Annotated in this window: 48 protein-coding genes (2 of these 48 running past the window's edge); 24 read left to right on the forward strand and 24 right to left on the reverse strand. The window is 63.4% G+C overall.

Annotation, left to right across the window (positions count from 1 at the left end; translation table 11 throughout):
* From JQ573_RS21760 to JQ573_RS21780, 5 genes are all read right to left on the reverse strand, one after another.
* Positions 1-1,020, reverse strand: the 5' portion of a protein-coding gene (locus JQ573_RS21760; protein ID WP_137901430.1) for an IS110 family transposase. 21 nt of this gene lie to the left of the window's left edge; the window shows 1,020 of its 1,041 coding nt (coding positions 1-1,020); it begins with the start codon at positions 1,018-1,020; the stop codon falls past the left edge of the window.
* A gap of 114 nt (positions 1,021-1,134) precedes the next feature.
* Positions 1,135-3,399 carry a bifunctional organomercurial lyase/mercury(II) reductase MerBA gene (gene merBA / locus JQ573_RS21765; protein ID WP_137901429.1) on the reverse strand — a complete coding sequence of 755 codons (2,265 nt, stop codon included), beginning with the start codon at positions 3,397-3,399 and terminating at the stop codon, positions 1,135-1,137.
* Positions 3,396-3,644 carry a mercury transport protein gene (locus JQ573_RS21770; protein WP_137901428.1) on the reverse strand — a complete coding sequence of 83 codons (249 nt, stop codon included), beginning with the start codon at positions 3,642-3,644 and terminating at the stop codon, positions 3,396-3,398. Before JQ573_RS21770 ends, merBA begins: the two co-directional genes overlap by 4 nt.
* 1 nt (position 3,645) lies before the next feature.
* Positions 3,646-3,939 (reverse strand): mercury resistance system periplasmic binding protein MerP, encoded by a 294-nt coding sequence (gene merP / locus JQ573_RS21775; protein ID WP_137901427.1) that lies wholly within the window; start codon positions 3,937-3,939, stop codon positions 3,646-3,648.
* A 20-nt stretch (positions 3,940-3,959) separates the two neighbouring features.
* On the reverse strand, positions 3,960-4,385 hold the full coding sequence (locus JQ573_RS21780; protein ID WP_137901426.1) for a mercuric transporter MerT family protein: 426 nt from the start codon (positions 4,383-4,385) through the stop codon (positions 3,960-3,962).
* An 84-nt stretch (positions 4,386-4,469) separates the two neighbouring features.
* Here JQ573_RS21780 and JQ573_RS21785 point away from each other — a divergent pair, with 84 nt between their 5' ends.
* Entirely contained in the window at positions 4,470-4,892 is a 423-nt protein-coding gene (locus JQ573_RS21785) for a helix-turn-helix domain-containing protein (RefSeq protein WP_137901425.1), read from the forward strand.
* A gap of 209 nt (positions 4,893-5,101) precedes the next feature.
* Here the strand turns inward: JQ573_RS21785 and JQ573_RS21790 are convergent, their stop codons facing one another.
* The 11 genes from JQ573_RS21790 to JQ573_RS21840 form a co-directional block, all read right to left on the reverse strand.
* Positions 5,102-5,425, reverse strand: coding sequence for a DUF736 domain-containing protein (locus JQ573_RS21790; RefSeq protein ID WP_006022612.1), 324 nt, complete (start codon positions 5,423-5,425; stop codon positions 5,102-5,104).
* A 581-nt stretch (positions 5,426-6,006) separates the two neighbouring features.
* Complete coding sequence (locus JQ573_RS21795) at positions 6,007-6,447, reverse strand: hypothetical protein (RefSeq protein WP_006022613.1); 441 nt, start codon at positions 6,445-6,447, stop codon at positions 6,007-6,009.
* A gap of 142 nt (positions 6,448-6,589) precedes the next feature.
* Positions 6,590-6,757, reverse strand: a complete 168-nt coding sequence (locus JQ573_RS21800; RefSeq protein ID WP_006022614.1) for a hypothetical protein — start codon at positions 6,755-6,757, stop codon at positions 6,590-6,592.
* Between the two features lie 178 nt (positions 6,758-6,935).
* Positions 6,936-7,340, reverse strand: coding sequence for a hypothetical protein (locus JQ573_RS21805; protein ID WP_137903083.1), 405 nt, complete (start codon positions 7,338-7,340; stop codon positions 6,936-6,938).
* A gap of 133 nt (positions 7,341-7,473) precedes the next feature.
* The gene (locus JQ573_RS21810; protein ID WP_006022616.1) at positions 7,474-8,397 is read right to left on the reverse strand and encodes a DUF2493 domain-containing protein; all 924 of its coding nucleotides are present in this window, start codon (positions 8,395-8,397) and stop codon (positions 7,474-7,476) included.
* 308 nt (positions 8,398-8,705) lie between these two features.
* The gene (locus tag JQ573_RS21815) at positions 8,706-9,743 is read right to left on the reverse strand and encodes a toprim domain-containing protein (RefSeq protein ID WP_006022617.1); all 1,038 of its coding nucleotides are present in this window, start codon (positions 9,741-9,743) and stop codon (positions 8,706-8,708) included.
* Positions 9,743-14,056: a strawberry notch family protein gene (locus JQ573_RS21820; protein WP_006022618.1), complete on the reverse strand. Its 4,314-nt coding sequence runs from the start codon at positions 14,054-14,056 to the stop codon at positions 9,743-9,745. The genes JQ573_RS21815 and JQ573_RS21820 overlap by 1 nt, the downstream gene beginning before the upstream one ends.
* Positions 14,057-14,205: 149 nt before the next feature.
* A complete protein-coding gene (locus tag JQ573_RS21825) occupies positions 14,206-14,619 on the reverse strand; it encodes a hypothetical protein (RefSeq protein WP_006022619.1) in 414 nt (137 codons plus the stop codon).
* 166 nt (positions 14,620-14,785) lie between these two features.
* Positions 14,786-16,924, reverse strand: coding sequence for a ParB/RepB/Spo0J family partition protein (locus JQ573_RS21830; protein ID WP_006022620.1), 2,139 nt, complete (start codon positions 16,922-16,924; stop codon positions 14,786-14,788).
* A gap of 187 nt (positions 16,925-17,111) precedes the next feature.
* Complete coding sequence (locus tag JQ573_RS21835) at positions 17,112-18,230, reverse strand: DUF3800 domain-containing protein (RefSeq protein WP_212312149.1); 1,119 nt, start codon at positions 18,228-18,230, stop codon at positions 17,112-17,114.
* A 151-nt stretch (positions 18,231-18,381) separates the two neighbouring features.
* Positions 18,382-19,575: a hypothetical protein gene (locus JQ573_RS21840; protein WP_024338475.1), complete on the reverse strand. Its 1,194-nt coding sequence runs from the start codon at positions 19,573-19,575 to the stop codon at positions 18,382-18,384.
* A 256-nt stretch (positions 19,576-19,831) separates the two neighbouring features.
* Between JQ573_RS21840 and JQ573_RS21845 the strand changes: the two genes are divergently transcribed.
* The 11 genes from JQ573_RS21845 to JQ573_RS21895 all read left to right on the forward strand — a co-directional run bounded on the left by JQ573_RS21845 (position 19,832) and on the right by JQ573_RS21895 (position 33,317).
* Positions 19,832-20,461: a DUF6088 family protein gene (locus tag JQ573_RS21845; RefSeq protein WP_006023614.1), complete on the forward strand. Its 630-nt coding sequence runs from the start codon at positions 19,832-19,834 to the stop codon at positions 20,459-20,461.
* Between the two features lie 75 nt (positions 20,462-20,536).
* Positions 20,537-21,367 (forward strand): DUF6088 family protein, encoded by an 831-nt coding sequence (locus JQ573_RS21850; RefSeq protein ID WP_006023613.1) that lies wholly within the window; start codon positions 20,537-20,539, stop codon positions 21,365-21,367.
* Positions 21,364-22,443 carry a nucleotidyl transferase AbiEii/AbiGii toxin family protein gene (locus JQ573_RS21855; RefSeq protein ID WP_006023612.1) on the forward strand — a complete coding sequence of 360 codons (1,080 nt, stop codon included), beginning with the start codon at positions 21,364-21,366 and terminating at the stop codon, positions 22,441-22,443. Before JQ573_RS21850 ends, JQ573_RS21855 begins: the two co-directional genes overlap by 4 nt.
* Positions 22,440-23,297 (forward strand): response regulator transcription factor, encoded by an 858-nt coding sequence (locus tag JQ573_RS21860; protein WP_006023611.1) that lies wholly within the window; start codon positions 22,440-22,442, stop codon positions 23,295-23,297. Before JQ573_RS21855 ends, JQ573_RS21860 begins: the two co-directional genes overlap by 4 nt.
* On the forward strand, positions 23,294-23,872 hold the full coding sequence (locus JQ573_RS21865) for a hypothetical protein (RefSeq protein WP_006023610.1): 579 nt from the start codon (positions 23,294-23,296) through the stop codon (positions 23,870-23,872). Before JQ573_RS21860 ends, JQ573_RS21865 begins: the two co-directional genes overlap by 4 nt.
* Position 23,873: 1 nt before the next feature.
* Positions 23,874-27,275 carry a UvrD-helicase domain-containing protein gene (locus JQ573_RS21870; RefSeq protein WP_191125842.1) on the forward strand — a complete coding sequence of 1,134 codons (3,402 nt, stop codon included), beginning with the start codon at positions 23,874-23,876 and terminating at the stop codon, positions 27,273-27,275.
* Between the two features lie 81 nt (positions 27,276-27,356).
* On the forward strand, positions 27,357-28,103 hold the full coding sequence (locus JQ573_RS21875) for a multiubiquitin domain-containing protein (protein ID WP_006023608.1): 747 nt from the start codon (positions 27,357-27,359) through the stop codon (positions 28,101-28,103).
* The gene (locus JQ573_RS21880) at positions 28,078-29,250 is read left to right on the forward strand and encodes a ThiF family adenylyltransferase (RefSeq protein ID WP_006023607.1); all 1,173 of its coding nucleotides are present in this window, start codon (positions 28,078-28,080) and stop codon (positions 29,248-29,250) included. Before JQ573_RS21875 ends, JQ573_RS21880 begins: the two co-directional genes overlap by 26 nt.
* A complete protein-coding gene (locus JQ573_RS21885) occupies positions 29,247-29,687 on the forward strand; it encodes a DUF6527 family protein (protein ID WP_006023606.1) in 441 nt (146 codons plus the stop codon). Before JQ573_RS21880 ends, JQ573_RS21885 begins: the two co-directional genes overlap by 4 nt.
* Before the next feature lie 277 nt (positions 29,688-29,964).
* Positions 29,965-30,201: a DUF2158 domain-containing protein gene (locus JQ573_RS21890; protein ID WP_006023605.1), complete on the forward strand. Its 237-nt coding sequence runs from the start codon at positions 29,965-29,967 to the stop codon at positions 30,199-30,201.
* A gap of 11 nt (positions 30,202-30,212) precedes the next feature.
* Positions 30,213-33,317, forward strand: coding sequence for a DEAD/DEAH box helicase (locus JQ573_RS21895; protein WP_006023604.1), 3,105 nt, complete (start codon positions 30,213-30,215; stop codon positions 33,315-33,317).
* A 306-nt stretch (positions 33,318-33,623) separates the two neighbouring features.
* Here JQ573_RS21895 and JQ573_RS21900 read toward each other — a convergent pair whose 3' ends face one another.
* Positions 33,624-34,985, reverse strand: a complete 1,362-nt coding sequence (locus tag JQ573_RS21900; RefSeq protein WP_006023603.1) for a site-specific integrase — start codon at positions 34,983-34,985, stop codon at positions 33,624-33,626.
* Between the two features lie 409 nt (positions 34,986-35,394).
* On the opposite strand from JQ573_RS21900, the gene JQ573_RS21905 reads away from it, so the two are divergent.
* The 12 genes from JQ573_RS21905 (at position 35,395) to JQ573_RS21960 (ending at position 52,750) form a co-directional block, all read left to right on the forward strand.
* Entirely contained in the window at positions 35,395-36,030 is a 636-nt protein-coding gene (locus tag JQ573_RS21905; RefSeq protein ID WP_212312158.1) for a PAS domain-containing protein, read from the forward strand.
* 393 nt (positions 36,031-36,423) lie between these two features.
* A complete protein-coding gene (locus tag JQ573_RS21910) occupies positions 36,424-37,965 on the forward strand; it encodes an NAD(P)/FAD-dependent oxidoreductase (RefSeq protein ID WP_212312160.1) in 1,542 nt (513 codons plus the stop codon).
* A gap of 450 nt (positions 37,966-38,415) precedes the next feature.
* Positions 38,416-40,344 carry a hypothetical protein gene (locus JQ573_RS21915; protein ID WP_212312162.1) on the forward strand — a complete coding sequence of 643 codons (1,929 nt, stop codon included), beginning with the start codon at positions 38,416-38,418 and terminating at the stop codon, positions 40,342-40,344.
* Between the two features lie 13 nt (positions 40,345-40,357).
* Complete coding sequence (locus tag JQ573_RS21920; RefSeq protein WP_212312164.1) at positions 40,358-41,998, forward strand: PEP/pyruvate-binding domain-containing protein; 1,641 nt, start codon at positions 40,358-40,360, stop codon at positions 41,996-41,998.
* Positions 41,995-43,809, forward strand: a complete 1,815-nt coding sequence (locus JQ573_RS21925) for an alpha/beta hydrolase (protein ID WP_212312172.1) — start codon at positions 41,995-41,997, stop codon at positions 43,807-43,809. The genes JQ573_RS21920 and JQ573_RS21925 overlap by 4 nt, the downstream gene beginning before the upstream one ends.
* On the forward strand, positions 43,806-45,224 hold the full coding sequence (locus JQ573_RS21930) for a bifunctional enoyl-CoA hydratase/phosphate acetyltransferase (protein WP_212312180.1): 1,419 nt from the start codon (positions 43,806-43,808) through the stop codon (positions 45,222-45,224). Before JQ573_RS21925 ends, JQ573_RS21930 begins: the two co-directional genes overlap by 4 nt.
* The gene (locus JQ573_RS21935; protein ID WP_212312182.1) at positions 45,221-46,414 is read left to right on the forward strand and encodes an acetate/propionate family kinase; all 1,194 of its coding nucleotides are present in this window, start codon (positions 45,221-45,223) and stop codon (positions 46,412-46,414) included. The genes JQ573_RS21930 and JQ573_RS21935 overlap by 4 nt, the downstream gene beginning before the upstream one ends.
* Positions 46,411-47,184 carry an enoyl-ACP reductase FabI gene (fabI, locus tag JQ573_RS21940; RefSeq protein WP_212312184.1) on the forward strand — a complete coding sequence of 258 codons (774 nt, stop codon included), beginning with the start codon at positions 46,411-46,413 and terminating at the stop codon, positions 47,182-47,184. The genes JQ573_RS21935 and fabI overlap by 4 nt, the downstream gene beginning before the upstream one ends.
* A gap of 332 nt (positions 47,185-47,516) precedes the next feature.
* A complete protein-coding gene (gene pstB, locus JQ573_RS21945; protein ID WP_212312950.1) occupies positions 47,517-48,290 on the forward strand; it encodes a phosphate ABC transporter ATP-binding protein PstB in 774 nt (257 codons plus the stop codon).
* 106 nt (positions 48,291-48,396) lie between these two features.
* Positions 48,397-49,440 (forward strand): alcohol dehydrogenase AdhP, encoded by a 1,044-nt coding sequence (gene adhP, locus JQ573_RS21950; protein ID WP_212312191.1) that lies wholly within the window; start codon positions 48,397-48,399, stop codon positions 49,438-49,440.
* 133 nt (positions 49,441-49,573) lie between these two features.
* A complete protein-coding gene (gene mgtA, locus JQ573_RS21955) occupies positions 49,574-52,198 on the forward strand; it encodes a magnesium-translocating P-type ATPase (RefSeq protein WP_212312952.1) in 2,625 nt (874 codons plus the stop codon).
* A gap of 273 nt (positions 52,199-52,471) precedes the next feature.
* Positions 52,472-52,750, forward strand: a complete 279-nt coding sequence (locus JQ573_RS21960; protein WP_212312193.1) for a cytochrome c — start codon at positions 52,472-52,474, stop codon at positions 52,748-52,750.
* Positions 52,751-53,109: 359 nt separating this feature from the next.
* Here the strand turns inward: JQ573_RS21960 and JQ573_RS40925 are convergent, their stop codons facing one another.
* The 7 genes from JQ573_RS40925 to JQ573_RS21990 all read right to left on the reverse strand — a co-directional run.
* Positions 53,110-53,355 carry a DAK2 domain-containing protein gene (locus tag JQ573_RS40925; protein ID WP_409334676.1) on the reverse strand — a complete coding sequence of 82 codons (246 nt, stop codon included), beginning with the start codon at positions 53,353-53,355 and terminating at the stop codon, positions 53,110-53,112.
* Positions 53,313-53,801: a DAK2 domain-containing protein gene (locus tag JQ573_RS40930; RefSeq protein WP_409334677.1), complete on the reverse strand. Its 489-nt coding sequence runs from the start codon at positions 53,799-53,801 to the stop codon at positions 53,313-53,315. The genes JQ573_RS40925 and JQ573_RS40930 overlap by 43 nt, the downstream gene beginning before the upstream one ends.
* A 133-nt stretch (positions 53,802-53,934) precedes the next feature.
* A complete protein-coding gene (locus tag JQ573_RS21970) occupies positions 53,935-54,354 on the reverse strand; it encodes a CBS domain-containing protein (RefSeq protein ID WP_212312195.1) in 420 nt (139 codons plus the stop codon).
* A 122-nt stretch (positions 54,355-54,476) separates the two neighbouring features.
* Positions 54,477-54,947: an aminoacyl-tRNA deacylase gene (locus JQ573_RS21975; protein ID WP_212312197.1), complete on the reverse strand. Its 471-nt coding sequence runs from the start codon at positions 54,945-54,947 to the stop codon at positions 54,477-54,479.
* A gap of 199 nt (positions 54,948-55,146) precedes the next feature.
* Positions 55,147-55,959, reverse strand: coding sequence for a pentapeptide repeat-containing protein (locus tag JQ573_RS21980; RefSeq protein ID WP_212312198.1), 813 nt, complete (start codon positions 55,957-55,959; stop codon positions 55,147-55,149).
* A gap of 253 nt (positions 55,960-56,212) precedes the next feature.
* Positions 56,213-56,635, reverse strand: a complete 423-nt coding sequence (locus tag JQ573_RS21985; RefSeq protein WP_212312200.1) for a PaaI family thioesterase — start codon at positions 56,633-56,635, stop codon at positions 56,213-56,215.
* 25 nt (positions 56,636-56,660) lie between these two features.
* Positions 56,661-57,671, reverse strand: the 3' portion of a protein-coding gene (locus tag JQ573_RS21990) for a CaiB/BaiF CoA-transferase family protein (RefSeq protein WP_212312202.1). It continues 228 nt past the right edge of the window; the window shows 1,011 of its 1,239 coding nt (coding positions 229-1,239); its start codon lies off the right edge, out of view — the gene reads right to left on this strand; it ends in the stop codon at positions 56,661-56,663.

Here is a 57,671-nt window from a genome sequence, read left to right on the forward strand (position 1 = left end):
CGGCGTGCCCCAGTCGAACTCCGTACCATCGACCCACATGCGATGTAGGACGACACCAATGCGGCGCGCGAGGGCGACGATTGCTTTCTTGTGCCCGCGGCGCCGCGAGACGTGAGCGGCCCACGCCTTGAGCGCAGACCAGCGTTTGACGCGCGTGAGGAGAACCTGTGCTGCCTCGTAGAGCGCGCTTCGCATCATGGCATCGCCCCACTTGGAGATGCGACCGGTGCGGTCAACTTCACCCGATTGGTACTTTCGTGGCGTTAGGCCGAAATGCGCGCCCACGTCTCGCGATCGAGTGAATCGTGCTGGCACGTCGACAGTGGCGCGGAAGGTCAGTGCGACCACCGGGCCGACGCCGGGAACGGTCATGAGACGGCGCGAGAGTGCATCATCACGTGCAAGCCGGACCAACAGATTATCCAAGCGGCCGAACTCCTCGCGAAGAACCCGACGTGCATTGAGCAACGGATCGGCGATGACATGCAGATCGCTCTCGCTGAGCAATTCGCGGACTCGCGATTCGAACTCGCGTGCTGTGACCTTGCCGAGATGGTAGCCGAAGTTGCGGATGAGACCCCGGATCTCGTTCTCGACATCCTGGAGCTTGTTTCTCAGCAACTGGCGCGCCGTCAGGATTGTGCGTAGCCGCTGGCTGGTCGGCGTCTTGACGTGCACCGGCTTGAATAGACCGACGCGCATCATTTGGGCGATGCCGCGGGCGTCGTGACGATCGGTCTTATTGAGCTGTGCGGAGAGCGCCGCCTTCATATGACGGGTCTCGACGCAAACAACGGGAAGTCCCGCTGCCGCCAATCCCGCAAACAGATGCTGCGAGAGCATTCCGGCCTCGAGGCCGATGCGGGCGAGATGCAGATCGAGACCAAGAAGATGCGCTGAGATGGCGTCAGGGTCGACGTTCAGCTTGCGCTCGTGCGCCACGCGACCCTCGTCGTCGACCACGCACAAGTTCACGGAACGGGCGGATACATCAAGTCCAACGTAGTGCTTTGCTGTCATCACCGGAGTCCTCAGTTGAATGTCCGGTGATTTCTTTAGCGCTTCCGACGCGGCTTTTGGCAACTACGACCTTTCTAGTCGTCCTTCACGACGACAGTCGCAAGCAGGCCGTGCTCAGCCGGCGCAGCACGATAACTTGGCGACATCCTTGCCGAACGACAGCGCCGCGAGCTTCAGACCCTCGACAGTGGTGAGATACGGAAAAATGGTATCCACGAGGTCATCGACCGTGAGGCCCTGTCGGATTGCGATCGCCGCGGTCTGGATGCTGTCGGCGCCTTCCGGCGCAAGGATATGGGCGCCGAGTAGACGGCCGCTGCCGGCGTCGGCCACGAGCTTGATCAGCCCGCGGGTGTCACGAGCGGCAAGCGCGCGTGGCACCTGGTCAAGGCCGATCGTCGAGACACGAACGGTATGACCGGCCGCGCGCGCGGTGGCCTCGGTCAGCCCGACGCTCGCCACCTGGGGATCGGTGAACACGATGGCGGGCATGGCGCTGTTGTCGTAGCGCAGGCTGTCGCCATTGAAGGCGTTCCTGGCGGCGAGCTTGGCGCCGTAGGCAGCCATGTAGACGAACTGGTCGCGGCCGGTGACGTCGCCGGCGGCATAGACGCCAGTCTTGGTCGTGCGCATCCGGTCGTCGACTACGATGCCGCCCTTCGTCGAGACAGTGATCCCGTGCTCGGCCAGCCCAAGGCCTTCGATGTTGGGCGTGCGCCCCGTGGTGATCAGCACCTGATCGGCGTCGATCGCAATATCCTGGCCGTCGCGCGTGACCGTCAGTGACACACCGCCATCAATTTTACGGATCGCGCGGTAAGCGATGCCGGAGACAACGGTGATGCCTTCGTCCTCGAAATACCCCGTGAGCGCCGCGCTGATCTCGGGCTCGGCCTCTGGGAGCAGACGAGACCGGCAGACGAGAGTCACCTTAACGCCTGCACGAGCGAACATCTGCGCGAGCTCCGCGCCGATGTAGCCGCCGCCGATCACGAGAAGCGAGCTCGGCAGCTCCTCGAGCTCGAGCGCCGTTGTGCTGGTGAGATACGGCACGGTCACGAGGCCAGGAATGGCAGGCACTGCCGGCCGCGCGCCGGTCGCGATGATGATCTTGCCAGCGGCAATGCGCGCGCCGTCAACTTCGACACCGCCGTCGAGGAGGCGAGCTGGCCCGTCGCGATAGGCGATGCCGTTATACGCGGGGAGCAGATCGGCGTACTTGGCTTGGCGCAGTTCGGAAACGAGGGCGTCTTTCTGACGAACGGTTCCGCGCCAGTCGATCAGTTCGGCCGCCGCCGTGATGCCGGCAAAACGTGCCGCCACGCGAGCGTTGTGAAGCGTCTCGGCGGCGCGGATCAGGGTCTTTGACGGCACGCAGCCGATATTGACGCAGGTGCCGCCGATGGCGCCGCTGCCGATGAGCGCCACTTGCGCGCCCTGATCGGCGGCCGTGATCGAGGCCGAGAAGCCGGCAGAGCCGGCGCCGATCACGACGAGATCGTAAGCGCCTCCATTGCGACCGTTTGTGCGGAAGGGGCGGTTCGCGACTGATGGGCTGTTCGATTCCGGATCGGCAGGCGGTTGTTGTGTCACACCGAGCCCGGCGAGGCTCGGCCCGAACAGAGCGCGGCCGGCCTCCAGGCCTTCATCGATCGACAGCCGAAAACCTGGCTCGTCGGCGGAACGCTCGCGGCGCCAGGCGGAGAGATGCTCATCCGAGCAGAAAAAGGTGGTCGTCGCGCACAGCGAGTTCGCGGCGCATGCGTCTTCATAGCGAACGCTTTGCCACATGACGGCCGTCTGCGGCTCGACATCGGCCAGCACCCGCCCTCGGTCCCGTGTGGTGATCCGGATTGGCGCGCCGCAATGGCGGCAACTCGAGGCGATCGAGATGTCGCGATCGGTCATGGCGCCGATCCCAAGCGCGTCGACCGCGCACATAGCGTTGAGCGCGCGCCCGTCCAGCGTGACCTCATGGCCCCTGTCTTGGTCGGTGAACGGATAGGCGCCGACGATTCGTTCGCCGTCGAGAACGACCAGGTCGCGCCGGCGGAGCTCGTCGAGCAACGGCGGGACGGCGGCCTCACCGAGACCTGCAAGGTTCGCAATCGCGGCTACGGTCAGCGCTCGCCCGTGTTCGACGTAGAGCTGAAGCAGCGCAACGCGCACGCGATCCGTGGCGGGATCGTAGCCGCTCCAGCGATTGAGCACGTGGCCAGACCCGACCATGGCCAGCAAAGCGTCCCTCACTGCGGGCGACGTGACCGTCGACCAATCCGGGAACGTGACGCCCGGCCGCACCGCATAGCTGGGCAGAGTGTCGGGCGTAGGGATGACAGCTTCGTTTCGGGACGAGGAGGAGGCACAACAATCGTTCACGGCTTCACGCCTTCCTTGTGAATCGTCGTCTCGCAACGGGCGGCCTTTGCGTGGCGACGATGGAATATCCAAGCGATGAGGCCGAAGCTCGCAGCCATCAGCGGAAGCACTACAAGGCCCTTACCGGCTAGCCACGCGCCAAGGCCCGCAAAGGACAGGCCGACGGCAATGAGCGGCGCGGCGCAGCAGATCGCGACCAGGACGGCACCGGCCATGCCTACGCGGATTGCGGTGCGGTCACTCATCTTAGCTGCCCCGCTGCCTCAGATGGGCTGGATAGCCCGCGTTCATGCTGGCGACGGCGATGATGTCGGCGTTCGTCTTTGCGTCGTCGAAGGTCACGGTCGCTGTCTTTGCCTCGAAGGAGACGGTCACATTCGCGACGCCCGGGACTGCCGTCATCGAGGTCTTCACGATGTAAGGGCACGAGGCGCAGGTCATGTTGTCGACGGCAAACGTAACGGTGCGTTCGGCGGCGAACGCGGTCGATGCCGTCATCACCGAGGCGATTAGGGCAAGGACGCTCAAGCTCTTCTTCATGGGATGGTCTCCTCTTGGTGTCAGGCGAGCAGCAGCAGCGGGGCGACATAGTCAAAGGCAAAGGCGGCGATCACGAGCACAGTCGCGATCCAGAGCGCGAGCTGGACGAGACGGCTGGGGATGGGGCGCGCGCACGCGGCGCCAGCGGCGCAGGCGCGCCGCGGCTTCCAGTATACGAGGTAGAAACCGTATCCGAGGAGTCCCGCCGTTCCAGCGACGAAGAGCGGCTTGTACGGCGCGAGCGCCGTAAGGTTGCCGATCCAGGCGCCGCCGATGCCGAGGCTAAACAGGATGAGCGGAATTACGCAGCAGGACGACGCGGCGATCGCGCCGAGAATGCCGCCCAGAGCAACCAGACGCTGCCGTCCAGCCTCGGTCCGCTCCGACGATGCAAGAACTGTCGTGACGGGTGCCATATCTGCCGTTCCGGATCGCGGTGTAACCATGTCCGACCTCTCATTCCTTGCCGAAATCCTCATTGCGGCGTAGGATGCGGTCTGTAGTCACTACAGGGTCAAGGGGTATTTGCGATGCGCGATCACGCTGTAGTGAAGGGCCTGCAGCGAGCCGAACTCGCCCGGCGGACGGGCAGCAATCTGGAGACGGTCCGCTACTACGAGAAGGTCGGGCTGCTGCCTGAGCCGCCGCGCACGACGGCGGGCTACCGCAGCTATGACACGACGCACGAGCGGCGGCTTCGCTTCGTCCTGCGGGCGCGCGAACTCGGCTTCTCGCTGGATGAAATCCGCGAGCTGCTGCGGCTCGTCGATGAACGCGATCAACCTTGCGCGGAGGCGCGCGCCGTCGCTGCTGCCCATCTCGACGACGTGCGAGCGAAGATCGCCGATCTGAAACGGATGGAGCGGGTATTGAAGGACGTGGTCGCACAATGCGCCGACGGCACGCTGCCAGAATGTCCGCTGATAGAGACGTTATTTGGTGAAGCCGCTTGAACGCTTCGCCTATACGCTTTGCGGACTATGGAGCAACTAAAGCCGACCGCTAAACGCTCCGAATACCCCATCTATAATAGTCGTTCTTTGCGCCCATTGCGAGGGTAATCGGCGTCTCAGGGCTGGCGGTGCCCTCGCCGGGCGGCCGAAGTGATTCGCGCTAGCAGTGGAAAGGCCCCGGCCTGTTCGGCCGGGGCCTTGCTCGGGGCTCAGTCGCCGCGGCGGGTCGGGCGGGACCAGATCAGCGAGTGGGTGTCGCCGTCCTCGTCGTCGAAGAGGTTGGCGTAGATGGGGGCGTTGAAGCTCGGATCGTCGAGCTTGAGGCCCAGATAGTCGCGGCCCTCGTTGGAGCGCTTGGACCAGGCGGCGCCGATTTCCGCGCGGCCGACCAGAACCCGGTGGCTGGGGGCGTTCTCGCCGGTGGCGCGGGTGTCGGGGACGATGCGCACGCCCTTGGCTTGGACGCTGAGGGTTACGATTTCGCCGGTGAACTCGTTCGAGCCGGTCTTCTTGAAGGTGCCGATGGTCGCCATTGTAAGTCTCCGTTTCGTTTTCGGGACCGCTCCATTGCGGCCTCGATGGCGATCGACAGGCCGGAGGCGACCGACGCCGCATCGCTTGCGACCGGAGCAACGCGGAGGATGGCAGGAACGACTTTGTTGTTTCGCGAGGAATGACGGCCTTGGCCGGCAGGGGAAGAAAGTCGGGACGCGCCGTTGCGGCATAGGCGGTCGAGGCGCAGCCGTCCTTCGGTCAGATCAGGCCATTGGAGAGGCCGTTCGGAGCGGTCTGGAGACAATCAGGAACGGAAGATCATGGCGACCCGGTCGCAACCAGCAGACGGCGCAAGCTGAAGATCATCTGCGACCCGTCCTCCCCTTGTACAGGCGAGGGTCGAGCTTTCGTTTCGAAGTCGGCCAGTGGAGATGACGCCCTCGACTTCGTGTTGCACCGTTCCCGCGCACAGAGGCGCCGAGCAGAAATCCGGGCGCTGTTGAGGCGGCCGCACGATGGGCTTCAGTCAGGTTCCGGTGACGCGGCTCCCTCTCCAACTGCACAACGCTGAGGGCTGAAACCCCCGACTGGTCGTCCCGGCGACGGTTCCGTCGTGGTGTCAGGCTGGTGCAATGCCCTGGCTGGACGGGCCGGTGCTTGCCATCCCAGCGACGCGCGCGAACGCGGTGACGCCGACCGCGACCGCACCGATGACGGAGAACACGAGCTGCCAGGTCTCCGACGGCATGGTGTGTTTCACGATGCCATGCGTGGCGTGGAAGCCGGCGATCGCCGCGGGTGCGACAAATGCCAGCGCGATCAGCAGGCGTGCCCAGAGCGGGCGGACAATTCCAAGCAAGAGCTGCCCCACGCCCAACGTCAGGCCGGCGCCGAGCATGCCGATAAGGATGGCGCCGAGCCAGCCCGCGCCAGTGTCATAGGCCCAGGTGCCGGCGGTCACGCCCGCGAAGAATGGCAGTGCGAACACCGCGAGCGTGAACAGCAACCAGCACAAGATGCCGATGGCTGCGAAGGATAGGACAATGCCGAGGATAATCATGGTGGTGTCTCCGAAAGAGCAAATTCTGACGGTCGCGCCTTCCACCACCACCACGGCGCATTCGGGAGCATAGCAAAAGCTGTGCTCCGTCGGGAGCGGAAACCGCAGGGGTCTCCGCGTCGCCTGGAAGGGTGGCGCGCCGTCATGGCGCGAAGGGATCGACCTCGTGGACGATCTCCGAGACGTCGCCGTCGTATTCGTTTGCGGGTGTCACCGAGAGAGTGCCGTCGCCCGCGCGGAAGATGACGATGACGGCCATCAGCGTGGTGGCGAGGCTGAAGGCGAAGGCGTGTGCGTCGGGGAAGGACATCGATCCGGCTCCTGTTTCGAGCGGAGGACCATCCCCCCGCTGACAGGCGCCCGATGTGTTCGGCCGATGGCCGCAATCACCGCGCAGGCAACGCCGGCGCGGCGGCACGCTATGCGTAGTCCGACCCTTTACGGGTTGATGGCGTCAGGCCATCGGCTGGACCAAGGACCAGCGCCATTCAGCGGGGAGTGGTCTTCTCCGGGCTGGAAGCCGAGTCGATGTGGCCGTGACGTTGGTGAAGCCGTACTGTCTGCGCGAGCTGCCGTGCGACCTCACCTGCGTCATCCGCAAAGCCTGGTGGCCATTTCCTCGACGGCTCGCGCTGAAACCCGCCACGCTGAAAATGCGGATGGAGGTGGCTGATAATCCACTCGATGCGTGAAGGAGGCACCAAGCCGGCTTGAGCCGAATAATGGAGTGCCTTGGCGAGATCGTGCCCGATGTTCGCGCGGTTCCAAACATCATCGGTCGCGACGTTAAGCAGATAGGATTTGAGGAGGAGTTCGATGGCAATTGCAATCGCATGAAGGGCTTGATTGTCGAATCCTTGATCCGCCGCCCATTCGGCGGCTGCAGCCTTCACGGTGGCATTCTCCAGGAAAACCGCAGCGAGAACGGCGTCCGAACGTGCCGGTTTCGGGAGTGGCTTCAGTCGCTGCATTCGTTGCGTTATGCCATAGGCTTGGCCGTTTAGCAGGTGCCCGATGCGGCGGCGCTTACGCGCCGCCGAATTTCCACACCGGGATGCCGAGCTTCTTGGCTTTGTCGGCGAGGTTGTCATTGATGCCGGTGCCGGGGAAGTGCAGCACGCCCTTCGGCAGGATTTGCAGCATCTCGTCATTGCGTTTGAAGGGTGCTGCCCGGCCGTGCTTCGTCCAGTCGGGTGCAAAGCCGATCTGTGGGACATTGCGATTCCTGGCCCAGAGAGAAGCGATCTTCTCGGCACCCTTCGGCGACTTGCCGTGGATCAGCACCATGTCGGGGTGCTTCTCGTGAACCTGGTCGAGCTTGGCCCAGATGAGGTGATGGTTGTCGAAATCGAGCCCGCCGGTGACGGCGATCTTCGGTCCAGGCGGCAGGAGCACTTCCTGCTCGGCACGCTTCTTCGCCATGATGAAGTCGCGGCTGTCGATCATCGCCGAGGTGAGGTTGCGATGATTGACCTTCGATCCTGACCGCGGGAGCCAGGCTTTGCCGACCTGGCGTTCGTAGTGCTCGGCGGCCTGGTCGCGCATCAGTTCGAAGGCGGTCTGGCGTTCGACCTGTGTCTTGCCCTCGGCGATCAGGCGCTCGAGATCGACCGACTTCACCTCGCTGCCGTCCTGTTCGCGTTGGGAGCGCTTTTGGGCCTGCTCGTTGTCGTCGAGCTCGCGGTTGATCCGTTCGGCGGCGCGATGAAAGACGTTCACGGTCGACCAGAGGAGATCGTCGAGGTCGGGTTCGAGGCGCGTGTCCTCCAGGGTCACGATCAGGGCGTCGAAGATGTCGGCGACCGCGCCCGCGACCGCGTTGCCGTCCGGCAGAAGCCGCTGATCGGGTTCGTCGGCGAAAGGCCGGTAGCCGTGGAGCTGCAATTCGTTGAGGACGTGGTCAGTCGGTGAGGATTCGTGGTGCGGTTCGTAGTCGTCGAGATCGCGCATCGGATGCTCCGTCGGATGGACCGCGACCGTCGCGGCCTTCATGGCGACGAAGCACACCGGCGGGGCGGCCCTGCACCCGGAGCGCGAGCGAGGGCCGGAGCGTCAGCGGAGGATGGCGGAGGCCGGCTATTTTGTTTCGCGATGGAAAGCGGCCCCTTGGGGCCGCGCCGGAAAATAGTCGGCCGCAGCCATTGCCGGGCCGGCCTGCCTGTGGGCCGATCGCCCTCTCGAAGGCCGAGGCGCGGTCCTCTCCGATCCGCTGCGTCTGAGCGAGTACGGCGGCGGGGCCGCTGCCGCTTCCTTACCGGCTATGCCGCCAGCGCCATGAAGCGTGCGACGTCCTGCGGCCCGAGCTGTACCCGAGTCTGACTGCGCAATGTCGCGATGCCGAGGGTGCGGAGATCCTCGTTGAAGTCCCCGAGCTGTGGAGAGATCACGATCGCCTCGATCCCGGCCGCGTTCGCCCGTTCGATCAGGCTGTCACGCGCACCATCGCCTGCCGGATCGTCATCGCGCAGGATGTAGAGCCGCCGCAGCGTGTCCGGGAACAGGATGGCGGCGAGATGTGCCGCGGAGAGCGCCGCCACCATCGGCATGTTGGGCACGACCTGGCGGATTGAAAGGACCGTCTCGATGCCTTCGCCGGCTGCCATCACTTCGCCACCAGCGCCAAAGCGGACCGCGTTGCCGAGGAGATCGCCCATCGCCCGGCGCGGGGTTTCGAATGGCGCCTTGTCGTGGCGTCGTGAGTCGAGCCAGGTGCGATGCGCCCCGGTGATCATGCCGTCGAGGTCAGTGACAGCGGCGATCATGGCCGGCCAAGTCTCGGTCGGCGCATGCTCGTCCGGGCGATAATAGCAGTGCGGGTGGAAATACAGATTTCCGGCTCCACGGAGATCCGTAATGCCGCGTTGCCGGAGATACGCCGCGACGATTGTGCCCGCAATCGGCTGCGACATGCGGATGAGGCGCCGTGCGGCTTCGGGCGATCCATGTGGTGCGGGCGCCAGCGGCTGGAAGGCGGAGGGTTCCGGCGCTGGTGGTGGCATGCTGAGGAAGAGCCGAGCCTCGTCGGCGACATCCTTGAAGTCGATGAGGCCGCAGCTCTCGCGGATGACGTCGAGGAGGTCTCCATGCTCGCCGGTAGCGGCGTCAGTCCATTTCCCGGCGGGGCCTTTGGGCGAGTCCTTGAGCCGGACGTACATCGAGCGGCCCTTAGTGTTACGGGCGTCGCCCACCTGCCAGTAGTTGCCCTGACGGTGGCCATTGCTGAGATAATGGCGGCACACCGCCTCGGCCTGTCGGCCGAGACGTTGCGCGAGATCGGATGCGTCGAGACGGGCCATCACGCTGCCTCCCGCTCGCCGACGCGCTGGATCGGGTAGGTGCCGATCAGCTTGCCGATGATGGTCGCGCCGTCCGCGCCGACGGGCACGAAGAAGCGGAGCTTCCACGAGATGATCTCGCTGAAGAGGCCAAAGGCGCGCAGGCGCTCGCGCATCGCGTCGGTGAAGCCGGAGAGTTCGATGCGATCGGCGCCCATGACGCGCACGCGACGGAGTTGGAGGCCTTCGGCGAGATCGAGGATTGTCTTGCCCTCGATGAGCGCGGCATAGGCATGGTCGGCGGACAGGTTCGTCGTTCCGACTGTCGTGGCGTTGGCGACCCATGCGGGCGACACGCGGCGGCCGATGATCCGTTCCCCGTCATCGGTCTGGAGCCGATAGACACGGCTCGACTCGTTGGGCAGCCGCTTCCAGATCGGCAGCAGCAGGCCAGCGACGATGTGGATCGTGGAATCGGAATAGGCTGGCACCTCCGCGATCTCGGCGTTCCAGGCGGCGGTGAACTCGGCGCGACTGGCGGCGATCCAATGGCTTTCGTCCATCATGCGGATGGAGGCGTGATGCTGCTCCATCGGCCGGATCAGCCGCACGCGGCGTTCGATCTCCCCGTCGTCGAGCATCAGCGAAGGCGCTGGAAGCTGAACCGCGGCGCGGTGGGAGCGCTCGTTGACCAGCAACTTGGCGACCGGATCGTCGAGCCAAGCCATCGCCTCCTCGGCGGTCATCGGCCGGTTGCGCTCGCGCTGTTGGATGGTCAGCAGGCTGGTTTCCGCGCCGGTGCCGGGATGGGTGTAGATGGTCTGGCGATCGGTGACGACGAAGCTCTCCGCGCGCAGCGTCTCCAGTCCGATGTCGTAGATGCCGGCGGCGATCGCGCCCTCGACCTTGGCGGTCAGAAGCTGCTCGAAGGCGGCGAACAGGACGTCCTGCAGGTCGATGGTGAGCGCGAGCAGGCGGTTGAGAAAGGTTGTGATCGGCGGGAGCTCGTCCTTGATGCCGTTGTCGTCCATCAGCTTCAGGCCGGTCGTGTCCTCGAACCGCTGGAGCGAGCACCCTTCGATCTTGCCGCGGACGATCAGGATGTAGAGCTGGCGAAGCGCATCGCGCGCATAGTGGCTCTCCAGATTGTCCTCGGGTCGGAACAGGCCCTGGCCGCCGGTCTGGCGCTGTCCGCGCGTGATCGCGCCCAGCGTGTCGAGCCGGCGCGCGATGGTCGATAGGAAGCGCTTCTCCGCCTTCACATTGGTCGCGATCGGACGGAAGAGCGGCGGCTGCGCCTGGTTGGTGCGGTGGGTGCGGCCGAGGCCTTGGATCGCGGCGTCGGCTTTCCAGCCCGGCTCAAGCAGATAGTGGACGCGAAGCCGCGTGTTCCGTGCCGACAGCTCCGCATGGTAGCTGCGGCCCGTACCGCCGGCATCGCTGAACACGAGCACGCGCTTCATGTCGTCCATGAAGGCCTGGGTCTCGGCGAGATTGGCGGACGCCGCGCGGGTCTCGACCACAAGGCGCTGTCCCTTGCGCACGATACGACGCGAGCGGCCGGTGACTTCGGCCACCACGTCCGCGCCGAAATGCTGGACGATCTGGTCGAGCGCGCCCGGCACCGGCGGAAGGCTCGCGAGTTTCTCGATCAGCTCGGTGCGGCGGGCGACCGCCTCGCGGCTCTCGACCGGCTGGCCGTCGCGAAAGACCGGACGCGAGGACATATTGCCCTCGCCGTCGCTGAAGGGCTCGTAGAGCTGCACCGGGAAGGAATGGGCGAGATAATCGAGGACATATTCGCGGGGCGTGATGTCGACGCGAATGTCATTCCACTCCTCGGTCGGAACTTCGGCCAAGCGCCGTTCCATCAGCGCCTCGCCGGTCGAGACGATCTGGATGACCGCGGAATGCCCGGCCTCCAGGTCCGCCGCGATCGAGCGGATCAACGTCGGCGTCTTCATCGATGTTAGCAGATGACCGAAGAAACGCTGCTTGGCGCTTTCGAAGGCGGAGCGCGCGGCGGATTTGGCCTGGCGGTTCAACGTCCCGGTCGAGCCGGTGATGTTGGCCGCCTGCATGGCCGCATCGAGATGGTTGTGGATGATGGCGAAGGCGCCGGCATAAGCATCGTAGATGCGCCGCTGCTCGGCGGTCAGCTCGTGCTCGACCAGCTCATATTCGACGCCGTCGAACGACAGCGATCGGGCGGTGTAGAGGCCGAGCGCGCGAAGGTCGCGGGCAAGCACCTCCATCGCCGCGACGCCGCCGGCCTCGATCGCCTCGACAAACTCGGCGCGGGTCGAGAAGGGAAAATCGTCGCCACCCCACAGACCGAGGCGCTGCGCGTAGGCAAGGTTCTGGACCGTGGTGGCGCCGGTGGCGGAGACATAGACGACGCGGGCATTGGGCAAGGCGTGCTGCAGGCGAAGCCCCGCGCGCCCTTGCTGCGAGGGCGTGACATCGCCCCGTTCTCCCTTGCCGCCGCCAGCGTTCTGCATCGCGTGCGCCTCGTCGAAAATGATCACTCCGTCGAAATCGGAGCCCAACCATTCGACGATCTGCTTGACCCGCGAAACCTTCTCGCCGCGGTCGTCGGAACGCAGCGTGGCATAGGTTGTAAATAGGACGCCTTCCGGCAGAGCGATCGGCTTGCCCCGCGGGAAGCGCGAGAGCGGCGTGACCAGCAGGCGCTCCATGCCGAGTGCGGACCAGTCGCGCTGCGCATCCTCAATCAGCTTGTCGGATTTGGAGATCCAGACCGCCTTGCGCCGGCCCTGCATCCAGTTGTCGAGCACGATGCTGGCCGACTCGCGCCCCTTTCCGACGCCGGTGCCGTCGCCGATGAAGAAGCCGCGGCGGAAGCGGACGACGCCGTTTGCATCATCGGCGGCGGCCGCCACGACATCGAAAGTGTCGTCGATGGTCCAGGAACCTGCGAGAAAATCGGAATGGGCTTCGCCCGCGAAGATCAGGGTTTCGAGCTGGGAGTCTGAGAGCGAGTCCATGATGGTCGCTGGCAGCGTCGGCCGATAGCTCGGCTTGGGCGGGGCGACCGAGGCCATGGCGGCGGATTGCACGAGCTTGGTGGGATGGGCCTGAGAGCCGGGAATACGGATCGTCTGCAATCCGTATTGCTCGTAGATCGCGTCGCTGAGGCGGGCGCCCTCGGCCGGGGTCCAGTCGACGGTCTCATAGGCGAGCGGCACGCCCTCGGGATCGGCGAGGCCCACGCGGGTCGCCGATGTCGCCGCGGTGCGCGCGAGATAGCCGCGAACGGTGCGCGGCGTGGCGCCGGTCGGCATGACCTGAACAGCAGGCGCGACAGCCAGGCGCGGCGGCACATGCTCGGCGATCCACGTCATCAGCGTGGCGATGTCGGGAGCGGTGCCGGGGGACGCCGGAAATGCGGATGGCTCGTCGGCCGGGATCTTGTCGATCACGGTCAGCCGGGTTTCGACGGTCGTGCCGTGCTTGGCATAGACTGAGCCATGGACGGCGGCGGTGAACACGACGCGGCCCCTCTCCTGCAGGCGGACGAAGGCGTCGCGCCAGGCCGGTATGTCGGGGCCGAAATTCGCGCCGGTGATCGCGACCAGGCGCCCGCCATCGGCGAGCCGCGCGAGCGCGGATGCGAGATGGCGATAGGCTGCGTCGGCGACACGCCCCTCGACATTGGCGAGGACCGAGAATGGCGGGTTCATCACCACGATTGTTGGGACGGTCGCCGGGTCGAGATGATCGTCGATCTGGGCTGCGTCGAAGCGGGTCACGGGAATGGCCGGAAAGAGGGAGGAGATGAGTGCGGCCCGGGTTTCGGCGAGTTCGTTGAGGACAAGCGTGCCGCCGGCGATCTCGGCGAGGATGGCGAGCAGGCCGGTGCCGGCCGATGGTTCGAGCACGCGATCGGCGGGTGTGATGGCGGCCGCAGTGATCGCGGCCAGGCCGAGCGGGATCGGCGTCGAGAATTGCTGGAAGGCCTGCGCCTCCTCGGAGCGGCGCGTGTGGGTGGGCAGAAGTCCCGCGATCTTGCCGAACAGAGGAACCGCCGCAGCCGGAGACCCGGCTTTGCGCAAAAGCGCCTTTCCGTATTTGCGGAGCATGAGGACGGTTGCGGCTTCGCAGGCGTCATAGGCGTCCTTCCAGTCCCAGGCGCCGGCAGTATCGGACGCGCCGAAGGCGGTCTCCATGGCGGTGCGCAAGACCGCGGCGTCGATGCGCTCGCCGCGCTCGATGTGAGGAAGGAGGAGAAGTGCCGCGGCATGGATGGCGGCAGCGTCGGTCGGCTGATCGGCGGCGGTCGGCAGCGCCGCCGCAAGGGTGTGAGCATTCATGGGAGACGTCCTCGGGAGAGCGGAGCGGGAAAGCCCGCCGGCGCTCTCTCTCGGACCGGACGGGCTCAAACCCGTCCCGGCCTTCCTCTCGCTCTCAAGGGGCGCGGCCCGGCCGCGCCATCAAGCGACAGACAATGGTCTCGATGATGTCAGGCACCATCGCCGCCATCGATCACCTCGGCGAGCCAACCGTTGGTATAGATCCACGCCACAGTTTCGCCGGTCGCGAGATCGAGGACATGCGCGCCGCCACCGAAGCCATCGAGACGCGGCCGGGAGCAGGTGTTGGCGTACTGAAAGCCCCATCGGCCGGTGAGGTGGAATTCGGCGGCGCAGCGTATGACGAACTGGATCAGCCGTTCGGGATCGCCGGTGACATCGTCGCGCATCCAGAGTTTGGAGCCGCCATGCTCGGGCTGGATGGACAGGAGGAAGCCATCGGACGGCGGTTCCTCGGATGCTCCGTCCTCGGACAGTTGGTTGTAGAGATCGAGCGCGCGGGCTGCGGTCTCGGGCGTGCCGACATCGAGCAGGCATGAGAAATGGGTGAAATAGTCGGCCATGAGGCCACTCCCGGAGAGCAGGGAACGGGAGAGCCGGCAGGCGCTCTCTCCTCCATGTCCGGCTCGCCACGTCCGGGCCAAACTCTCCCTCTCGATCGGCGCGCATGAAAAAAGCCCGACGCCCCCGAAGGGACGCCGGGCTCGTCAAGTCAGATGAGGACCGCCGTCACTCCGCGGCGGCGAGGTGCCGTTCCTCCTCATCATCGGTGTTGGTCTCCTCGTCATCGCCGTCGAGGAAGTCCGGCAACGCCTCGTCGCCCTCGCCAGAGTCCGCCTCGGTGCTTTCGGCATCGGCGCCGGAATTGCGCAGCGGTTCGGGCAGCCAGCCCGTCTCGGCGAGGAGACGTTCGGCTTCGGTCGCCATGTCGCCCTTCTTCAGATGTGCGATGAGTTGGGCGGCGCGCTCGCCGGCGCCTTCACGCACCGCTTCGAGGATGCGGGGCTTGGTGACGCGGCCGAGATAGTTGGCGACGGTCGGCCGCCACCCGGCTTCGGCCATGTCGAGCCCGACCGCCAGCGACAGGCGATCGGCTTCGGCGATGCGCTGTTCGACACTATGCGCCGAGACACGGCCACCGTAGCGATCGGCCCGCTCATAAAGCGCATTGACGCCGAACGAAGCGCAATGGGCGAAGAGTTCGGCCTGTTCGGGGCCAGTCAGTGCGGCCAGCCCATCCCAGAGATCAGCGACTTTGGCCGGGAGCCGTTTGCGCCAGCTATCGTGCCGGGCCTCGATCGCCTTGGCATAGACGCTGTCACGAAGCCCTTCGGGCTGCGAATGGAAGGTCGTGCCCCGCACGCTGACCTCCATCGCGAAGCCGTACTGGCTGCCGCCGTAGAACACGTCCTGGCAGAACTTGTGCAGGACGGCGACGAAGGCGACCGAGGGATCGGTGGCGAGCTTGTCGCGGAGCGCGAGGGTGCGATCGGCGGTCAGCTCCGTGATCAGTCGATCGGGGAGCGGCTTGATCGTGTCGTCCTCGTCCTCCTCCTCGGGCTCGGCAGGTTTGCCGCAGATGGTGATGACCGCGCGCTGGACCGAAGGCGACGCCGGATAGTCAGCGTCATCGTCGCCGCCATCCTGCTCTTCACCCTCGCCATCGCCCGCCTGGTTGGCGATCTCGTCCTCGGGTCGGACATAGCCGCGGTCGATCGACAGCGTGCCGTCGGCGTCCAGGCTGACGAAGACCCCGGCGATCGCGATGTCGGCGGGTTCGTAGTGGACCGGCCGCTCGTCGAAGCTGGCGAGCGCGGTTTCGATTTCGCCAAGGCGCTGATCGATCTCGTCCGGCAACTCGTCGGCGTTCTCATATTCGGCCTCCAGCTTGGCGCACTCGGCGTTGAGCGCCTCGATGGTCGCCTGTTCGTCAGCCGTCAGGTCGAGCGGCGTGCCCACGATCTCGCGCAGGCCGTGGGTGGCGCCATAGGGGAAGCTCATCGCCACCTCGATCCATTTCCAGCCTTCGCCGGCGATCGCTTCGGCGGAGGCTTTCAGCTTGTCGGCGACCAGGCGATCGAGCAGCGCAGGATCCTGCAGCCAGCCGCCGTCGTCATCCTGGAAGAGATCGCGCAGCACGCAGCCGCCGTTGGTTTCATAGGCATCGATGCCGACGAATACGGCCCGCTTGTCGGATGCGCGGACGGCGGTCTCGGTCAGCATGCGCCGGATCTGGTAGGGTTCCCTCTGCCAGCTATTGCGAACCGACTCCCAGACCTGCTCCTGACGCGCATGATCGTTGGTGACGGTGAAGGCCATGAGCTGTTCGAGCGTGATGCCGTCCTCGGCATAGATATCGAGCAATGACGGCGAGACGGCCGCGAGGCGAAGCCGCTGCTTCACGACCTGGACGGACGCGAAGAATGCAGCCGCAATCGCCTCCTCGGTCATGCCCTTCTCGCGCATCGCCTGGAACGCGCGGAACTGGTCGAGAGGATGCAGCGGGGCGCGTTCGATATTCTCGGCCAGCGACACCTCGTCGACGAGGATGTCGGCATTGGCGTCCGACACCACGCACGGCACCTTGGAGGTCTTGGTGAGGCGCTTCTGCTTGACGAGGAGCTGCAGCGCGCGGAAGCGACGCCCGCCCGCCGGCACTTCGTACATGCCGGTTTCCTGGCCGTCGGCATCGAGCACCGGCCGGACGTGGAGGGACTGGATGAGACCGCGCCGGGTGATCGACTCGGCCAGCTCGTCGATCGAGACGCCAGCCTTGACGCGGCGGACGTTCGACTGGCTCAGCACCAGCTTGTTGAAGGGGATGTCCTGCGCCGACGACAGGGTGATCTTCTGAATGGCAGTTGCCATGAGACTTACTCCGCGACGGGCGCCGAAAGCCTCTCTCTCGACCCTAAACCCGTCACGAAGCGAAGCACCGCCCTCTCACTCTAGGAGGGCAGCGACACCATCAAACGCCATCGGTAAGGTCACTGCCAGAACCGGCGATGATCCCGCGCCAGTCCTTCGTATTCGCCCATGACGGCTTGATGCCGCCCTAGAAATTCGAGCGCGGTTCGATGCCGAGGAAGCGGATCATGTTGTCGGGCGCGACGAAGTTGACACCCGAACCCAAGCTGCGGTCGCCTGTTGCGACGAGGCGGCGGAAAATCGCTACCTTGTCAGGATGCATGGGGGCGCCGCCCCACACAGCGTCCTGTACATATCGCGCGATGAAACCGGCGAGGACGTCGGCGACCTGAATGCCGATAGCATCGTGCGATCGCTGGAATTGCAGGTCGGCCGCCTGCGAGAATTCGAAGTCGGCCGTCTGCAGGGGCAATTTCACGCCAAGCTGCGCCAGGTCCTCTGCGAGCTTCTTGTTGTGCAGAAGAATGTCTCCGAACTGCAATTGCTCGTCGTGGAACAGCGTCACGCCGGAAACCTGCTTTCGCGCGAAGCGATTGATCCGGGCGTAGATGTTGGTGAACGATGTCAGGTTCGGCAGAACCCAGAGCAGCTTCCCGGCGGGATTCTTGTCGGGAATCGGTAATGCCCGCTCGACGGCCTTGGCTTTCGGCAGCTTGCGGAAGTCCTTCAAGCTGTCGCGCGCAAAACGGATGATCCCCGCCGCCACGTCAGTAGGCGGAACTCCGCTTCCCTGCGCCCACCGAATTATTTGCTTGTAAAGTTCGCGTATTTCCGCGTGGTCTCTGCTTTGGCAACATGCGGCAAAGGCGTGAGCCAGCTCGGGAGGTGCATATAGCGCCATGTAGTTCGCCATAACGCCCTTCATCCAAAGGGCGCCAGGTTGAGTGTCACATTCCCCCACATAGGGCACCACCATTCGCTCGATGATGTTCACGACAACGAAGAAGTGCTTGTCGACAAGCTCGATAAAGATTGGGGCGCGGCGCGTCTCAAGGAGGTCCAGAAGATCAAAGATGAAGCGCGGCTTGTCATAAGCCTGTTTTGATTTGAGCTCCGACGACTGGATGCGGTGCGCCTTTTTTAGTGCGCCCAATTTATCGGTGAAGTCCTGGTCGAGCGTGCAGCCGAATGCAGCCAAGGCGAACATGCGCTGTTCGACGAAGTAGGAGTCGATTTTGACCGTGCTCAGGTCGCCGGTATTGCCGCTTTCATCGATGTAATATTCCGCAGGCGCCTGCTCTAGCATTCTGTATCCAGTCGCTCGTTTGGCGATTGTGCTCCATGCCGCACCACTGAATAGGTGACCTGGATCTGGGCCACAAGACAGCCCGGAAACAGTATGGCTAGGGGACGCAAAGCCGGAGACACGGACAACCGCATCTCCGGCATTGCGGGGATCAGGCGGCGCGATCGAGCAGCTTCTTGGCCTTGCCTTCGAGCTCGAGCCGCGCGTCCTGGTGGGGCTTGTCGCGCGCGACGGCGGTGATGCCCTGGACGAAATCGAAGATGCTTTCCGGCGGGCGGCCTTCCTCGGCCAGCACCGCGTCGATGATTTTGCCCGTCTCGGCTTTCGAGAAGCCGCGGCGGCGCAGGAATTCGGTGCGCTCTTCGTCCTTGTGCGCGACGATGCGTTCGCGCGCCGCCTTGATGCCGGTGATGAACGGCTGCGGTGAGGAGTCCGCGAAGCTGAGCAAGGCCGGCGCCGCCTCATGGGCGAAGCGCGAAGCGGCGTATTTGGAATGGCGGATGGAGATCTCCTCGAAATCTTCGACGCCCCACAAATTGCGATTCTGGCACACGGCCCTGAGATAGAAGGACGCGATACCAAGGGTCTTGGCGCCCACTTCGCTGTTCCAGGCATAGAAGCCCCTGAAATAGAGATCGGGCGATCCATCCGCGAGCTTGCCGGCTTCGATCGGATTCAGATCGTCGACGAGGAAAAGGAAGACGTCGCGATCGGAAGCGTAGAGCGTCGTGGTGTCCTTGGTGATGTCGACGCGCGGATTATAGACGCCGGTCGACCAGTCGAGGACACCGGGCACTTTCCAACGGGTGTCGCCGGTGCCGTTGCCGGCGATGCGCTGCACGGCTTCGACCAGCTCGTGGTCGTAGATCCGGCCGTAGTCGGGGCCGGTCACGGCGCGCAGCTCGACGCGGCCGTCGTCGGTCTCGAGGGTCTTGATCTGCTCGGCGCGGTGGGCGGTCAGCCCATATTGCAGGTTGATGCCGGCGAGCGCGGCGGGGAGCTGCCGCAGATAGGCGGCCGGCGCGCCGACCTGGCTCGCGAGCTGACCGAAACTCCAGTGCGTCGGAGCGATGGGCTTGTCGGCGCCTGGTAGGATCAGGGCAAGCCGTTCGGGATCGGTGCGGCTGGCTTCGACATGGATAAGCGCGGATTCGACAACGCGCGTTCGGCTGCGCTCGGTGCGCTCGCGGACGGTCCGGCCGAGTTCGGCGAGCGAGAGATAGCGCTCGTCGTCGGGTCGCGAGAACCACTCCGAGGAAACCCGACCGATGCGCTCGCCGCGGTTGATGTCCACCTTCCAGCCGCCACTCACGTCGCGCCGGGCATCGAGAACCTGCATGTTCATGGGATCAAACTCCATGACGGGCGCCGGAAGACTCTCTCCCGACCCTCAACCCGTCACGGAAATCCGGTCCACACTCTCACTCTAATGAGGGCGTTGCGGGGTCTCCCCGCAGAAGGGGTCGGCCGAGACCCTGGGCTCGGCCGCAGGGGAAGGCTTTCCCCTCCAGGCCCCCTCTCAATCGCTGGCCCTTCCAGTCGGTTTGGGGGAGATTGAAAACTGTCAGAAAACCGCATATATTTCTGACAGGAGAAGTGCCGTGCAACGACTGACCGAACAGATTCTGGCGCACACCGAGGGCTTGCCCGAGGGCGCTCCGATCGCGGCGAAGAGCCTGCTCCATCTCGGCAATCGCGCCGCGGTGGATCAAGCCTTGTCGCGACTGGCTGAACGTGGCCGGCTGATGCGTGCCGGGCGCGGCGTCTATCTGCGCCCGGTTTCGAGTCGGTTCGGCGTCCGCGCGCCCTCCGTCGAGAAGGCCGTCGAAGCCCTCGCGCTCCAGCGCGGCGAAACCATCGTGTCGAACGGTGCCGCGGCCGCTAACGCGCTCGGCCTCACGACACAGGTGCCGGTCCGGTCGGTCTATCTGACATCGGGCCGTAGCCGGACGATGAATCTGGGCCAGCAGGTCGTCGAGCTGCGGCATGCGCCGCGCTGGCAGTTGGCGCTGGCCGATCGGCCCGCCGGACAGGCGGTGCGAGCGCTCGCCTGGCTGGGGCCGGAAAAGGCAGAAGCCGCCTTGATGACGTTGAAGCGCAAGTTGCCGTCTTCCACGTTCGGCGAACTCGTCGCGGTCGCGCCCCAGCTACCGAGCTGGCTCGCCAGGACGGTCGGCAAAGTTGCATACGGCCGAAGGAGCCATTCTCAGGTGGGCGGCCTACCTATTTAGATTGTCCGAAATTTGTATATTTATTTCGGACAATCCACTTGGTTCGCGTCCGAAAAAGGACTACAATTTTCGGACATGAACACCGACTCGCCCGATCTGAAGAAAGCCATGCTCGAGCGCATCCGTGCGGATGCGCCACGCAAGGTCTGGACGCCCAGTGACTTCGTCGATCTCGCCTCGCGGGACGCGGTCGATAAGGCGTTGCAGCGGCTGACGAAGGTCGAAATCCTTAGGCGGATTGATCGTGGGCTCTACGATCAGCCTGGCTTCAACAAACTCACCCAGAAACCCAATCCGCCTGATCCGCGCTCAGTCATCGACGCCGTCGGGCGACGTGACCAAACCCGGATGCTTGTCGACGGCATGACCGCGGCGAACGATCTGGGCCTAACTGACGCCGTCCCCGCCAAAATCGTGGTGCACACCGACGCTCGGCGCCGCGCGATCAAGCTCGGCAACGTAACGATCACCTTCCGTCCAACCGCGGCCAGCAAGCTATTCTGGGCCGGACGACCAGCGATGCGCGTCGTCCAAGCGCTTCACTGGCTGCGCGATCTCCTGGTTCGTGAAGGAGAAAGTGATCAGGTTAGGCGCAAGCTCGCCAATCTTTTCGAAGATCCCACGGTGGGACCGCCCCTCAAAGCGGATCTCACTGCCGGTATGACAGCTCTTCCGACATGGATGTGGGTGTTTCTCAAGCCGCTCGTTGAAAGCGACGCCGGCGTTCGTCGTCGGCACGTCGATGATGATCGTGATGATGCTGATCATGATCGTCATCAACAAAGAACGGCGGACGATGCCGATGATCAGCGTCATGCTGCCGTCGCCCGGCCCAAGCGAAAGCCGCTCTCCCCGCAGAAGGCACAAACTGCCAAGCGCGGTGCAGCCCGGGCGGTGAAGACATGAATCCGGCTTTCGACGAGGTTCTCGCGGCCGGGTCGGACGCGATGTTGAGCGCCTTCGATACGACGGCGCTACGCCTCGGCACGGCGTCTCAGAATATCGAGAAGGACTTCTGGGTCTGCTGGACGCTGGATGCCTTGTTCAATGGCTTGAAAGAGGGCGGACCCCGCCTCCTCTTCAAAGGTGGAACCTCCCTGTCCAAAGGGTTTGGTTTGATCAATCGCTTCTCCGAAGACATTGATGTCACGGTGTTTCGGGACGACATCGGCGAGCCGGCGACCATCGAGGAGCTCGAAGCGCTGAGTAGCAAAAAGCGCCGGGCGCGCCTCGATGCGATCAAGGACGCCTGCCAAGCCTACATCAACGGCCCGCTGCGGGCTGAGTTGACGCAGATCCTGCAGGACCGGCTTCAGGCTGCCGGCCTCGATGCCGGCGCGGCCCGAGTGGAAGCCGATGACGCTGATCCCGACGGGCAGACGCTTCTGATCTGGTATCCCGCGGCGACGCCGCGATCGGATTATGTGCGGGCAGCGATCAAGATCGAGTCGGGCGCGAAATCCGCGCTCGATCCGAACAGCGAAGTGCCGATCAAACCCTATGTCGATGATGATCTGCCGGCGCTCGACCTGACCGTGCCGGCCGTCCGCACGGTCGATCCGGAACGTACCTTCTGGGACAAGGTTGTCATCCTCCATGGGCTGCGGCGCTGGTTCGACAAGCGCGGCGAGCTGCGCGGGGGCGGCCAACGCGTTTCCCGTCACTATTATGACCTGCACCAGCTCGCCGCGGCCCGCGTCGGCGCCGCCGCCATCGCTGATCCGGCGCTCGGTGCGGATTGCGTCGCGCACGCCCGGATGTTCTTCAATCGACCGGACTTCGATCTCGCGAGCGCTGCGCCTGGCTCGTTTGCACTCGCCCCGCATGACGCGATGATCGAGCAACTGCGCGTCGACTACAGGGCCATGCAGGGCATGATCTTTGGCGATCCACCGGATTTCGAGGCGGTGCTCGACAGCATCGGCTCGCTCGAGACGCGTCTCAACAAGAAGGGCGATACGGGAGGCGGGGCCGCGCGATGAACCAGTTGGAGGGAGCTTTCGACACCGGGCAAAAGGCAGACGCGCGTGGCGCGGGCGAAGCGATCGTAACCCCGCTGCGCAAACGCCGCCTCAGCGGCGAACTCTACGAGCGCGACCCGAAGATAGAAGCCCTCATCGCCGAATTGGCAGTCCTGCCGCGTGATGGCTTGATCGCCAGGGCGGAAATCACCAAGCGCTCGGACCCGGGCTACGTCCCGAGCGAATGTCTCGTTTACTTCATTCGCGCGAGCCGTCGCGACAACAACGAGGTGTGGTTCGAGCGCCTCTATCGGATCTTGACCGAACGGGTGCTGCGCAGTTTGCCCAGGGCGGAAAGCTCCGATGGAAAGACGGAATCGCTGACGCGCGGGGTCGTGCGCGACAAGGTGTTCGGCCGGTTCGTCGAGCTCTTTTCGGCGGACCGCGCCGCCTACGACGAAAAGGTCGACTACTTCGAGGTGCGCTTCGATGGCGCGCTAGCGAGCCTGCGGCGCGATGCGCAGGAAAAGGCCTGGCGCGACGAAAACCGTTCCCAGCCCCTCGAATATGACGAGGAGAGCGGAGAACTGTCACCGGAGGTCGAGGCGGCCGCAGGGACCCACGATCCCTTCGCCGTGTCGGATTTCGACGACCCGTCTTACCGGTCGCGCCTGGATGCAGCGATTGAAGCTCTACCGACAGAACAAAGCAGGATCATTCACATGTTGAGACAGGGCTTCCCCATCGACTCCAAGGAGCCGGACGTCATGACCATCGCCAAGGCTTTGGGCCGCTCCGAAAAGACCGTCCGAACCTACCGCGACAAGGCCTTCGCCGCCCTGCGAGCTGCCATGGCCGACGGAGACGAGCGGTGAGCCCCGGCGGCGGACGTCCATCCCGCGAGGCCGTGCTCGACGCGTTCGCGGTCGAGAGCGAGCCTGGCCGGTCGACCTTGGAACGCTATCTGCGGCTATACCCGGAATATGCCGGGGAGCTCATCGACCTCTCGCGCGAACTCAGCCGCGAGGCTTATGAAGATGCCGCACCCCTCTCTGCTACCGATCGGGCGCTGATCGACGCTGCCTGGTCGCAACACGCGAAGGTTATGCCGGCGGCAGCAGCCGACCCTTTCGCGGCGCTGACGGTCGATGACTGGCGCGCCGTCGCGCAGCGTCTGGACGTGCCCCGGCAGGTCGTGACCGCACTGCGCGAACGGCGGGTCTCTCTCGTCAGTATCCCGCGACGCTTCCTGGCGATATTGGCGGATGCGATGCGCAGCTCTGTCGCACAGTTGGAGTCGTCCTGGGGGCCAGCGCACCTGATTGTCGCGCGCAGCTATAAGGCCGACAGCAAACCGGTGGCCGGCGAGCAGGTCACCTTCGAGCAAGTGCTGATCGATGCCGGCGTCCCGGCCGAGAAGCGCGCCCGGCTGTTGGCGGAGGCGGACTGACATGGACAGTATGGAGCTCGCCAGGCAAGTCGCCGCCGAGCTTCACGCTCGCCTCGTTGCATCCGGCGCCGATCCCTGGTCGCCCTATGACTTTGCTGTCGCCGAGGCCAAGCGGCGGGGGATTGATGTCGAACGGACTGCCGCCGGCGCAGCCGTCCTCAATGGCGGCCGCGCGACTTTCGTCGCCGCCGACGATCTGATTCTTCACGAGAATATGGGCTCTCCGTTCGAGCAAGCTTTCCTCGTGGCGCATGAGATCGGCCATGTCGAGCTGGGCGACGATCCTGGTGGCGAAGCGGCGCCGATGATTGATCCGGCACGCCCGGCCGAGCCCTCACCAGTCGGAATGGATCGGGTTGTCGATTATGGACGCCGGCAACGCCGCGAAGTCCAGATGGACCTGTTCGCGCGCGAACTGCTGCTTCCGCGCACCGTCGCGCGGGCGCTCCATGTCGACCAAGGGCTCGCCGCGTCCGCCATCGCCGCGAAGCTCGGCGCGCCGTTCGAGGTCGTCGCGCAGCAGTTGTTCGATGCTTTGCTGCTGCCGCCCGTGCCTCCCGCCGCGACTGCGGCGCATGTCGAACGGCCGCTCAATCCGCTGCAAGCGGCCGCTGCGGCGCATCGCGGCGAAGCCTATCTGCTTGAGGCGGGGCCTGGCACCGGCAAGACGCAGACGCTGATCGCGCGCGTCGAGGGCCTTCTAGGCGAGGGCGTCGATCCACGGCGCATACTGCTGTTGACCTTTTCGAACAAGGCAGCGGGCGAGATGGCCGAGCGGATCGCGCGCAAGCGGCCCGAGGCTGCGGCCGCGATGTGGATCGGCACGTTCCATGCCTTCGGCCTCGATATCATCCGTCGTTTCCATGCGGAGCTCGGCCTGCCGAAGGACCCGCGGATGATGGACCGGACCGAAGCGGTCGAACTCCTCGAGGGGGAGTTCCCGCGGCTTAGGCTCGCGTACTACCGCAATCTTTACGATCCGACCCAGATCATTGCCGACATGTTGGCCGCCGTATCGCGGGCGAAGGATGAGGTGGTCGACGCCGAAACCTACGCCGCGCTCGCCGACGCCATGCAGGCGAAAGCCCAGGACTCGGATGCGCGCGAGGCGGCGGAACGCGCCGGCGAGGTTGCCCGCGTCTACGCGGCCTACGAACAGCTCAAGCGCAACGCGCATTGCATCGACTTCGGCGATCTTGTCGCCTTGCCGGTGCAACTGCTCGAAAAGGAGGCGGCCATCTGCGCGGCGCTGCAGGCGCAATATGATCATGTCCTGGTGGATGAGTATCAGGACGTGAACCGCAGCAGCGTGCGGCTGCTGAGCGCACTGCGGCCCGACGGCCGCAATCTCTGGATGGTCGGCGACGCCAAGCAGTCGATCTACCGGTTTCGCGGTGCCTCATCCTTCAACATAACCCGGTTCGGCAAGGAGGACTTCGCCGGTGGCAATCGCGGTCGATTGAAGCGTAATTATCGTTCGGTGCCGGAGATTGTCGCCAGCTTCTCCAGTTTCGCGATCACGATGCGCGCCGGCGATGCGGATAGTGGCCTCGACGCGGACCGCGACGCCAATGGACATAGGCCCGAGTTGCGCACGGTCCAGCGCGCCGAGCAGCAGCAGGTCGCCCTGGCCGACGCTATCGAGGAGCTGCGGCGTGACGGCTACGCCTATCGTGACCAGGCGGTCCTGTGCACCGGCAACGAAAAGCTGTCGACGATCGGGCAGGACCTGGAACGGCTCGGCGTGCCGGTCCTCTTCCTGGGAAGTCTGTTCGAGCGGGGTGAGGTCAAGGATCTCCTGGCTCTCCTCTCGATCCTGGTCGATCGGCGCGCCATGGGCCTGGTGCGCATTGCCTGCTGGCGAGACTTCGCCACCTCCTTTGCCGATGTGGTCGCGGTCTTCGACCATCTGCGGGCGGCCGAGCACGCGCCGGCGGGCTGGCTGCGGCATGGCGAGGCGATCCCCGGTTTGAGCGACAGGGGGCGGCAGACCGTTGCCAAGCTCGCGACTGCGCTCGATGGTTTCGATCAGACGGCCTCGCCCTGGACCGTGCTCGCGACGCTGTTGCTCGATCGCACACGCATCGCCGCGCGCCTGGGCGCGTCGGAGGATCTCGCCGACCGCACACGGGGCATCGCGATCTGGCAATTCCTCAACTTTGTGCGGGTACAACCGGCCGGACGCGGGCTGCCCATCACGCGCCTGCTCGATCGTGTGCGCAGGCTCGTGCGGCTCGGCGACGACCGCGACCTGCGCCAATTGCCGGCGGCCGCCCAGCATCTCGACGCCGTGCGGCTGATGACCATCCATGGCGCCAAGGGCCTAGAGTTCGGTGGCGTCCATATTCCTGGGCTTAACAGCGACACGATCCCACGCACGCCGCCGGCGCCGCCCTGTCCGGCGCCCGACGGGATGATCGCGGGGGCGGAGGGCAGTGCGCTGGAGGCGTTCCGCGCAGGTCAGGCCGAGGAGCAGGAGTGCCTATTTTACGTGGCGCAGTCGCGCGCCCGCGATCGCCTGATCCTTTATGCGCCGACCGAGAAGAGTAACGGCCACAACCGACCGCTTTCGCCATTCCTCGACCGTCTCGGGGCGACCTTAACACGCCGTTCGCTCGTGCCGGCACGGCCGCTTCCCGTGGCCGCGGAAGCTCGGGATATCGATTTGGTGGTCGACGGACGGCTGCGGTTAGGCGCCCCGCAGATCGCTCTTTATGAATCCTGCCCGCGTCGCTTCTTCTACACGCATGTCCTGCAGGTCGGCGGCCGGCGAACCGCGACCGCCTTCATGCATCTGCATGAGGCGGTTCGCGTGGTGGTCGAGGCGGTGATCGCGTCGGATGGACCCGTGTCCGAGCAGGCGCTGCAAGATCGCATCGATGCGGCGCTCGCCGGCGAGGGGCTCGGCGAGCACGGCTATCGCGCGGAATTCCGCGATCTGGCGCTGGCAATGCTGCGCTTCTTCCTGGCGAACCGCGCCGAAGCAGTCCCCGAAGCGCCGGTCGCGCTCAGCCTCAGTTTCGGCGGCGAGGAGATCATCGTTCGGCCGGACGAGGTGCTGGTGCGGCCGGACGGCATCCGCGCCGTGCGCCGCATTCGCACGGGTCACATGCGGTCGGCCGAGGGCAAGGATGTCGGCGCGGCGGCGCTGATGCTGGCGGTCAGGCAGTCCTTTCCCGGCGCGGTCGCAGAGCTCGTCCATCTTTCCGACGGCGAGGCACATGCGCTTGCCTTGTCCGATCGGGAGCTGAAGGGGCGCAAGGACAAGCTCGCAAAGTTTCTCGGCGACATCCGCGCCGGACGGTTTCCGGCCGAGGTTTCGTCGCGCACCTGCCCGAACTGCCCGGCCTTCTTCATCTGCGGGCAGACCCCCGACGGCCCCTTGCAAAAAAAGTTCGTCTGACCTTACCGGTCGGCCTCCCTCGCTCCGATTGGACCCTTAGAGCCGCGGCGCTGCCTCGGCCGAACCTAAGGACCCAATCTTATGAACACCGAAGAACTTCTTGATTACGACGATCTCGGCAACGCCCTGCGCGAAGGCCGGGCGTTGCGTCCGGCGCGGGGGTATCGCTTTCTCCTCGCGCAGGGCGATCTCAACTTCCAGTCCCGTGTGGTGAGCGATCCCGTGCCGCTCGGCCGCCAGTTGCTGGAAGCCGCGGCACTCGACCCGCGGGACGGTTACAGCCTCATCGCGATCCTGCCCTCGGGCGATTTCGAGGATGTGAGGCTCAACGAGCCGTTCGACCTGCGTGAGCGCGGCGCCGAGCGGTTCATCGCCTTCCAGACCGACCGCGACTTCAAGCTGACCCTCAACGACCACGAGCTGCTCTGGGGCAAGCCGGTCATCAGCGGCACGGTGCTCTACGGCCTCGCCAAGCCCGGCGAGGGGGAGGCCGTCTTCCTCGAGGTTCCCGGCGGTGAAGATCGCCTGATCGAGCATGGCGAGCTGATCGATCTGGTCCAGCCCGGCATCGAGCGGTTCATCACCGCGCGGCTGACGTTCGAGATCATCGTCAATTCGCGGCCGCGCACGGTGAACGCCCGCACGGTGACGTTCGAACAGATCGTCCAGCTCGCCTTCCCGGGCCAGCACGAACCCAACGTCGTCTTCTCGATGACCTATCGGCACGCGGCGTCGACGCCGCCCGCCGGTGAGCTCGGGGTTGGCGGCTCCGTCGACGTCAAGAAGAAGGGCACGGTGTTCAATGTCACGCGCACTGTTCAGTCGTAATCCGGACCTCAAGCGGCTGCGGGACGAAGGCTACTTCGTCCAGCAGCAGGGCGGGTATCTCGTTATGCGCGAGGTGCCGTATGTCGATGCGCGCCGGGAGGTGCGCATCGGCACCCTCATCTCCAGCCTCACGCTGGCCGGAGATCAGACGCGCCCGCCCGACACCCATGTCATCCACTGGGACGGCGATTTCCCGTGCCACGCCGACGGCAGGCCCATCCAGGGCATCTCGCATGCGGCCGGCGCCTTCGATCTCGGCCACGGCCTGAAGGCGACGCACAGCTTCTCCAGCAAGCCAGACGGCGGCTACTCGGACTACCACCACAAGATGACGAGCTACGCGAATATCCTCGCGGGCCCGGCCGCAGTGCTGAAGTCCGGCGCGACGCCTCGCACCTTCCGCGAACCGGAAGAGGAGGAGGACAGCGTCTTCAACTATGTCGAGACCGCCTCCGACCGTGTCGGGATCGGCGTCCTGACCGAGCGACTCGTCAACGAGCGGGTCGCCATCATCGGCGTCGGGGGGACCGGCGGCTACATCCTGGATTTCGTCGCCAAGACGCCTGTCCGGGAAATCCGGCTGTTCGACAGCGACGAGTTCCTGACCCATAACGCGTTTCGCGCGCCGGGCGCTCCGAGCCTGGAGGAATTGCGGGAAGCGCCCAAGAAGGTCGAATACCTGAAGCGCATCTACAGCCGGATGCACCGGAACATCGTGGCGCACGATGTCGCGCTCGGCGTCGACAACATTCACCTTCTCGACGGCGTCACCTTCGCGTTCCTGTCCCTCGATGCGGGTGACGCTAAGCGGCTGATCGTAGAGAAGCTCGAGGCGATCGGCGCCGCGTTCGTCGATGTTGGCATGGGGCTCGAGCTCGACGAGGGGTCGCTGGGCGGCATCCTGCGCGTCACCGCCAGTACGCCGGAGAAGCGCGATCACGCGCGGCAGCGCATTTCCTTCGTCGGCGGCGGCGCCAAGGACATCTACGCCTCCAACATCCAGGTCGCGGATCTCAACGCCCTGAATGCTGTCCTCGCGGTCGTCAAGTGGAAGAAGATTCGCGGCTTCTACCGCGACCTCGAGCGCGAGCATCACTGCACCTACACCACCGACGGCAACATGCTGATCAACGGGGATCTCGCGTGATACGGCACAAGCGACTCGAACATCGTTTCGTCGAACACATCCCTGAGCGCCTTGAGGCAGGCATTCTCTATGTTTCGATGGAATATGCCACATCAGCCCACAGCTGCTGCTGCGGTTGCGGCGAGGAGGTCGTCGCCCCCTTCACGCCGACGGACTGGAAGATGACGTTCGATGGCGAGACCGTCTCCCTTCGGCCGTCGATCGGCAATTGGACGCTGAAATGCCGGTCACACTATGTGATCGACCGCAGCAAGGTGATCGAGGCCGGCCCCTGGAGTGACGAGCAGGTCGAAGCCGAGCGTCGTCGTGACCGCGCTGCCAAAGCGCGCTTCTACGGGCAGACGCCAGCGATCGAACTTGCCGTTCAGCCCGCTCCCGTCAAGGCGGCTCCCGGCTTCTGGCGCCGCGCCTGGCGTTGGCTATCTGGCAGATCGTGACGATAGGCCCGACGGCAGGTTGCCGTCGGGCTATCCCGCTTCGGAACGCAGCGCAGCCCTAAGAGACAAATCAAGAACATCTATCAGGAGCTTACACGGTCTTCGCCGAAATCCTTGTGCAAGGAATGACCGACACACCATATATTGATGTTAGGCATGGGGCGATCTCCTAGCACGTGCGCGTCTCCACTCATGGTGGTGGGGACGTGGGCGAGCTTCTTGCGACCTCCTCCGGTGCCTGGCGAGGACAGATAGGCATCGAGAAGGAGCGTGGAGAATGGATGCTACCGAATTCAAGCCCGGCGATCTTGTGCGGGTGAAGTCAGGCGGGCCGATCATGACGGTCGAGCAGGTCGGGAAGACGGCCATGCTGGAGGAGGATGCCGTCTGGTGTGTCTGGTTCGAGAAGGTGGGCAACAAGCAGGTCGCGCGGAAAGACACGTTCGCGCCGGTCGTGCTGGAGAAGGCTGAGAAGCCACGAGCCGCGTTCTCCGTCGGCGTCGTTCGGGCGTAGCGTGGTGCCTCATGCCGTTTCGCGGCCTGTTCATCGGCATCGACCGTTATAGCTCGACCGGCATTGATGAGCTGACCTGCGCGCGTCGCGACGCGACGGCGCTGGAGGCACTGTTCTTCGACACGCTGGGCGGCAGCACAGTCTTGCTGGCAGATGCGGAGGCCACGCGGCAGCGGATTGAGGACGCATTTGCCGACCTGGCCGGCTGCGGCCCCGAGGATACGGTGGTGATCGCGTTCTCCGGCCATGGGTCGGAGACACATGAGCTCGTCACCCACGACGCGAATCCAGATGATCTCGCCGGCTCCGCGATCCCGCTCGAGCTGTTGCAGGAATGGTTCTCGCGGATACCGGCAAAGCGCCTGATCCTGTTCCTCGACTGTTGTTTTTCCGGCGGCATTGGGGCGAAGGTTCTGCACGTCGATGCGAAGCCGCGCAGCCTTTTGTCCGCCGAAGCGCGCCTGGCTCAGCTTGGCGGCGCTGGTCGGATCATCTTCACCGCCTCCGCGGCGACCGAGCCCGCCTATGAGCACCGCCGGTTCGGGCACGGCTTTCTGACCCACTTTCTGCTTGAGGCGCTATGTGGCGCCGAGGAAGTCGTGAGCGGCGGCAAGCTCTCGCTCTACCGCCTCCTCGAGCATGTCACGAGCCGCGTCCGGGCGGCCGCGCTGCAGGGCGGCAAAGAGCAGAACCCGACCATGCGCGGGAGCATCGACGGCGATGTCGCGTGGCCCGTGTTCGTGCCGGGCGCTAAGTATCGGGCGGCCTTCCCGGCGCGTCTGCCTGCCAAGGTGACGTCCGATCTTGCCAGCCTCTCGTCGGCCGGTTTCCCCGACGCGCTTGTCACCGCCTGGGCTGGAGCGATCCCGTCCTTGAATGCGCTTCAGATCTCCGCCATCACCGACTTCGGCGTGCTGGACGGCGAGAACCTGGTGGTGTCGGCCCCGACATCCTCGGGCAAGACGATGGTGGGCGAGCTCGCGGCGCTCCGGAACGTGCTGGATCGCAAACGGGCTTTGTTTCTGCTGCCGCTTAAGGCCCTTGTGGCAGACAAGCGGCGGCACTTCGAGAGCGTCTATGGCGGTTTCGGGGTCCGCACGGTGGAAGCGACGGGCGAGACGGACGACATCGCGCCTCTGCTGCGGGGCCAATACGATGTCGGTCTCCTGACCTATGAGAAGTTCGCCGCGATCGCGCTGACATTCCCTCATGTGCTGGCGCAGGTCGGCGCGATCGTGATCGACGAAGCGCAGATGATCGCCGACCGTGGCCGCGGCGCGAATCTGGAGTTCATTTTGACGCTCATCCGGATGCGCCGGCGTGAGGGGATCGAGCCCCAACTGATCGCGCTTTCGGCTGTGATCGGGGACACGAACGGCCTTGAGCAATGGCTCGGCGCGCGGCTCTTGCGGCGCACGGAGCGGCCCGTTCCGCTTGAGGAGGGCTTGTTGCTCGGCACCGGGCATTTCCGCTTTCTTGACCCGGAGAATGGCAATGAGCAGGTTGAGGGGCCGCTCGTTCGGCGTCTTGTCGGCGGCAAAGGATCCAGCCAGGATTGGATCATCCCGCTGGTGCGCAAGCTTGTGGCCGAAGGCCAGCAGGTGATCGTGTTTCGCGAAACCAAGGGCGAAGCCCGCGGCTGCGCCAACTATCTCGCAGAGTCGCTCGGATTGCCTCCGGCTGCCGAGGCGCTGACGCAGATGCCCGGCGGCGATCCCTCGCAGGCCAGCGCCGACTTGCGGAGCGCGCTGGGGCGCGGCGTCGCTTTCCACAACTCGGATCTCGACCGCGAAGAGCGGCGCGTCATCGAGGAAGAATTTCGCCGTAGCGGCTCGGGCCTGCGCGTCATCGCAGCCACGACGACGCTGGCGATGGGCGTGAACACGCCCGCGTCATCGGTCATCATCGCCGGCTTGAATCATCCCGGCGACGAGCCCTATTCGGTAGCCGAATACAAGAACCTAGTCGGTCGCGCGGGAAGGCTTGGCTTCGCCGAGAAGGGAGCTTCGTATCTGCTGGCGCTCGATCCGCGCGCCGAGCATGATCTGTGGTCGCGATACGTGACCGCGGAGCCGGAAGACTTGGTGTCCCGCTTCCTCGACGGTACAACCGACCCACGCTCCCTGATTATCCGCGTCCTAGTCGCGGCACAACGAGCGGCCGGCGAAGGCGTGCCGAGCGAGGAGATTGTCGAATTTCTGGAATCGAGCTTCGGCGCGTTCCAAGCCCGGCGCGCCCATAGCGCGTGGCAGTGGAGCCGGCCGGATCTGCTTTCGGCCCTAGCGGATTTGGAACGCCACGGCCTGGTGCAGAAGAACGCTACAGGCGCGTATGAATTGACCAAGCTGGGCCGTCTCGCTGGCGAAAGCGCGGCAGAGGTCGGGTCCATCGTCGCGCTCGTAGATTGCCTCGGCTCGCTTCAGCCCCAAGAAATCAGCGATCCCGTCCTGATTGCCGCAGCTCAAACGACGGTCGAGGTCGATCAACTCCTTTTTCCGATCAACCGAAAAAGCACGCAGAAAGAGCCTCAGCTATGGCCCAACGAGCTGCAGAGGCAGAATGTGCCGTGGCACGTCCTGAACGCGCTTCAGCGCGGGACAACAGAAGATCATCAGGCGACCCTGCGTGCGAAGAAGGCGGTCGCTTGTCTTTTGTTCGTGTCCGGTCGTGCCATGAGCGAGATCGAGCGCGTGCTGACGCAGTTCGGTGGTGCGTTTGGCGGCGCCGCCGGCCCCATACGCGCGGTCGCAGCGCGGACTTGCGATCTGATGCCGGTCGCGGCTCGCGTCGCCGAGATCCTGCACCCCACGCTCGATCTCGGTGACCGTGTGAGACGTCTGGCGATCCGGTTGACATATGGCGTGCCCAGCGCCGCCGTCGACCTCGCCCAATTCGCTGGAGCCGATTTGCTGCGGGGCGACTATTGCCGCTTGGCCGCCGCGCAGCTCTGTGAGCCCGAACAGATCGACGCCGCAACTGATGACCAAATTCTGGCATGCGTGGACAAGGACAGGCGCAAGCTTGCACTTGTCCGCGATGCGGCGAAGCGCGTTGCCAAGCGTCGGGCCGAAGCGGTGGCGCCTTCCGCCCCGATCCTTGAAGTATATGTGCCCTAAATTGCGCGCAACGGGGGCGTGAGGCGATTGCGTCAGATGCCCCCTCTGCGAGACGTTCCTGCCTCAGAAAGTCTCCAATGCTGGCGGAGCCAATGCGGCAGCGGGCGATCAAGCGGTCGAACGAGACAACGCGCCGCTACGGCTGCGCTCGGTGTGCAGGAGTGTCAGGATGGTCTGCCGGTTCGGAGCAAATGACCTGGTCGCCGATGGCGCCAAACCGAAGATCGTCGATTTCTTCAAAAAGCTTTTTCGACTGCATCGTGGGCGGCGATGAATTGCTCGCCGACCAGTGGCTGATCGCAAGCCTCAAGCTGCCAAGCGACGCTCCTCGTCCTCGGCTTCGTTCCCCGGCTCTCCAACCGCTTTGGTCAGGAAGAGGTCAAGCGCAGCTCGACGAGAATCACGATCCAATGCGTAGGCCGTCTGTTTGAATTCGATCCCCTCGAGTAGCCCTTGGATGTAACCGGAGATCGTGTCGGCGGCCATGATGAGCGCAGTGTCGAGCGTGTGAATGTATTTGCTCGTCACCGAGCCCTTGGAGTGGCCGACGAGCGCCGCGATGGTCACCTCGGTGAAACCGAGATCGTTGGCGATGCTGGCAAAGCTGTGACGCAGGACATGCGGGGTGACGCCGGCGAGCGGACTGTCGCTGAAAATCTGTTCCCAATGGTTCGGGAAGCTGCCGAACGCATGGTCCTCGCCCTGACCTGGGAAGACATAGGTGCCCGCTGCGGTCTTGCGCCGTTCCTCCAGATACTCGACGACGGGCAATCCGATTGGACGAATGGACTCACCTTCCTTGCTGTCCACCAGGCGCATGCAGCTCGCGTCGGTGTCAGCTTCGATCCACATTAGCGAGATCATTTCCGAGCGGCGGCAGCCGGTGAGCGCGATCTGCCGGATGATGTCCACGGTCATGGCGTATTTTTCGTTCGCCGCGGCATCGCGAAGCATTTGCCCGAGGGTGCGATACTCCGCCTCGGTCAGCCTACGATTCCGAACATTGTCCTTGGGCTTCTTGATGCCGTGCGCCGGATTGACCTCTATAATCCCAGCATCGACAGCGTAGGTGAGGATTCCGCCCAATAGGCCGACGGTGCGCGTGGCGGTGCCCGCGCCACCACGAACAATGGCCTTTCCTCGCAGCTTTTTCGTCTTGACGGCGACGCGCGTCTTGCCGGCCATGATGTCCTTCAAGACCTTGTTGATGTCGGCCTTGGTGAGATCCTTGACCCGGCGCGCGCCGATCAGCGGGATGATGTGCCGCTCGATACGGCCAGTGTCGGTGACGATGGTGGTGGGCTTTTTCGGTCGCCCGCCCTTACCCAGAATGAGGCCCGCGTTCAGATCAGCGGTATAGAGGGCGCAAAGCTCCTTGACCGTGATGGCCTTGTGATCGAGCTGACGTTCTTCGGAAGGGTTGTCGCCGCGCGCGACGCGCCCGAGTTGGACCTTCGCTTCTTGCCGGGCTGTCTCCGGCGTCCACACGCCATGCAGGCCGATGGTGTAGCGTCGCGTGCGTCCAACAGCGCGATATTGGATGAGGTAGCTGCGCTTGCCGGAGGCGAACACGCGGAGGCCGAAACCGGGCAGTTCGTCGTCCCAGATAAAATAGTCCTTCTCGCGAACATCGGCAGCGTCCACGATCCGCTTGGTCAGCTTTGCCATGAGGTGTTCCCCTCGCTAGTGAGGGGCTGCTTCCGCGGAAGCACCACGGAAGCAACCGGATGGATATCGGAGCGAAATTCTGGATAGACAGTTCGGCGCGGAAATACGAATTGTCTAGTATCTTCAGTTACATATCGCATTGTAGCGTGCCCTGTCGTGCATTTAGGATAGGCAGGCTAAATTGCTCCGAAGGCAAAGGTCACACGTTCGAATCGTGTCGGGTGCGCCAGATTTTCTTTGTCTGACATCGCGTTAATCGGCCTCCGAACCGAAATTCGGCTTTGTCTCATTCGTAGCAAGTAAGCGACTGGTGAGATGGTCCTCGAATGCGATGTCCCGCGGCCTGCTCGCCACGGGGCCTCCTCAGGCGGAGCGTGGCATGTCGCAACGATGCGCAGCAGGCCAAGACATGAAGAGATTCATCTGCGAGCAGAATGTCGCGCATTTCAGTAAGTTATTGAAGGACGCGAGGGATTCTACCCAGAAGACGACGCTCGAGCGGCTTCTGGCCAGAGAGAATCGCGAACTGGCGATGCTGGACGCCGCACAGGTCGGCGCCGACGTCGCGTCGGTCGCGCGCCAACCCAGACGGTCGGTAGATGCATCGAGGATCCGGGAGCAGTTTCTGTCGGACTTCGACCATTCGCTCTACCCGTACCTGCTGCTCGATCCGGGTCCGGGCCTCTTGATCGTCGACGTCAACGCCGCTTACGCGACGGCGACCCTCACACAGCGGAACGACATCCTGGGGCGGTCGCTGTTCGACGTCTTTCCGGACAATCCGGACCATCCCTTTGCGGACGGGGTAAGCAATCTCTACAATTCACTGAAGACCGTCGCGAAGACCGGGCGCCCCCACGCCATGTCCGTCCAGCGCTACGACATCAAGGGTCCGGCCGGAGACTTCGTGGAACGCTACTGGCAACCGATCAACACGCCGATCCACGACACCGACGGACGACTCGTGTTCCTGTTGCATCACGTCGAGGGCGTGAGCGATCAGGTGACGCGCCCAAGTTCGATGGTGTCGCAGTTTGGAAGTTGAGGCTCCCGCCCGGACCTTTGATGTCGCTCAATGCGGTAATGGTCCCCGTCGTAAAGAATTTGCAATGTCACCGCCGAACCGCCCGATGAGGGTGCCGACCGCTCGACAGAGGCGGCTGAGGAGTTGACGGGAGCCCCGGCAATCGTGTCCGGGGCTCCAATCTGCGACGATGGTTTGGCAACCTTGGGAATGTACCATCATTGATCTGGTGTTCTGCCGACGACTGCCGGGCAGTGCGCAGGTCGGCTTGACGGTTGGTGCTATTTCGCTCTCGAAGCGGGCGGTTCGGATGTCGATCGCCGACGCCGAGACATACGCGTTCTATCGTGCGCGGAATCTCGTCAAGCGAGACGATCGAGGATAGCTCGAACGACTCTTACGGGAGATTTGTTGGTGCCCCGCAACTTCGATGCCATCGTGATCGGATCCGGACTCGGCGGCTTGACTGCGGCGGCGCTGTTCGCCCGCGCCGGACACAAGGTTTTAGTGCTAGAGCGCAATGAAAGTTTTGGCGGCGCCGCCACGGTCTATCGTCACGGCGCGTTGGCCATCGAAGCGTCGCTGCACGAGATCGACGGTCTCGACGTCAGCGATCCCAAGGCACCGATTCTTCGCGCGCTTGGGCTTTCCAGTGATATTCCGTTCGTCGATGTCGGCGACCTGCATGAGGTGCGTAGCCCGCTATTCGACAAACCGTTCGTGATGCCGCACGGGTTCGAAGCAGCACTTGCCGCGTGCAAGGCGCATTTTCCGGAAGCCTCCGGGGGCATTGAGCAATATTTCGATCGTATCCATGCAGTCCGGCAAGCCGTGGCCACGATGAGCGAACACCAGGATGATCGCAGCTGGTGGCTCTGGAACGCGCCGACCTTGCCGTGGCGGCTGTGGCCTCTGATTCGCGACCGCCACGGCACGGTCAGCGAAGTGTTCGGTCGGCTGTTTGGTGACAACGAGGCAGTCAAGCTCGCAGTGGCGTCCAACCTCGGATACTACACGGACAATCCCGACACGATGCCGTTCATCCATTTCGCCGTTCCGCAGGCGTCGTATCTCGCCGGGGGCGGCCACTATATTCGCGGCGGCTCGCAGGTGCTGAGCGACCGGCTGGTCGCCATCATTCGAGAAGCCGGCGGCGAGGTCGAGGCCGGCCGCGAGGTCGAGACTATCCTGCTGGACGGCAACCGCGCCAGCGGGGTGCGGCACCGCGGGCGCAAGACCGGCGACGTTGGAGAAGAGCTGGCGCCGATCGTTTTCGGCAACGCGGCGCCCACAGTGCTGGCTACGATGCTGCCCGAGGACAGGCGCGCCAACTTCCTGTTGCGGTACCAGGGCCGGCGTCCGTCAATCTCGCTATGGACCATGTCGCTCGGGCTGAAACGGCATTCGCACGACTTCGGGGTGGCGCACTACTCAACCAGCGTCCTGCCAGCGTGGCTCACGACGCTGTCAGGATTTCGCGACGCCGCCGCCATTCTGGGCGAGGAGTCGGAAAACCGAATCACGCCGTATGGCTTCGTCGCCTACGATCAGATCGATTCCGGATTGAATTTCGATGGCCCTTATCTTGCAGCGGTGGTCGGCCTCGATCGGGTTCAGAACTGGGCAGGTCTCACGCCCGAGGCGAAGCGTGCGCGCAAGGATCGCTGGATGGATCGCATCATCGCCGATCTCGACCGGCAATTTCCCGGTATTGCCGCAACCATCGTCCATCGCGAGATGTCGACATCGGAGACATTCCAGCAATACCTCAATACCCCCGGCGGTTCGCTCTACGGCTTTGCTCCAGAATCGCGCGGATTCATGCCTTCGGCCGTCACCGCGATCGACGGGCTGTACCTAGCCTCGGCCTTCACCGGCGGCGGCGGCTTCACCGGCGCAATTCTCGGCGGTGGCTGGGCCGCTCGCGCTGCAACGCGAGTGGACACGAGTACCTGAAAATCCTCCTCAACAACGCTTTGTTTGTCGTACTCCATCCGGTCAATGACCGATCTTTTCAAGACTGATCGATTTTTTTCGTTTGATCTGCTTCGTCGAAGGGAGCGTCAAGCCGCTTCACTGTCGACTCGACGGGTCCACCCCGACACATGCGCCAGTTCTCGATCTCTGTGAGGTAAGTGTCGCTGGGGTATTCTTCGAAATTTACTTGGCACGCTTTCGCGCCTCGGCGCCCGGCACGGTCCGTGTCTCTCGGACGATCTTGCCGGTGGCTCGGCTCTTCATCTCATTTGCAAGATCGCGCGGCGTCCTCATCGATGGTATTCAAGCGGAGCCTCGGCTTAAGCGGCAATCTCCGACGAAATACGACAGTTTCATGAATGATGTAGCGCAATAACACTGCCGCAAACGCGAGGCATACAGGCGTCATCGAATTTCAGTCGGTGAACCATGAAGTCTCAAATTGTCGAACAGCTCGGCCAAGCCGACATTCTGTTACCGTCCTTCATTGCGGATGCGCTCGCAGCCAATGACTGCATCAAGGTCCGCATGAGCGCCCTCCAGGCCGCGGCCCACCGCGCCTTCCAGCCAGACCATCCGGCTTCAGACTTGCAGGTTGAATGCCGCGCGGCCGGAATTGCGCCAGCCGCGATCGCAGCACTGATCGATGGAGCACACACCGTCGGCGAAGGACGCATCGTTGCGCCCAACCTCGCCAAATTGATGAAGGACATCCTTGACGACGTAGCGGCGATGATTCGTGCCGTGAAGGCCGGCGATCCGCCAGCGGGCGAAACCATGAGCGCGCGCCTTTCGGCAATCCAGACCTCAGGCTTGTTGGAAGCTTCGAACGAAATCGAAGCATCCCGGATCGCCAAGCTGACCGGGGTGACGGAAGATGACAGCGACAGCCTACATCGCCTGGTGATGGATCTGCACAAGGTGCTCAATCGGTTGGCAGCAGGTTGCGCTGAAGAGATCGTCGCAGGCGCTCACGTCTTCGGCTTGCGCCCGGACGACCATCAATCCGTGGAAAGCTTCATGCGGGGGCTCGAGGAGACCCGAGAGCTAAAATTCGATCATCCAGGTCTTGATACGATGGCGACGCGATCTGGCGACCGGTTGCTGATTCAGAACGATATCGGGACCACCGATGCTCATGTAGTGGTCATCACCGTCAAGGATGACGCGGTCACTGTCACCTACACCGACGTGCACCGGGCGCGCGCCAAATTCTTTGTCGGCCTGTTTGAGGAATTCCCTGCCCAATGGAGCGGTCTCGATCGTCATTCGGCTGATGGCCTCAGCGATGATGGAAACTTCTATCTCGTAACCGGGCAATATCAGGCGGCAACTGCCAAAGAGCGCGATGCGTTTCTCGCCGCCACCGGCGCGGCGCTGGTGTTCTTGATCGACTGGAACAAGGCCCGCAAACTGCTGCGCAACTGGGTTGCCAAGAATGACGCGGTTGGCATTCTCGGCTGGGCCGCGCGACAGCGGGTCGGACATCGGGCATTCTTGGAACTTGGCGGCGGCGAACTGATCGGCGCCGCCGTGCGAAATGCAGCGCCGACGCGGATTGGTTTCGGCGAACGTCTGGATCAGGCACTTGGACGCGACGCCGCGGTCGATTTTCTCAAGACCACGCTGCGCGCCTCGACCGACGGGTTAAGCGCGGGGCGATCCGTTCGGCTGGTCCGCGATCAAATTGAAGCCGATCTGGTCAGGCATCTGGAGCGTGTCGACAGCGCGCTGCTTGCTATCGTCGTGCGACAGGCGGGATTGGCTCACGACATCGCCGCCGCTCTCGTCCACCATGTCGCCGCCCTGCAGGCCGGCCGCCCGGCTGACGGCAAGCTCCTTGCGGCCCGTGCCGGCCGTATCGAGCAAAAGGCCGATCGAATCGCGATTGAAGCCCGCAACGAAGTGACACGCCTCAACGCTGATCCGACCGTCGAGCAACTGATCGACCGCATCGAGGAAGCCATTGATGAGTTGGAACAGGCCGCCTTCATCGCCTCGCTGGTGCCGCCCGGACTAGCTCCAGAGCTGCTGCTGGCACTTGCCGGGTTGTGCAAGGTCGCCCTATCCGGTGCCGAGGCCGCGGCCTCGGGCATGGCTGCCGCCACCGATGTTCCGGAGGGACGCCGCGCCGACGCCGAGGACGCGCTGGCCACCGTCGTTCGTCTCATTGAGGCCGAGCACGCCGCGGATTCGTGCGAGCGCAATGTCACTGCACGAGTATTCGCCGGCGGCTTCGACTTGGCGATATCGCTGTCGGTTCTTGAGCTGGCCCGCGCTATCGAGCGCGCAACTGACCGGCTGGCTGGATTCGGCCATCTGCTGCGGCGCCATGTCATGACAAATTTATCAGCTTAGGAAGGACTAACCGATGCATATCGTGCGTATCGGCGATGGATCGACAGAGCGGCATTCGGCCGACGCAATCGGTGCCAAGGCTGCCAATCTAACGCGGATGGCGGCCCTCGGTTTGCCCGTTCCGCCAGCCTTCGTACTTCCGGTCAAGCTGTGCGCCGCCATCATCGATGGCGACGCCCACGCGGAACGCCACCTGCGCGACGGATTGAAGGAAGGTATCGAGTTCCTGGAACGCGCGACCGGAAAACGTTTCGGCGACCGCCGGCACCCGCTTCTGGTGTCGGTGCGGTCGGGAGCTGCACGATCGATGCCGGGCATGCTCGATACGGTACTCGACGTCGGCTGTACCTCGGACGCTGTGCATGGTCTGATCCGGACCACCGGCCGCCCGCGGCTGGCGTGGGACTGCCGGCGGCGTTTTCTCGAAAGCTACGCGGAGACGGTGCTGGGTTTCGATCCTGCGCCATTCGCAGCGCGCCTTGCCGAACTGACCGCCCGTGAAACTGCTTCCGGCCTCCGTGAACTCGATAGCGAGGCGCTCGAGCGTCTGGCCACCGACGAACAGGCGTTGATCGAAGACCTGGATGACGGCTGGCTCGAGGATGCGACGGCGCAACTCGACGGCGCGGCCAGGGCCGTCTATCGATCATGGACGAGCGAGCGGGCGCAAACCTATCGTCGCCTCGAGAAGCTCGAGGATCTTCGCGGCACCGCCGTCACGGTTCAGGCCATGGTATTCGGCAATGGCGGACTTACGTCCGGAGCCGGCGTCGCGTTCTCTCGCGATCCCTCTACCGGGCTGCCGCGCCCCATGATCGACCTCGTCCTCGACGCACAGGGCGAGGACGTCGTCTCGGGCCGACGAACGCCTGACACCGAAGAGACGATCGCCCGCCTGCTGCCTGCGATCGAGACCGAACTCGGCGATATTCTCAAGCGGCTCGAGCGGGAATTCGGCGACGTGCAGGATATCGAATTCACCATCGAAGACGGACGACTCTGGATTCTTCAGACGCGGTCTGCAAAGCGGACGCCGCGCGCGGCACTTAGAATCGCTATCGATTTCGTGCACGAGAAGCTCATCACGCCTCGCGAGGCGCTGCAGCGGATTGATGGAATAGACCTCGACGCCGTGACCGAAACCGAGTTGGCCGTAACCGGAGATCCGCTGATAACCGGGATCGGCGCATCTGGCGGCATCGCCATTGGCCGAGCCGCATTCGACTCCGAAAGCGCACTGCGATTGACCTCCTCTGGTGAGCCGGCAATTTTGCTGCGCCCCGATACGAGTACCGCTGACGTCGCGGGCTTTGCCGTCGCGGCAGGGATCGTGACCGCGGTCGGCGCCCGCACTGCTCACGCCGCGCTGGTGGCGCGCCAATTGGGAAAACCCTGCATCGTCGGCTGCAACGGCATGACGATCGAGGCGGCGGCCGATCGCGCCCACCTTGCAGGAACAACGATCTCGGGCGGCGACTGGATTTCCATCGATGGAGACAGCGGCCGCATCTATCAAGGGCGACGTGAAATCTGCGTGACACGGCCAGAGGCCGAACTCGCCGAAATAGAGCAATGGCGCGCCGAGCATCATGCGCACGGCCACGGCAAACCGAAACCAACCCATAAACAAGACGCTGAAATGAGCCCGACATGAACGCCCAGACAGGAACCGCACTACTTCACGGCGATGCGATCGAGACTGTCTCAAGTCTGGTCATCCCGCCAGTCGAACGCGCGGCAGACCGAGCCTCACTCACGCGCGAAGCCTTTCGCGATCTCGACCGAGCGACGGCCGCCGCCATGGCGCGCATCACCGGCGGGCTATCGCCGGCGGCCCTCTGGCTGGCCTATTCCGATTGGGCGATGCATCTTGGCGCTGCCCCCGGCAAGCAATTGGAGTTGGCGCTTGATCTGTGGCAGGACTGGACGCGGCTTTTCGGCGAAGCGATGCAGCCGGCAGCGGACCATCAGTCCGAGAGATCGCTTCAAGACGACCGATTTCGTGGCGATGCCTGGCAACAATTTCCTTACCGGCTCTGGTACGAGAATTTTCTCCTGACCGAACAATGGTGGCGGAAGGCCACGCGTGACGTCGCAGGCGTCTCACCGCATCATGCGGATGTGGTGACCTTCGCGGCCCGTCAGTGGCTCGATATGTTCTCGCCGTCGAACCTGCCGTGGACCAATCCCGAAGTCGCACAGGAGACATTCCGCACGGGAGGCCGGAATCTGCTCGCCGGATTCGTCAACTGGAGCGACGATGTCCGCCGTGTTCTCGCCAAACGGCCGCCTGCAGGCACGGAGGCGTTCAAGGTCGGCAAGAATCTCGCCACGACACCCGGCCAGGTGGTCTTTCGCAATCATCTGATCGAATTGATCCAGTATGCACCCGCCACCGCGACGGTGCATCCGGAGCCGGTGCTGATCGTGCCGGCATGGATCATGAAATACTACATTCTCGATCTTTCGCCCAAGAACTCGCTGATCGGCTATCTGGTCAGCCAAGGCCACACCGTATTCTGCATTTCCTGGCGCAACGTCACGGCGGATGACAGAGACGTTTCTCTTGAGGACTACCGCCGGCTCGGAGTCATGGCGGCACTCGACACAATTGCGTCCATCGTCCCCGGCAAGCAGGTGCATGCAGCGGGCTACTGCCTCGGAGGTACTTTGCTGGCACTTGCCGGTGCCGCCATGGCCGAAACGAGGGACCACCGCCTCAAGACAATGACTCTGCTGGCGGCCCAAACGGACTTCAGCGAGCCCGGTGAGTTGGATCTCTTCATCGACGACAGCCAGGTCTCCTTTCTCGAAAGCATGATGTGGAAGAACGGTACATTGGACGCCACGCAGATGGCAGGCGCCTTTCAGCTTCTGAATTCAAATGACCTGATCTGGTCTCGCCTGATCCGCGAATATCTGATGGGCGCGCGTGCGCCGATGATCGACCTGATGGCCTGGAACGCGGACACGACGCGAATGCCGTTTCGCATGCATTCTGACTATCTGCGCAAGCTCTTCCTCGGCAACGATCTCGCCTCTGGCCGCTATGTGGTCGACGGCCATGCGATCGCCATCCAGAATATCCGCGTGCCAATCTTCGCCGTCGGCACCGAGCGCGATCACGTCGCTCCATGGCATTCGGTCTACAAAATTCACTACTTCTCCGACACCGAAGTTACCTTCACGTTGACGAGCGGTGGTCACAATGCGGGCATCGTCACCGAGCCCGGTCATCCGCACCGACATTTCCGGATCGCGTCCAAGGCTGCGACCGATCCCTGCCTGAGCGCCGACGAATGGGTCGCTGCCACGCCCACACAGCAGGGATCGTGGTGGCCCGCCTGGACAGCCTGGCTGGCCGGGCGTTCCAGCTCGCCAAAGATTTCGCCACCTGCGATGGGGATAGGGATTGGTTCTACGCCACAGACCGACGCTCCCGGCACCTACGTGTTGCAACCATGAACATCATCTCCGCGACCGGCACACTGCTGGTGAACCGCACCTTTGACGAGCTTGCCATCGGCGAGACAGCCTCGCTGGTACGCCTCGTCAAACCTGATGACATCAAACTATTCGCCGCGATGTCGGGTGACGTCAATCCGGCCCATCTCGACGCGCAGTATGCGTCAAGCGATATTTTCGGCCACGTGATCATTCACGGCATGTGGACCGGCGCGCTGATTTCAACCCTGCTCGGCACCGAGCTGCCCGGGCCTGGCACGATCTATCTCGGTCAGGATCTCCACTTTCGGAAACCCGTTGCCCCGGGCGACACCATCACCGCTAGCGTCACGGTCCAGGAAAAGCGCCCGGAGAAACGGATTGTCCTGTTCGACACCCGTTGTACGAACCAGCGAGGCGAAGAGGTCCTGACCGGAACGGCGACCGTGATCGCCCCCACTGAAAAGGTGTCGCTGCCCCGCACTGCGCTGCCCGAGGTCGCGTTGCGCCGACACGATCGTTTCGAGCGCTTCCTGCAGGAGGCGCGCGACCTGCCACCGCTGCTGACGGCCATCGTCCACCCCTGCAACGGCGAAGCCATTCAGGCGGCGATCGAAGCTCGCGACGAGGGTCTCATCACCCCTGTGCTGGTCGGCCCGGACCACAAGATCCATGCGGCCGCCGAGCAGGCCGGGCTCTCGATTTCTGGGCTCCAACTGGTAGCGACCGAACATAGCCACGCCGCAGCCGCGCGTGCCGTCGAAATGGCGGCAACAGGTGAAGTCGAAGCCCTCATGAAAGGCAGCCTGCACACCGATGAACTGCTGGGCGCTGTCATCGCCACGCAATCACGGCTGCGAACCGAGCGGCGTATCAGTCACGTCTATGTCCTTGACGTCCCCACCTATCCCAAACCCCTGATCATCACCGACGCGGCCATCAACATCGCCCCGACGCTCGAACAGAAGCGCGACATCTGTCAGAATGCGATCGATCTCCTGCATGTTCTCGGCATCGCCAAACCACTGGTCGCGGTCCTTGCCGCCGTCGAGACCGTCAATCCGGCGATGCAGGCAACGCTGGACGCCGCGGCATTGACCGCGATGGCCGCGCGGGGCCAGATCAATGGCGCTGCGGTCGACGGACCCCTGGCGTTCGACAACGCCATCAGCTTCAACGCGGCTCGCATCAAGGAAATCATCTCTCCCGTGGCGGGACAAGCCGACATCCTTGTTGTTCCGGATCTCGAAGCCGGCAACATGCTGGCCAAGCAACTGATCTATCTTGCCGGCGCAGATGCGGCGGGCCTCGTGCTCGGCGCCCGCGTGCCGATCATCCTGACGAGCCGCTCCGACTCGCAGAGGGTTCGGTTGGCTTCGGCAGCCCTCGCCAAGCTCGCATCCGCACGCCGCAAGTCCGGGTTATCGACGCCATGAACGGTGAAATTCTGCTGACCTTCAACCCGGGCTCCTCGACCATCAAGCTCGGTCTGTTTGCGATCGAGGCGAACAGGCCGTGTCGCCTCGGCAGCGGGATTATCGATCTGCGACACAGGCCTCTGGCGCTTCACGTCATTGAAGGGATCGTGGCGACCGACATTTCGCTGAAGGCAACTGTGACGGATGACCTGCATGAGGTGATCGACGAAACGCTCAGCTGGCTGAGAAGGCATTTCTCGGTAAATACCCTTGCTGCCGTCGGACATCGTGTCGTCCATGGTGGCGACCGGTTTGCCGGCCCCGAGGCGATCTCCGACGCCATGCTAGATGCGGTCGAAGCCCTCGTGCCGCTTGCGCCACTGCACCAACCGCAAAGCATCCGCCTGATCCGCGCCGTCCGCCATCTGCGTCCGGGCCTGCCGCAGATCGCATCGTTTGATACGGCGTTCCATCGCAGCCAGAGCGACCTCGTGCGCCGCTTCGCTTTGCCCCGCACACTGTTCGATCAGGGCGTGAAACGCTACGGCTTCCATGGCCTGTCCTATAGATTCATCGCCGGGCAATTGCAGCAGATCGCGCCGGATGTTGCCAGCGGCCGCGTCGTCGCGGCGCATCTGGGTAGCGGAGCGAGCCTTTGCGCTCTGGAGGCCGGTATCAGTCGTGACACCAGCATGGGATTCTCGACGCTCGACGGCATTCCGATGGCGACGCGTTGCGGCGCGCTTGATCCCGGTGTCCTGATCCATCTGGTGAAGCAACGCGGACTATCGATCGATGCGATCGAGGACATGCTCTATCATCGTTCGGGTCTGCTTGGCACATCCGGCATCAGCGCCGACAGCCGCGACCTGATCGCTAGCGACGCTCCGGAAGCCCAAGAGGCGTTGGATCTCTTCACCTTGCGCATCGCACGTGAGATCGCGGCACTCGCCACAACGCTACGCGGGCTCGATGGCATCGTCTTCACCGGGGGTATCGGCGAGCATCAGCCGCAGATCCGTAACGCCATCTGCCGTCATCTTGCCTGGCTCGGGGTCGCGGTCGACGATTCCGCAAATTCGGACAATGCGACGCGGATCGACGGCTCCAGAAGCAAGATCGCCGTTCTTGTCATCCCGACTGATGAAGAGCAGATCATCGCAGACGAGACCTGCTCGATCCTCGCAGCAAAGGAACCCATCGGATGACGCCTATGGTGGATCTGACCGGAAAACGCGGCCTCGTTGTCGGCATCGCCAACGAGAGCAGCATCGCTTATGGCTGCGCACGCGCATTCCGCGCCGCGGGGGCTACCCTCGCCGTGACTTATCTCAATGCCAAAGCGGAGCCTTACGTGCGGCCGCTCGCGGAAGCGCTCAACACATCCATCATTGTGCCCTGCGACGTTCGTATCACCGGCGAACTGGAAGCGGTGTTCGACCGGATCACCAGGGAGTGGGGGCGGCTCGATTTCCTGTTTCACTCGATCGCTTTTGCGCCACGCGACGACCTCCACACCAGCCTTGTCAACTGCTCCGCGGAAGGCTTCGCCATGGCGATGGATGTGTCATGCCATTCCTTCATCCGTATGGCCAGGCTTGCCGCCCCCTTGATGACGGCAGGCGGCAGTCTGCAAACCGTGAGCTTCTTTGGGGCGGATCGGGTCGTGGATCATTACAATCTGATGGGACCGGTGAAAGCGGCACTCGAATCCACCGTTCGCACACTCGCCGCCGACCTCGCAACCCGCAACATTCGCGTGCATGCGCTGTCGACAGGTCCTGTCAAAACGCGCGCGGCGTCCGGCATCGACCGGTTCGACGAACTGCTCGACCGCGTGCGCGAGCGCACCCCCGCCAACCAGCTTGTGACGATCGACCAAATCGGTGCCGTGGCAGTATTCCTTGCCAGCGAAGCCGGTGCACCACTAACAGGCTCCGTTACTTTTGCCGATCAGGGCTTCCACGTCATTGCATGAGCGTGGTTCCGGGCGGGAACGCCGCGTCCTCGTCGCCTCAGCGGAGAGACTTCTCCGCGCACCGATAGCGCTCCTACGGCTCGCGGACGCTCGCATTATGACACAACGATGACAGATCGAAGATAGAGATCATGACGCGACTGATGCAAATAGTCGTTGGGGTCGTTCAAGCAGCGCTCGTTTGATGTTGATCAAGACAGTGAAACCTTCGCGGAGGTAATTCGAAGCCATCATCCAAGCGGGAGCGCCATAACATGATCGTCGCGGACCTGAGGCCATCAACCCTCATTGACGCCCATCTAGGCGCGGCGTTTGCGCTCTCCGAAGCTTTCATGCTGTCCGAGTCACCGCTCGAAACGATCAGCGTTCGCAACGTCAACTTCTATTACGAGCACGGAAAACAGGCACTGAAGAATGTCTCGATGCCGGTCTATTCGGGACACGCCACCGCGCTGATCGGACCGTCAGGCTGTGGCAAGTCAACCCTTCTTCGCATTTTCAACCGCACCTACAGCCTCTATCCCGGGCAGCGCGCGGAAGGTGAAGTCTTGTTCGACGGCCAGAACATCCTGACGCAAAAGCATGATCTAAGCCAGCTGAGGGCCCGAATTGGTATGGTCTTTCAGCAACCGACGGCCTTCCCGATGACCATCTATGAAAACATTGCGTTTGGCATTCGATTGCACAGGCGGATTTCGCGAGCAGATCTCGACGTCGAGATCGAGTGCGCGCTTCGTCGCGCTGCGCTATGGGACGAGGTGAAGGATAATCTCCATCGCAGTGGCACCAGCCTTTCGGGTGGGCAGCAGCAACGTCTCAGCATCGCGCGCACCCTGGCGCTGCGTCCAGAGGTCTTGCTTCTCGACGAGCCGTGCTCGGCCATCGACCCGATCTCCTCGGCAAAGATCGAGGATACGATCCTCGAACTCAAGCGGGAACACGCGATCGTCATCGTGACCCACAACTTGCAGCAAGCAGCGCGGGTTTCAGACTATGCCGGCTTCATGTTCCTCGGTGAACTGATCGAGTTCGGCACCACCTGCGAGATCTTCAGGACGCCGCGCGATCCGCGGACCGAGCGCTTCATTGCCGGGCGCTTCGGCTAGGACAAACTGACGTGTAGCCCGATCAGACGCTCCTTCCGCGATGATCAAATCAACTCATCGCCTCTGGCGCAGCTGATCCAACCCAAATGATAATGGATGTTCGGCCATGACAAAGATGATGAAGGCTGCAGTGGTGCACAAGTTCGGGCAACTGCTGAAGATAGAGAATGTGCCCGTGCCTGTGCCGGGCCGGGGAGAGATCCTGGTCAAGGTGATGGCATGCGGCGTGTGCCACACGGATCTCCACGCCGCCGAAGGCGACTGGCCGGTAAAGCCCGCACTGCCGTTCATCCCGGGCCATGAGGTCGCCGGCGTCGTGGCTGCCCTTGGCCCGGGCGTGACCGATTTCAAGCCCGGCGATCCGGTCGGCGTGGCATGGCTGCATGACGCCTGCATGCGCTGCGAATACTGCGAGACCGGCTGGGAAACCGTGTGCGAGCATCAGCACAACACGGGATACAGCTGTGATGGTGGTTTCGCGGAGTACGTGATCGCTGCTGCGCCGTTTGCCGCACGGTTGCCGGTTGGCGTCGACTTTACGCAGATTGCGCCGATCCTGTGCGCCGGAGTCACAAGCTACAAAGGGCTGAAGGAAACCGAAGCACGGCCGGGCGAATGGGTCGCCATCTCCGGCATCGGCGGCCTCGGGCAGGTGGCGATCCAGTATGCCAAGGCGATGGGACTGCACGTCGCGGCGCTTGATATCGCTCCGGACAAACTCGCGCTCGCCCTGGCGGCCGGCGCCGATGTCGCGGTGGATGCACTATCGGCAGATGCGGTAGCGCAAATCCTCCAGGCCACTGACGGCGGCGCCCATGGCGTTCTGGTGACGGCCGTGTCTCCGCCCGCCTTTTCTCAAGCGTTGCAGGTGGTGCGTCGCAGGGGAACCATCAGCCTTGTCGGTCTACCACCCGGAGAGTTTCCGACTCCGATCTTCGACGTTGTCCTGAAGCGCCTCACCGTGCGCGGCTCCATTGTTGGCACCCGTCGTGACCTCGACGAGGCCGTCGCGTTTGCTGTCGAGGGCAAGGTTCGGGCCGAGATCAAGACGGCTCCTTTGACCGACATCAACACGATCTTTGCCAACCTCAAGGCCGGCAAGGTCCAAGGGCGCATGGTGCTGGACATGAGCGAGCCGGCAACGGCTTGATAGGCGACCGGTAACTCGGGCGCACCAGGATCAAAGCTTGCTTGGGAGCACCGGCTGATCGGCCAAGAGCCGCATCGTTCGAACGAGGAGAGACGTCGTGCTGCTGGCCAATACCTTGCGTCCATTCGTGAACATGTTCTCCAACCTGACCAAGGAGGCCGGCTCCATCGGCGTGGAACACTCAGCCAGCGGCGATCTGCTTGTTGCAGCAAGCCGACTTGACCCTTTCGAAGCCTGTGCAAGAGCAGGTTCTGCATTTGACGGCCTATCTGGCGTCGAGGCCGACGCGCGCTTGAAGAAATTCGGACCGAACCTCGTCGCACGTGAACGTAAGGCCTCTATTCCCGAAGAGCTCTGGAGCCGCGCGCGCAATCCATTGAACGCGCTGCTGCTGACGCTCGCGTTCGTTTCATATTTCTTGGGCGACGTCCGCGCGGCAATTGTAATCGCTGTGATGGTCGTGCTGGCGATCACGACCGCATTCATTCAGGAACACCGGTCAAACGAGGCTGCAGCCCGGTTGCGCGCCATGGTGCACACGACCGCAAGCGTCAGGCGCCGCCCGTGTCAATCGGATGATCCGTTTTCCGAGATTCCGATCGATCAAATCGTGCCAGGCGACGTGGTGCGGCTCTCCGCGGGAGACATGATACCTGCCGATCTACGCCTGCTCGAGGCCAAGGACCTGTTCATCAATCAATCTGCGTTGACCGGCGAGTCCATGCCGGCCGAGAAGCATGCCGAGGCCAGCGCGTCGATTTCTGATAACGCGTTCGAGATGCCGAATCTCTGTTTCATGGGAGCGAATGTCGTGTCCGGGTACGGCACCGGGGTGGTCTTGCAGACTGGTTCGAGGACCTTCTTCGGCCAACTTGCCCATGAGGTTGCCGGACGGCGCGTTCCGACTGCCTTCGACCAGGGCATCAATCGATTCACCTGGATGATGATCCGTTTCATCCTTGTCATGGTCCCCGCCGTCTTTCTGATCAACGGCCTGACCAAGCATGATTGGCTGCAAGCGCTGCTGTTCGCGGTGGCAGTGGCGGTCGGCCTCACACCTGAAATGCTGCCGATGATCGTCACAGTGAATCTCGCCAAGGGCGCGATTGCTATGTCGCGCAAGAAGGTGATCGTCAAGCGCCTGAACGCCATCCAGAATTTTGGTGCGATGGACGTACTGTGCACGGACAAGACCGGTACCCTGACGCAGGACCGGATAATCCTGAAGCGGCATCTCGACATCCAGGGGCAGGAATCCGAGCGCGTGCTCCAGTACGCGTTTCTCAACAGCCACTTCCAGTCGGGGCTAAGGAACCTGCTCGATGAAGCAGTTTTGGCGCATGTCGAACTCGAGCACGCCCTTAACATTGGCGGCGGCTTTTCAAAAATCGACGAGATTCCCTTCGACTTCTCGCGCCGTCGTTTATCGGTGGTGGTCGCACGCGAGGACGGCAAGCATGTCCTCATTTGCAAAGGCGCCGTTGAGGAGGTTTTCGCTGTGTGTTCGGGATACACTCTCGACGGACAAGTGAGACGCCTTGACGAACAGCATTTTGACGCCGCCCAACGGCAAACAATCGCGCTTAACTCCGATGGGTTTCGTGTTGTCGCAGTAGCCTACAAGGAGGTTGATCCGTCGAAGACCGTGTATTCGGTCGAAGATGAAGCCGATCTGACGCTTCTAGGCTACGTCGCCTTTCTCGATCCGCCAAAAGAGAGCACGCGGGAAGCAATTGCCGCGCTGGCATGCAAGGGGGTTCAGGTCAAGGTCCTTACCGGCGACAATGAAATCATCACGCGCAAGGTATGTAACGAAGTCCAACTGGACCCGGGCAAAATCCTGCTTGGCGCGAAGATCGCTCAAATGAGCGACGCTGAGCTTGCCGAAATTGTCGACCGCACGACGGTCTTTGCAAAGCTTACTCCTGCGCAAAAGGCAAGGATCGTACAGGCCCTTCACGCCAATGGACATGTGGTCGGATTCCTTGGCGATGGAATCAATGATAGCCCCGCGTTGAAGGCCGCCGATGTCGGCATTTCGGTCGACACGGCGGTCGACATCGCCAAGGAATCTGCTGACATCATCCTGCTCGAGAAGAGCCTTCTTGTCCTCCAGGAAGGCGTGACCGAGGGCCGCAAGGTTTTTGCGAACATCACGAAATACATCAAGATGGGTGCGAGCTCGAACTTCGGAAACATGTTCAGCGTACTTGGGGCAAGCATATTCCTGCCGTTCCTGCCGATGGCGCCCATTCAGGTCCTGACGAACAATCTTCTCTACGATTTTTCGCAGACAACAATTCCAACGGATAACGTCGACGAGGAGTACCTGGCGTCGCCGCGAAAATGGGATATCGGCAACATATTCAAATTCATGGTGTTCATCGGTCCTATCAGCTCGATATTTGACTACGCTACCTATGCCATGATGCTCTATGTCTTCCATGCCTGGAACAATCCGTCGTTGTTCCAGACCGGTTGGTTCGTCGAATCCCTTCTGACCCAAACCCTCATCATCCACATCATCCGAACGGCCAGGATTCCGTTCATCGAGAGCCATGCAAGCCCTGCGCTTATTGCGACCACAATAGTCATCTGCACGATCGGAATGACGTTACCCTTCACCTGGGCGGGCTCCGCGCTAGGCTTCGAGCCGCTCCCCTGGCACTACTGGCCGCTGGTCGCTACCATGCTGGTGACATACGCTATGCTCACTCATCTTGTGAAAGTGTGGTTCATTCGCAGGTGGGGGCTTTGAGAGGACCTGAGTAACAGTCCGGCTCTCGTCAACAGCGGCCATATCCGAAAGCGCTCGACGGCGAGGCAACGGCAAACAACGTCCCGATGTCCGAAGAGCGGGCAATTCGTCCAGCAATGACACGCGAAAAGGAGTAAGATTGCCAGGTCAAAGGCGCTGGGCCGCGCGAAGAGAGGTGATCGAATGAGACGACTGCGATATCCATCGGTTCGGATCCGAGCGATCCGTCGCAAGCGGACGACCCCGGGCCAATATCTGCCTGTTGTTGCCGGCATGGTCGGTCTGATTTTGTCGCCGGCAAAGGCGGCCGATGCAAATCACGGCGCAGAACTCGCAAAGCGCTGGTGCGCTTCATGTCACGTCGTCGACAGCGGACAGAAACAGGCGAGTGCGGACGTCCCACCCTTCCCTGCAATAGCAAACAAATTGGATTTCAGCGCCGAGAAGCTCGCCTTCTTTTTGCTGGATCCCCATCCGAAGATGCCCAATTTCCCGCTGAGCCGAAATGAAGCCGGCGATATCGCCGCCTATATCGGCTCGCTTCGAAAATAGCGCATCCCTGTGTCGCACGCTACCCTCTCGCCCGCGTCCGCCCGAATGATGTTTTGGACATCAACGCGCACGCCGACATGGCGCGCGAGCGAAGACAAGCCGCGGTGCCATCCGTGGGCGGCGAGTGACGAAGAGGTTGTCCGATTTGCTCGCCGCAATATCCAAATCTACGACGCGCGCGTAGTCGACCTGTACCGATGGGTCAGTGCGCGGTATCTCGTAGGTGCGGAGGAGCTGGCGGAGAGAGTGCCAGTCAATCCCTATTAGAAAGATCAAGCATTCTCGAACTTCCTAGACCAAAACTCATCGTTCGAGCTACGGCCGGGAGGGGATTTTTTTCGCAGCAGTATGCGAACAGCTTAGCACAAGCTCTCGAGCAATCTAGCAACGGCCTCTGCCCCGGGATCAGCATGTCCTTGCAGCTGTTCCGCGCTAATGTAGGTGGCTCTTCCAGCATGCGCCTTGGACATGGCGGCCGTCCGGTTCGCGCCCTCTCTTGCTGCGCGAGCTGCGTAGGCCAACCCTTGTGACAACGCATCGAGCGCGGGCAGCAGCGCATCGATCATGGTTCTGTCGCCCGGTTGCGCGCCACCCACCTCCTGCATCCTCGCCAGTCCAACCTTGAGCGCTCCATCGGGCTATGCCCGTTTGACACCGCATCCCCTGCGGCAGCGAAGAAGATCGCGAGCAGGACCCCCGAAGAGCCTCCCATGGTTTGGCTAAGCTCCTGCCCGAGTGCGCGATAGAGCTGCATGGGGTCCGACAGCGGAAGTTGATCGATGTTTTGGATCAAGTTGCGCGCTGCGCTGGCGAGCGTTGTTCCGGTATCGCCATCTCCTACCCTGGCATCGAGCGCGTTCAGATCGGCCTCGGCGGCGATCAGCGCCTTGCAACAACGGATGAGGAATTCCTCGGTTGCTGGATCGGCAGAAGGAGCCGGCCGCTGGCGCGCCAACCCATCGGGCAAGGGCACGATGCGAGGTGCCGCGAAGGGCTTGAGCCTCGGCCAGGTGCGCAGCGGCGTTTCTGCGGCCAGCAGTTTCTCGTCCACGGCGCTCAGCGAACAGAAAGGCAAAGGTCACACGTTCGAATCGTGTCGGGTGCGCCACTTCGATTTTTTGTCCGCTTCGATGTCCGGCCATGGTGCCGGCCGATCTGCCGGTTTCCAGCAGACCGGCCTCGCCTCAATGATGAGCCGACACGCTCTTCATGCATTGGGACATGAGATCGGCACCGGCAAAGTGGCCGATATCCCCCAGGCTGACCATGCCGACCATCCGTTTGCTCTTGTTGATGACAGGCAGCCTGCGGATCTTCAGCGTCTCCATGTGATGCACCGCTTTCGCCAGATCGTCGTCTTCCCGGCAGCAGTGGATGCCTTCGGTCATCACATCGCGCGCTGTGGTGCGCGCAGAGTTGAAGCTCTTGCTCGCAAGACCTTTGCAGACGAGGTCGCGATCCGTCACCATTCCGATCAGACGATCGTCTTGTCCGACCGGAATGCAGCCGACGTCGTGCCCTTGCATCAATTTTGCGATTTCAGTGATCGGGGTATCTGGGCTGACCCAATCGACGCCCCTGTGCATCACGTCCTTGACCTTCATGGAGGATCTCCTTTGCAAGGCAGCAGCCCCCTCGCGTGCAACTATACAGCAGATCGGGCATGACCGCATGTGTGCTGCGCCCTGGTCAGCGCGCAGCGACAGGTGGTCCGGCTATCACGCCCTCAGTCGTGCGTACTGAAGCGGCCGTGCAGGCAACCGGCGGTCAAGCGCGCGAATTGCGCACGACCGAGATGAAGCAACGTCTCATGATCGCCGGCTTCGATATAGATCTCGGGCTGCATCTGGATGCTGTCATCAACGATAACGTCGAGCCCATAGCAGATGCCGGCAGCGGGAACCGCCCCGTGCGCACAGTCCGCGAACAGCCGATCGATCTCGCTTTCAGCGGCCATCGCAATATCATCGCCGAAGCTCGCCCTCAGATCCGCCAGCCTGAGGTGATGCGATGCCGGCAACACGGCGAGCAGGTAGCCGCCATTGCGGCGCAATACAATGGCCTTGGCCAGGCGATCACCCGGGACGTGACATGCCTGGGCGGTCAGGGCTGACGACATCGTCAGCACATGCGGGATTTCGTCGTACGCGATGTTTTCCGCTGCGAGATATTTGTGCAGTGTGGGAGAAATGGTCATGGCGTCACCTCCGGTGCGACATGCAACCATCCACCGTGGTCCCTGCCCGCCGCACGATGAGCGGCTGCGTGGTTCTCAAGGCAAAATATAGGTCCTGGTGCAGGACACCGCAATTCGATCCCTGGAGCCGTTGGCTCTAGATTTTTGTTTTGACGCGTTTTCTTGACGCGAACCGGTATCCACTTCGCTCGAAAACGCTCTAATCTGGCCGCCGCGCCAGGTTCAAGTTCCGGGCCTTGTCCAGATTGCGGGCCTCTGCTAGCGCGGCCGCGCTCGGCAAGAGGGTCGACGCGAGGTCGGTCTCGGTGAAATCGGCGCCGGCGAGATTGGCGCCAGATAGATCGGCTCCCGCAAGGTCAGCCTTGCTGAAGTTGCAGTTCGCCAAATTGGCGTTCTGCAACTGCGCGAATTCGAGATCAGCGCGCGCGAGATTGGCGCCGCTCAGATCCGCATTCCGGAGATCGGCGGATTTGAGCACGCCACGCATCAGGCCCATCGATTGGTTGCGCATATCGGCGCTCAAATCCGCGCCCGCGAGCTTGGCCCCGATCAGGTTGGCACCGGATAGATCACCGGTGATGCGAGCGCCGCTCAAATCGGCGCCGCCAAGCTTGGCGCGCTGCATCTGCGTGCCGAGCAGCGACGCCTTGACGAGCGACGCCCCCGTCAGATCTGCGTCGATGAGCCAAGCCTGGTTCAGCACGGCCCGATCGAAGCGCGCGGCTTTCAGATTGGTCCGGTTGAGCTTGACGAGATGAAGGTTGCCGCCGGAGAAGTCGAGGCCCGAGAGATCGAGGTGCGACAGCCGCTTTCCTTCCAAATCTGCGCTGCGTCGGTCCCCCTGAGGCACGGCCTTGAGGAGCGCGTCGACCTCGGCGCGCGTCATCTCCGACGTCGTCATCTCGGGACTATCGAGGTCGACGCTGCGCAACATGTCCTGCGACGTGGCGGCAGTCGGATCAACGAGCAGCGCCGCCATCGATACAAGGGCAAATGCGAGATGAAACCGCATCGCCGTCTTTCCGCTTTTGAGGTATCGCCTCTCGCATCTTCGCGCCGGCCGCGCCGTGGAGATGCGCTTCCGGCGTTCGGAGTATGAAACCGGATCATGATCCTGGCAATGCTCGTGGCCGTTTCGTACGAAGAAACGGGGCCTCGGGAGGTCGTGCTTTCAGACATCGGAGATTCGCGCCAGGGTCCGCTCCGCCGCGAAACCCACAGTTTTGGCAGCGCGACAACGACCCGACGCGAACCGGCCGCGCTTCTCAGCCTCGGCTCAGCAGTTGCCAGGTCGATGTGGCATGCGCGATCGGCTCGCCGGCTGCGGTGGAGGCCTGGGATTGCACGAAGAAGGTCTTCCGGCCGCGCTTCAGGAAGGTCGCGTGACAGGTCACGCGCCCTTCGCGGACCGCGGCGAGATACTGCACCTTCATCTCGAGCGTGGTGCCGGCACCGGCGACGTGGTTGACCAGATGCCCCATCGAGATATCGAGCGCGGTTGCGAGAACCCCGCCGTGCAAGGTGCCTTGCGGGTTGAACAGCGGCCTCTCGATGTCGAACGAGACGATGCACGCCTCGCTTTGGTAGGCGATCTCGAGGCCGAAGAAGCGCGACAGGAAGAACGACCCGAATTCCTGCCGCTCGTCCGCGACAGCGCGACGCATCATCTGCTCGGCGATATCTCTCATGACGACACTCGCTTGATCACGATATTCACTTGGGCGATCGCACGAAGCTCCGTCCAAAGTCTCCGAACGCGCCTTCGACCGCGAATCTCTCGAGCCGATCGTCGGTCCAGCCGCACCATTCCGCAAGCACCTCGCTTGTGTGTTCGCCGAGCATCGGCGGCGGCGTGGACGGCGCCGGCGGCTCGTCGCCGAACCGCGTCGGCCGGGCAATGAACCTCACATCCCCCGCGGCCGGATGACGGACGGTCTGGACCATGCCGCGCTCGGTAAGTTGCGGCGTCTCGCAGACCTCGCCGACCGACTTGATCGCGCCGCACGGAATGCCGGCCACGGCGAGCGCCTGCAGCCAATCGGCGCGACTCCTGCCGGCGAAGATGGGGGCGAGGACCGCGACGAGATCGTTCCGGCTCGCCGCGCGCTTCGGGGCGGTTGCGAAGCGGCTATCTTCGCGCAGCTCCGGCCGGCCGATGACGTCGCAAAAGGCCGCCCAGAACTTGTCGTTCGCGACCCCGACATTGATCCAGCCGTCACTCGCCTCGAACGGTTCGTACGGGCTGATGGTCGGATGGACGTTGCCCCGGCGCCTCGGGCTTTGTCCCGATGCGAAGTACATGCCGGCGTTGAACGTCAGCAGCGATGCCATGGCGTCGAGCATGGAGACGTCGACCCGTCCGCCTTCGCCCGTCCGGCTCTTCCGCATCAGGGCGGCGAGCACCGAATGCGATGCATAAAGACCGGTGACGAGATCGGCGATCGAGGTGCCGACCTTGGTCGGCGGCCCCATGGGATCACCGGTGATGTCCATCACGCCGGATTCGCCCTGGAGGATCAGATCGTAGCCGGGGCGCAAGGCGTCCGCACCGGTGCGGCCGAACCCCGAGATGCTGCACAGGATGATGTCGGACTTGCGGGCCCGCAACACGTCGAAGCCGAGCCCCCATTTGTCGAGCGTGCCCGGGCGAAAATTCTCAATCACGACGTCGGCCGCGGACGCAAGATCGAGCACCGCGTCGCGCCCCGCCGGCGATTTCAGATC

The sequence above is a fragment of the Bradyrhizobium sp. AUGA SZCCT0105 genome (genome assembly GCF_018129565.1).
Classification (GTDB): Bacteria; Pseudomonadota; Alphaproteobacteria; order Rhizobiales; family Xanthobacteraceae; genus Bradyrhizobium.

Excerpts from the sequence above, each read along its gene's own strand:
- JQ573_RS21770 (WP_137901428.1), bottom strand. The coding sequence starts at position 3,644 with ATGAGTGACCGCACCGCAATCCGCGTAGGCATGGCCGGTGCCGTCCTG.
- merP (WP_137901427.1), bottom strand. The coding sequence starts at position 3,939 with ATGAAGAAGAGCTTGAGCGTCCTTGCCCTAATCGCCTCGGTGATGACG.
- JQ573_RS21780 (WP_137901426.1), bottom strand. The coding sequence starts at position 4,385 with ATGGTTACACCGCGATCCGGAACGGCAGATATGGCACCCGTCACGACA.
- JQ573_RS21785 (WP_137901425.1), top strand. The coding sequence starts at position 4,470 with ATGCGCGATCACGCTGTAGTGAAGGGCCTGCAGCGAGCCGAACTCGCC.
- JQ573_RS21790 (WP_006022612.1), bottom strand. The coding sequence starts at position 5,425 with ATGGCGACCATCGGCACCTTCAAGAAGACCGGCTCGAACGAGTTCACC.
- JQ573_RS21795 (WP_006022613.1), bottom strand. The coding sequence starts at position 6,447 with ATGATTATCCTCGGCATTGTCCTATCCTTCGCAGCCATCGGCATCTTG.
- JQ573_RS21800 (WP_006022614.1), bottom strand. The coding sequence starts at position 6,757 with ATGTCCTTCCCCGACGCACACGCCTTCGCCTTCAGCCTCGCCACCACG.
- JQ573_RS21810 (WP_006022616.1), bottom strand. The coding sequence starts at position 8,397 with ATGCGCGATCTCGACGACTACGAACCGCACCACGAATCCTCACCGACT.
- JQ573_RS21815 (WP_006022617.1), bottom strand. The coding sequence starts at position 9,743 with ATGGCCCGTCTCGACGCATCCGATCTCGCGCAACGTCTCGGCCGACAG.
- JQ573_RS21820 (WP_006022618.1), bottom strand. The coding sequence starts at position 14,056 with ATGAATGCTCACACCCTTGCGGCGGCGCTGCCGACCGCCGCCGATCAG.
- JQ573_RS21825 (WP_006022619.1), bottom strand. The coding sequence starts at position 14,619 with ATGGCCGACTATTTCACCCATTTCTCATGCCTGCTCGATGTCGGCACG.
- JQ573_RS21830 (WP_006022620.1), bottom strand. The coding sequence starts at position 16,924 with ATGGCAACTGCCATTCAGAAGATCACCCTGTCGTCGGCGCAGGACATC.
- JQ573_RS21835 (WP_212312149.1), bottom strand. The coding sequence starts at position 18,230 with ATGCTAGAGCAGGCGCCTGCGGAATATTACATCGATGAAAGCGGCAAT.
- JQ573_RS21840 (WP_024338475.1), bottom strand. The coding sequence starts at position 19,575 with ATGAACATGCAGGTTCTCGATGCCCGGCGCGACGTGAGTGGCGGCTGG.
- JQ573_RS21850 (WP_006023613.1), top strand. The coding sequence starts at position 20,537 with ATGAACACCGACTCGCCCGATCTGAAGAAAGCCATGCTCGAGCGCATC.
- JQ573_RS21855 (WP_006023612.1), top strand. The coding sequence starts at position 21,364 with ATGAATCCGGCTTTCGACGAGGTTCTCGCGGCCGGGTCGGACGCGATG.
- JQ573_RS21860 (WP_006023611.1), top strand. The coding sequence starts at position 22,440 with ATGAACCAGTTGGAGGGAGCTTTCGACACCGGGCAAAAGGCAGACGCG.
- JQ573_RS21870 (WP_191125842.1), top strand. The coding sequence starts at position 23,874 with ATGGACAGTATGGAGCTCGCCAGGCAAGTCGCCGCCGAGCTTCACGCT.
- JQ573_RS21875 (WP_006023608.1), top strand. The coding sequence starts at position 27,357 with ATGAACACCGAAGAACTTCTTGATTACGACGATCTCGGCAACGCCCTG.
- JQ573_RS21880 (WP_006023607.1), top strand. The coding sequence starts at position 28,078 with ATGTCACGCGCACTGTTCAGTCGTAATCCGGACCTCAAGCGGCTGCGG.
- JQ573_RS21890 (WP_006023605.1), top strand. The coding sequence starts at position 29,965 with ATGGATGCTACCGAATTCAAGCCCGGCGATCTTGTGCGGGTGAAGTCA.
- JQ573_RS21895 (WP_006023604.1), top strand. The coding sequence starts at position 30,213 with ATGCCGTTTCGCGGCCTGTTCATCGGCATCGACCGTTATAGCTCGACC.
- JQ573_RS21900 (WP_006023603.1), bottom strand. The coding sequence starts at position 34,985 with ATGGCAAAGCTGACCAAGCGGATCGTGGACGCTGCCGATGTTCGCGAG.
- JQ573_RS21905 (WP_212312158.1), top strand. The coding sequence starts at position 35,395 with ATGAAGAGATTCATCTGCGAGCAGAATGTCGCGCATTTCAGTAAGTTA.
- JQ573_RS21915 (WP_212312162.1), top strand. The coding sequence starts at position 38,416 with ATGAAGTCTCAAATTGTCGAACAGCTCGGCCAAGCCGACATTCTGTTA.
- JQ573_RS21920 (WP_212312164.1), top strand. The coding sequence starts at position 40,358 with ATGCATATCGTGCGTATCGGCGATGGATCGACAGAGCGGCATTCGGCC.
- JQ573_RS21925 (WP_212312172.1), top strand. The coding sequence starts at position 41,995 with ATGAACGCCCAGACAGGAACCGCACTACTTCACGGCGATGCGATCGAG.
- JQ573_RS21930 (WP_212312180.1), top strand. The coding sequence starts at position 43,806 with ATGAACATCATCTCCGCGACCGGCACACTGCTGGTGAACCGCACCTTT.
- JQ573_RS21935 (WP_212312182.1), top strand. The coding sequence starts at position 45,221 with ATGAACGGTGAAATTCTGCTGACCTTCAACCCGGGCTCCTCGACCATC.
- fabI (WP_212312184.1), top strand. The coding sequence starts at position 46,411 with ATGACGCCTATGGTGGATCTGACCGGAAAACGCGGCCTCGTTGTCGGC.
- pstB (WP_212312950.1), top strand. The coding sequence starts at position 47,517 with ATGCTGTCCGAGTCACCGCTCGAAACGATCAGCGTTCGCAACGTCAAC.
- adhP (WP_212312191.1), top strand. The coding sequence starts at position 48,397 with ATGACAAAGATGATGAAGGCTGCAGTGGTGCACAAGTTCGGGCAACTG.
- mgtA (WP_212312952.1), top strand. The coding sequence starts at position 49,574 with ATGTTCTCCAACCTGACCAAGGAGGCCGGCTCCATCGGCGTGGAACAC.
- JQ573_RS21960 (WP_212312193.1), top strand. The coding sequence starts at position 52,472 with ATGGTCGGTCTGATTTTGTCGCCGGCAAAGGCGGCCGATGCAAATCAC.
- JQ573_RS40925 (WP_409334676.1), bottom strand. The coding sequence starts at position 53,355 with ATGCAGGAGGTGGGTGGCGCGCAACCGGGCGACAGAACCATGATCGAT.
- JQ573_RS21970 (WP_212312195.1), bottom strand. The coding sequence starts at position 54,354 with ATGAAGGTCAAGGACGTGATGCACAGGGGCGTCGATTGGGTCAGCCCA.
- JQ573_RS21975 (WP_212312197.1), bottom strand. The coding sequence starts at position 54,947 with ATGACCATTTCTCCCACACTGCACAAATATCTCGCAGCGGAAAACATC.
- JQ573_RS21980 (WP_212312198.1), bottom strand. The coding sequence starts at position 55,959 with ATGCGGTTTCATCTCGCATTTGCCCTTGTATCGATGGCGGCGCTGCTC.
- JQ573_RS21985 (WP_212312200.1), bottom strand. The coding sequence starts at position 56,635 with ATGAGAGATATCGCCGAGCAGATGATGCGTCGCGCTGTCGCGGACGAG.